Source organism: Erythrobacter sp. S227 (genome assembly GCF_057364925.1).
In genome coordinates this window covers 3,083,015-3,139,833 of the sequence record NZ_CP200280.1, presented here as the reverse complement: position 1 = coordinate 3,139,833, position 56,819 = coordinate 3,083,015, and the positions used below count along the sequence as shown (strand labels likewise).

Genomic DNA, 56,819 nt, shown 5'->3' with positions numbered 1-56,819 from the left:
CAAAGCGTTGCGTTTCCGCAGCGTCTTTAACCAATCGCGAATGCGCGCAGCAAACACCTCATCGTCCAGCGCCTTCCACCCCTCGTCGATCAGGATCATGGTGGGTTCACCATCAAGCCGCTCATCAATGCGGTGGAAGAGGTACATCATCGTCGGCGTGCGCAGACGCGGGTTCTCGAGCAGCTGCGTCATGTCAAAGCCGAGGACACGGTTGTCGAGATCAAGTGCATCGACTTCATTGTCGAACAGCCAGGCGTGTTCGCCGCCATCTCCGCTGGTGGAACCGATCCATGCGCTCAACCGGTCAGCAAGATCGCCCGGCTGCGGACGGCGTGCGCCCGCAAGCAATTCCTTGAAATGCCGCAAACGGCGAAGAGAAGGATCGTTGGCATAGGTCGCATCGACCGCCGCGCTGATCGTGGCAAATTCCTCTGGCCCGTCTGCCTCAAGCAGCACGCCAAGCCAATCGCGAAGGAACGCTTTGTTCGCAGGGGTATCGGGCAGGGCGAGCGGGTTAAAGCCGGTTGGCTCGCCCGGATTGATCCGGTCATACCGCCCCCCAATGCCGCGGATAAAAAGCTCTGCGCCCCGGTCCTTATCGAACAGGATCGTGCGCGGTTTGAACTTTTGCGCTTGAGCCGCCAGGAAGTTCATCACCACAGTCTTACCCGAGCCCGACGGCCCGATTACCGAGAAATTGCCGAGATCGCCATTGTGAAAGTTGAAGAAGAACGGTGTGGCGCTCGTAGTCTCGAGCAGCGTTACCGCATCGCCCCAATGGTTGCCGCTGGCCTGTCCCAAGGCAAAGCCGTGGAAGCTGCCAAAGCTCGCCATATTGGCCGACGAAATCAGCGCGCGGCGAACGACGTAATCCTCATTGCCGGGGAATTGCGCCCAGAAAGAGGGCTCCAGATTGGTGTCTTCGCGAACGGCAATCGCGCCCGTATCTGCCAATGCCGCCGCAGCAGAGGCACAAGCATCATCGAGCCGGTCGAGCGAGCGCTCGCGCACAAGCACCGTCAGATGGTGATCGCCAAAGCCCACCGCCCCATTGCCCAGAGCATCGCGCGCCGCCATCATATCGGCCCGTTCAGCCGCTGCCTCTTCGTCAACCGAACGTGACCGGCGCAGCGCAAGATCAATGCGTTCACGCGCTGTGGTGCGTTCATTGGGCGCGTAACTCTCGGTCACGATCATCTCGAACGGCAGGCGCAAGAGAGGATCGAGCAGTCCAGGAGAGGTCGCCTCGGGATACTCCTTAAGGCCAAGGATCGCAGCAAAATCGGGTTGGCCCGATCCTTTTAACTCCATCGCATCGAGGCCAAAGCTCGCCCTGCGATAGGGGATCATATGGCCGATGTCGGTATCATCCGAAGGCCGCCGGACAGGGCGCATCTCGCCGTTGTAGAGCGCGGAAAGCAGCTCCAGCATCTCCGAATTCGTGCCGCCAGCGGGTGAATTGTATTCGCCAAGCACACTCGCCCCATAGGCCGAGAGCGCGGCTGTCAAGCCAGTCACCGCCGCTTTGAGGCTGCGAATGTCTTTGGGATCGGCCTCGAGCTCTTCGGCCGTGGTGCGCGAGAAGAATTTGGAAATCCGTTCCGGCAGGCCCGTTTTCCCGCGCGCAGGGCGACGGATAAGGGTCACAAACTGGTCATTGATAAACAGCGAGCCACCCGCAAGCCGCTCTTTCCAGCGCGCATCGATATGGCGGGAAAGGGCATCTGGAAACTCGGCATCAAGCTCGACCTCGACCCGCCGACGGATCACGTGGTGATAGAGCACAAAGCGCGCATCGAGGGTCGAGCGCAGCACAACTTCGCGTGTTGCGGCATGCGAATTGAGCGCGTCGGAATCCTCTGTTTCGAACAGGAGTCCGGGCACCTGGATCACGCTCATTACGGACCCATCGCGCAAAAGGACGGTGCTTTCGTCGACCAACCGCTCATACGGCAGGCGATCGCCAACAAGCGCTTCCTTAGCGCTCCAGCTTGCAGGTCCGATCCATTTCACCATACGTACAGGCCCTCCTTAAAAGGCCTCAATTCAGTCAATTCTTCAAGGCGCGTAGCTGTTGCAGCTCCACCGCCGGAAATTGGGTACGCGCGGGCATTTCGATACTTTGGTGATCCAAAGGTCGAAAATGCGCGGCTCGCGAAGCGACGCAAAATAGCCGATCACATGCATGGTAATCGGCACCAGTAAGAACAGCAGGATCATCCAGACGCTGCTCATCAAATCGGCCAGAATAAGAAACGCGATTGTCGTCACCATCATATTGATGATGAAGAAATTCATCGTCACGCCGGCAAACATCTGCGGACGGGTTAGCGTGCGGTGCACAGGATGACGGATGAGATTGCTCAACAGCCTAGACCCCCGCACCGCCAGCGATGGTCGCCACCAAACGCGGCGCCCCAAAGATGATGAACACGCCGATGATTACAGTTGCACCATACCGCCAGTTCATGCGGCCCGTCAGCATCATAAAGCCAACGCCTGCCACGGCCATAACCGCAACCGCTGTTGCGATTGGCCCGAGCAGAATACTCTGCATCCAGAGAAGCGCCGATGTGATGGGATCGCCGCCCTGACCGGTGGCTTGCTGGGCGAAGGCCGCGCTTGGCGTCAGGAAGAGCGCCAGAAAAGCCATCAAACGAACAGGCAATTGGAAAAGCGAAGTCATTCTGTTTCTCATATCCCTTTAGTCACATTGACGGCGCGAACCGTCATTTCCCGTGCCTGTCACCTTTGCAATTGTGCCGCCAATGGCACTGCTACAGCCTGAACAGGCACCCTTGAATGATTGGCGAGACGCCCCAGAATGGCGGCAACGTATTGCTTTGTCTCGCGAATGTTTGGAATGCCGTCCGCACGCTCTACCCGGCCCGGACCGGCGTTGTAGGCAGCAAGTGCCTTCTCCAGATCTCCGTCAAACCGGTCCAGTTGCTCGCGCAAATAACGCGCGCCGCCTTCCAGGTTTTGCATGGGGTCATCGGGATCCACTCCAAGATAACGCGCCGTCCCTGGCATCAATTGAGCAAGGCCGCGCGCGCCGGCAGGCGACACCGCCCCCTCGCGCCAACGGCTTTCCTGCCAGACGACCGCCTCAAGAAGCGCGGGACTTAAGTCAAAACGCTGTGCAAGCTCGGCAATCTTGGCGGCATATTGCGGCGGAATTCCCGCGGCATGCGCCTGTGTATCGGCAACGATGTGGTCCGGTACGACCACGCCGCTTTCCTGTGGAACGACCGAATTGTCAGGCCGAACCGCCACTTTAGGCGGCCCGCCAGCCACCCAGCGCGCACCATCAGGGGTGATCTCCAAAACGTCAGCATAAGCCGGGCTTGCAAGCGAAGTGCCCGCAAACAGAGCCAACCCAATGGCGGTCAAATTCAATCTCGCACCCACGAGAATCATTACGAGCCCTCCAGATCTGTCCCATGTCTAGCTTAAATGACAAGCAGGTGACAGTCTGCGCTTAATCGCGGCATCGCAGCACTGCCCGAAGGCAGCGGGTCACCCCCCTTTTACAGTCACCTGATCCATCGGAGCCATGGGCATCGCAAGCCCTGTCGGCCATTTGGGACGATAGGGGTTTTCAAGACTGGCAATCTCTTGCGCGGTCAACTCGATGTCGAGGGCCGCGACGGCATCGTCGATGTGATGCGGCTTGCTCGCCCCGATGATGGGTGCAGCGACGCCTTTGGTGAAGTGCCATGCAAGGCCAAGGCTGGCCATCTTTGCGCCCCTTGCCTCAGCCATTTGCGCAAGCGCATTGATGATCGCAGCATCGGCCTCATCGTCTTCGCTGTAGAGCGCCTTGCCAACCCCGTCGGTTTCGCTGCGCACCGTGGTTTCACCAAGCGGGCGAGCGAGGCGTCCGCGTGCAAGCGGGCTCCACGGAATGACACCGACGCCCTGATCTGCGCACAGCGGGAGCATCTCGCGCTCTTCCTCGCGATAGAGGAGATTGAGTTGGTTCTGCATGGCGATAAACCGCGTCCAACCATGGCTGCGGGCGGTTTCCTGCGCCTTGGCAAACTGCCAGGCGTACATGGACGAGGCACCGATATAGCGCGCCTTGCCCGCCTTCACGATATCGTGCAGCGCCTCCATCGTTTCCTCGATCGGAGTGGTGTCATCCCAGCGGTGGATCTGGAACAGATCGACATAATCCATGCCAAGGCGTGTCAGGCTGTCGTCAATCGCCTGAAGCAATGCCTTGCGTGAAAGGAGGCCGGTATTGGGCGCGCGCCGCCAGGGGATATAGGCTTTGGTCGCCACCACGATCTCGTCGCGGCTTCCCATCTCTTTGAGCAGCTTGCCGGTGATCTCTTCCGAAGTGCCGCCCGCATAGCCATTGGCGGTGTCGAAGAAGTTGATCCCTGCCTCCAATGCTTGCCGAAAGAAGGGGCGGCTCTCAGCCTCATCGAGCAACCAATCGCCGTGCCATCCGGCCGATTTGTCGCCATAGGTCATGCAGCCCAAACACAGGCGCGAGATGCGCAATCCTGAATTTCCAAGATTGGTGAATTTCATCAAATCGCTCCTACAAAACGCGGTTTATTCGCGCAGATTTTGACACACTTGACACACTGTTCAGGGGTAAAAAACTCGCGACCCCATATTTGACTTTAAAAAATTGATATCATTCGATTTATTGGAGAGCCTCTGCAAAATCGATCCTTCTGTTTTTGGTCCAAAATGTAGGAACGTTTTTAGCAGTTCACCCCGCATGTAGGAAAGCAGGCGTTTCCACCTCCCACAGCGCACCTATTGAAGCGTCAGTCCGCCATCCACGGTGAGCGTTTGGCCGGTCATATAAGCCGCCAAGGGAGAGGCGAGGAACATTGCTGCACCCGCCATATCTTCCGGTGTGCCCAGCCTTCGCAACGGTATCCTTTGCAGCGCCCCTTCGAGGCGTTCGGGATGCTCGGTCGTGACCGCTGTAATCTTTGTCGGCACCAATCCCGGCGCAATGCCGTTCACGCGGATACCGTCCCTTGCCCACGCCGCGCCAAGCGTCTTCACAAGGCTCACCGCGCCCGCTTTGGAAGCGGAATAGGCAGGGTTGCCGATATTTGCCTTGAAGCCCGCCACCGAGGACACAACCGTCATCGTGCCGCCCAACTCGGCAAGCTTGTCGTGAAAAGCGCGCGCCACATCCATTACCGAATTGAGGTTCACGTCGATCACCGCGTCCCAGCCCTCACGCTCGAACTCGCCGCGTGAATAACGCACCGTGCCCTGGCTTTGGATGAGCACATCCACCCTGCCGAGCGTCTCCACCAGCGCGCCGACGGCATCGCGGTCACTAACGTTCAATTGGGCATAGGATAGCCCGCGAAAATCACTGTCTTCAGCCTCCAGATAATCGCCACTATCTGGCCGAGTACCCGTCACGAGAACGTCGGCTCCGGCGCGGCGGAACTCATGCGCCATGCCATTACCGATGCCGCTTGACCCGCCAATGATGACGACGCGCTTTCCGGTGAAGTCCAATGGATTGGTCATGTATTCTCTCCCGCAATCACAGTCCCTTCGCCGACGATCCGGCCCTCCCAGAGATAGAATTTCCCCGCCTCGCTGATGGTATCCGCTCCTTGCTTGGAAAGGAATGCGAAGCCTACCCTTCGCCTGGTTCCAGGCTCAAAGGGAGCGCCGCTCAGCCGAATTCGGGCGTCCCATCCACCCATACTTGTGTCTGTCGATGTAAGCAGCGAACAGCCGTAATCGCAAAGCACAGCCTGCGTCTTCCCCCCCTCATTAGTTGGGTATAGCCAAACATCAACGAGGAGCTCCGAAGTCACGGATCAAATCTCGCGGCTGACCACTTCTTTCATGATCTCGCTCGTGCCGCCATAGATGCGCTGGACGCGGGCGTCGCGCCACAGGCGGGCGATGGGATATTCGTTCATATAGCCAGCACCGCCGTGCAGTTGCAGGCAGGCGTCGACCATCTCCCATTGCATTTCAGTGTGCCAAAGCTTCGCCGCGGACGCCTCGCCCGTGGTGAGCTCGCCTTTGAGGTGCCGCGCAATCGCCCAGTCGAGGTGTGCCCAGCCCACTTGCAGCTTGGCGGCGAGATCGGCGAGGGTGAATTTAGTGTTTTGGAATTGGAAGACGGTGGAGCCAAAAGCCTTGCGTTCTTTGGTAAACTTCACCGCTTCGTCAAACGCACGCTGAGCGCCGCCCATGGCCGAAACGGCGATGGAGAGACGCTCTTGCGGGAGCTCTTCCATCAGGTGGATGAAGCCCCGGTTTTCGCCGCCCAGAATGTTGGTCTTGGGCACGCGCACGTCCTCGAAGAACAGCTCGGAGGTGTCAGCGGCATGCTGTCCGATCTTGTCGAGATTGCGCCCGCGCGCAAAGCCTGGAGTGTCGGCATCGACGAGGATCAGCGATGTGCCTTTCGCGCCCGCTGTCGGATCAGTTTTGGCCACAACAATAATCACATCAGCGTTTTGCCCATTGGTGATGTAGGTTTTGGAGCCATTGATCACGAGGTGATTGCCATCCTCGACCGCCGTGGTGCGAATGCCCTGAAGATCGGAGCCTGCGCCCGGCTCGGTCATCGCAATCGCAGTGATGATATCGCCCGAGATCATGCCGGGCAGATATTTGGCTTTCTGCTCGTCGCTTCCCAGCCGTTCAAAATAATTGACGGTGATGTCGTTCTGAAGCGTAAAGCCGGCCGAGGAACCGATGTAGGCGAGTTCTTCATCAAGCACGCAGTTAAAGCCGAAATCGAGACCAAGTCCGCCGTTTTCCTCGGCCACGGTCATGCACAGCATGCCCGCCTCGCCCAAGGCTTTCCACGCCTCGCGCGGGACGATGCCCTCTTCCTCGTGTTTGTCGAGGTTGGGAACCATGTGCTCTGCAAAGACCTTGCGAACGGTGTCGCGGAACGCTTCGTGGTCGTCGTTATAGGCGGAGCGGTGCGCTGTTTCGATCATGGGGTTATGTCTCTCTCGGTTTGTTTCAAGTTGCGAGGAGCAACTGACCCAAGAGAGGCGTCCAAGTAAAGCGCGATTTTGACAGGGTGGCGAGAATTCGGGCTAGATAGCGCGATTGAATCCTTTGCGATCAAGGCGCCGAGACGACAAGCGTTGCCTTTAGGTGATTGCATGATAGCTTCGGGAATCATGGAAGACATCAAAGCAGTCGTCGAGTTCATCGGGGGTCCAGCGGCCCTTGGCATTTTGGCAGCCGTCTATTTCGGCAGCGTCATCGCGGAGCGTATCTGGGCGATCCGGGGAAATCCGGACTACAACAACAAAGATGCTCTGTGTTCGATCGGGCTCAACCTTTTGTCGAGCGTGATCAATCTTATCATCGGGTTTCTGATCCCGCTTGCGATCTATGTTCTGGTGTATGAAAATTTCCGGCTGTTTGACGGATTGCCGATTGTGCTTGCGATCGTCATCGCGTTCGTTGTGCACGATCTTTCATATTATTGGGAGCACAGGCTTGCGCACCGCGTAGGCCTTTTGTGGGCGTTTCATGCGATCCACCATTCCTCCAATGAATTCAATCACTCAACTGCGGCGAGGGGCTTTTTCCTCGATGGACTGCCAAGGCCCGTTTTTGACAGTGTGGCCGCCCTTTGCGGGGTGCCGCCGATTGTTTTCATCGCAGTGAGCGTCGTCAAAAACGCTTTCGGCATCTGGAACCACGCAAGCTATGTCGGGCGGCTGGGCTGGCTCGATCGCTGGTTTGCCACCCCGATGATCCACAAGGTCCACCACGCGAACCAGCCGCAATATATCGACAAGAATTACGCGCAGGTTCTGATTATCTGGGACCGGTTGTTCGGCAGCTACGCCGCGGTCGAGGAGGACCCCAACCCTGGTCTGGTCAAGCCGACATATGACTACAACCCGCTCACCGCGCAGTTCGTGGGTCTTATCCAGCTGAAAGAGCGGATGGATACAGCGGACAGATTGCGCGACAAGCTTGCCTATCTCTGGCGGCCACCGGAGTGGTCGCACGACGGGGTGTGCCGCTCGGACTGTCCGAAATATGCAGACGCCGCGCCCGTCTAAGCGCTTCTGGCCTTAGCCTACGAACGCACGTTCGATCACGAACGAACCCGGCTTGTTGTTCGCGCCCTCTTCAAAGCCGCGCTCTTCAAGGTCGGCGGCGTGATCTTTGATCATCGCCATTGAACCACACAGCATGACGCGGTCGGTTTCCGGATCGAAGCGTTGCGGGCCTTTGCTTTGCTCAAACAGGCGACCATCTTCGATCAATGTCTGGATACGGCCCTGTGTGCGGAAATCTTCGCGGGTTACGGTGGGGACATAGATCATACGCTCGCGCTGATCATCTTCGAGCAGCGGATCGCCTTCAAGTTTGCTTTCGAGAAGCTCGCGGTAGGCAAGATCGACCACGCGGCGCACCGAGTGCACGACGATGACTTCCTCGTACATCTCATAGACGTCCGGATCGCGAACGAGGCTCATAAATGGCGCAAGGCCGGTGCCGGTTGAGAGCATAAACAGACGTTTGCCGGGCAAAAGCGCGTCAGTCACAAGCGTGCCGGTCGGTTTCTTGCCAAGATAGACGGGATCGCCGACCTTGATGTGCTGAAGCCGCGAGGTGAGCGGGCCGTCCTGTACGATGATCGAGAGAAATTCCAATTCTTCATCATAGGATGGCGAGGCAACCGAATAGGCGCGAAGGAGCGGCTTACCATCTTCCTTGGGAAGACCGATCATCACAAACTCGCCCGAGCGGAAGCGGAACGATGCCGGCCGCGTCATGCGCAGCGTGAACAGCTCCTCGTTCCACTGATGAACGTGAGTGATCGTCTCAACCGAAACAGCGCCGCTTTCGGTAAAAGCGTCTCGGGAAGGGATCGGAGAAGTGACTGCTGTATCGGTCAAAATCGGCCTCGAAATCTGGTCTGACGCGGGAGAGTCGCGCCCTTATGCGCAGCGCAAATGGCCTTTTTGTGGGCCCGCTTCAAGTTAGATTAGCGATTGGGGGCAAAAGTGCGACTTCGCCATTCGCCCCCCAATCACATCATTTAGTTCCAGCCAGCGCGGTCAAAAATCTGCACCGCTTCTGTCTGGCCAGAGCCGATTTTGGCCGCATTCAAAGTGTCAGCGCGGAAAGTGCCCATCTCTTCCAAAGCGGAATTGCCCTTCATGCCGGTAACAGCCGGATATTCATTATTGCCGTCTGCAAAATACCGCTGCGCGCTCTCGCTGGTAAGGTATTCGAGGAAGGCAATCGCGTTTTCGCGGTTAGGTGCGTTGACCGTGACGCCAGCGCCGCTGACATTGACGTGCGCGCCGCGGTCACCCTCGCCTTGGTTGGGGAAAATAACGCCGAGCTTATCGAATACCGCCCGCTCTTCGCCTTCGCCGCCTGCAAACCGGCCAAGGTAGTATGAGTTCACAACACCAATGCGGCACTCGCCAGCGGCAACGCTTTCAATCTGCGCTGTGTCATTGCCCTCTGGCGGGCGCGCGAAGTTTGCGACAACGCCCTTCGCCCAAGCTTCCGCAGCCTCAGCGCCGTCATTGGCGATGATGCTGGAGAGGAGCGAGATGTTGTAGATATTGGAGGACGAGCGGATGCAAATGTCGCCTTTCCATTGCGGGTCAGCGAGGTCCGCATAGGTGTCGAGGCCTTCTGGAACGCCTGCGTCTTTGTTGTAGATGGTTACGCGCGCACGGGTGGACAGGCCAAACCACAGGCCATCGGGATGGCGCAGGTATTCGGGCAGGCGCTCGTTCAAAACATCGGATTGAACGGGAGAGAATATCCCTGCCTCTTCCGCGCGCCAAAGGCGACCTGCATCCACGGTGATCAAAAGGTCAGCGGGTGAAAACTCGCCCTCGCTCTGGATCCTTTCGATCAGGGCATCCGCGTCCGCCTCGATCCGGTTGACAGTGATGCCGGTTTGCTCGGTGAAATCCTCGTAAAGTGCAAGGTCTGTGTCATAATGGCGCGAGGAATAGATATTCACCTCGCCGCTCTGACCAGCCGTATCGCCCACTTCGCTGTCAGAACAGGCGGTGACAGCCAGCGTTGCCGCGAGCCCGAGAATCACTTTTTTCATGTTGGATAGCCTTCCATCGTATTTGCGAATGACTTGCAATAGTAACTTTCCCAATGCAAGCTTTATCTGCGTAAAAATGCCCTGACGCTGCCTTTCTTGGGGATCACACGGTAACGTGCACCTTCTTCGACAGCAGCGGTTGATTGCACCGTAATCTCTTCACCTTGCGGCGTTTGCAGGAGCAAGCGGCTGGCAACGCCCAAGGGGTGAACATCGACCACTTCCAACCCCGCCTCATCCGCTTCGCAGCCAAGCGTTTCGGCATGGACAAGCAGGTCAAACTCGCCCCCATCGGGCAGATCGCCTGCGATGCAAGAGAGCGGCCATGCGCCCATTGATGTGTTCAAAACATCGCCTTCGCGCGTGCCGGAGACAATCTGAGCCCCGCCGAATATTGCACCGACAGAGGCGCTTGCGGGGCGATCATGCAAATCTTCCGGCGTGCCGAACTGAATGATCCGCCCGCCTTCCATTACCGCGATGTGATCTGCAATATCGAGTGCTTCTTCCGGATCATGCGTCACCAAAATCGTGGTGGTCCCCGCCTCGCGCAAAAGCCTCCTGCAATCGCGGCGAAGACGGCGACGAAGGACAATATCGACGCTGGCAAAGGGTTCATCCATCAACAGCACTTGCGGTTCTGGCGCCATGGCGCGGGCAAGGCTGGCGCGTTGTTGCTGACCGCCGGAAAGCTCGTGGGGAAAGCGCTCGCCCAATCCGGCAAGACCCACGCGTTCAAGCCATCGTTCGATCACTGCAGCTCTCCCGCCCCCTGGCAGTCCAAAAGCTATATTCTTAGCAATGGTCATATGCGGGAAGAGCGCGCCGTCCTGAAACACAAGGCCCACGGGCCGCGCTTCGGGCGGCGGGTTCACGCCCGGGGCCGCCATCTCGTCCTCACCCACAAAGATACTGCCCGCTTGCACAGGGAGAAGGCCCGCTGCCAAATTCAACAAGGTTGACTTGCCCGAGCCTGACGAGCCAAGCAGACAGGTGATTTTTCCAGCCGGTGCTGTAAAGGCGATGTCCGAGAGCGCCTCCACCCTTCCGGTTCTGCCGGTGTAAGCATGGGCAATATGTCGAAATTCAAGGCTCACAAAATTGTCCGATGCAAAAACAGTCTGCGGAAGTTGTTGGCATGAGCCTTAGGCAATCTGCTGGTCGCCCCGCAAGTGGGCTGATTATGAAAGCACCGCGAATTGACGGCTGGAGCATAGCCGCTTTGCTGCTCGCTGGCTTTGCCGCATTGCCGATTGTGGCAATCCTTGTCTCTGCCCCAAATGGCGGGTTTGAGGCGATCGCCCACCTCGCCCGCACTGTCCTTGGCAGTTACATCGTGAACACGCTTTTGTTGATGGTGATGGCAGGGGGTATCGCATTGGTGCTGGGCACAAGCTGTGCGTGGCTGGTCAGCGCTGCTCGCTTTCCGGGACGTTCAATCCTTGCATGGGCGCTCGTTCTCCCGCTCGCCGTGCCCGCCTATATCGCGGCCTATCTCTATGCAGATTTGCTCGATTTTTCAGGCCCCGTGCAAAGCGCATTGCGCGGCGTTACCGGGCTTGGCGTGGGCGAATATTGGTTCCCCAGAGTACGCTCGCTTCCCGGAGGAGCCTTTGTCCTTGGCATTGTCCTCTACCCTTACGTTTACCTGCTCGCACGCGCTGCGTTCGCTGCACAAAGCGTCTCGCAATTTCGCGCCGCGCGCAGCCTTGGCGCAAGGCCGTCGCGCGCGTTCTGGCAAGTGGCCCTGCCCGCCGCACGCCCCGCAATCGCAGGCGGTTTGGCGCTGGTCCTGATGGAAGTGCTCGCCGATTTTGGCGTCGCGCAATATTTCGCCATCCCCACATTTTCGACCGGCATTTTTAGAAGCTGGCTTTCGATGGGAGACAAGCAGGCGGCGCTAAAACTTGCGGCTATGATGCTGCTGTTCGTGATCGCTCTGATCGTTTTGGAAGCCCGTACCCGCCGAGGCCGTTCGGCGAGCAAAGATGCGCGCGCCGATGGTGAACCGCTTGTGCAATTGTCGCCCACTGGCAAAGCGCTCGCGATGATCACCTGCACCATACCGGTGCTCTTGGGCTTCGTCATTCCAGCCGCGCACCTCCTCTCCATGTCGGTGAGCGATGCGGCCATCAATGCAGCGGGAGACCTCTGGTCTTTTGCCCGTGGCAGTCTCTGGCTTGGCCTTGGCGCAGCGTTCGTTTGCGTGATCGCCGCTCTTTTGCTCGCCTTCGCAAAGGCAAGGTCCGAAAGCACTTTGGTAAAAGCAGCCATCCGCGTGTCGACCCTTGGCTATGCTCTGCCCGGCGCGCTTTTGGCGGTCGGCCTGCTTGCGCCATTAGGGGTCTTAGATGTGACGATCAGCCGCTTCGCCCGCGATGTGTTCGGCTATTCGGGCGGACTTATCCTGACGGGTACGGGCGCGGTTTTGGTCTATGCGCTTTCGGTGCGGTTTCTGACCGTTGCATATAACAGCGTCGATGGAGGGATGAGCAAGATCCCGCCCTCGCTTGCGGCTGCCGCGCGGTCATTGGGCGCTGGCCCTGCGAAGGTTTTGACCCGTATCTATGCACCGCTTTTAAGCCCCAGCCTTGCCGCAGCAGCCGCGCTGGTCTTTATCGACACGGTGCGGGAACTTCCTGCAACGCTGATCCTGCGGCCCTTTAATCTTGAGACATTGGCAACCCGCACTTACCGCTTGGCGAGCGATGAAAGGCTCGTCGAAGCCTCGATCCCTGCGCTTATATTGCTGGCCGCTGGGCTGTTGCCGGTCCTGCTTCTCACACGCACGGGCCAAAGGCGGGACAGACGCTAAACCGCTCCATGTAAGGACAAATTGTCAGTTTGGGTGTCACGCATACTTGTCGAAAGCGTCTTAAGCGTCCACAATGCGCTCACATGGCAAAGTTCCCATTCTCCGCAATCGTCGGGCAAGACGAGATGAAGCAGGCGCTGCTGATTGCAGCTGTCGATCCAAGCATTGGCGGGGTCATGGTGTTCGGCGACCGGGGCACCGGCAAAAGCACCGCCGCGCGCGCCCTCGCCAGCCTTTTGCCGCCGATTACCGCGCATGAAAATTGCCCCTATGGCGGCTCGAAAGAAGACGCGCTCGCATATCCTGATGTGTGCGGCGGAGGGCCATTGCGAAAGCGCTCCGTGCCGTTCGTCGACCTGCCCCTTGGCGCGACAGAAGATCGCGTAATCGGCTCACTCGACTTGGAAAAGGCTCTTCGATCGGGTGAAAAGGGTTTTGAACCCGGCCTCCTTGCCAAAGCTCACCGAGGTTTTCTTTACATTGACGAGATAAACCTCCTCGAAGACCACCTCGTCGATCTGCTCCTTGATGTCGCAGCATCGGGCGAGAATGTGGTTGAAAGAGAGGGCCTGTCGGTCCGTCACCCTGCCAAATTCGTGCTCATCGGCAGCGGCAATCCGGAAGAAGGCGAACTGCGCCCGCAATTGCTCGACCGTTTCGGCTTATCGGTCGAAGTGCGCACGCCCGAAGATATCGAAACCCGCGTTTCCATCATGCGCCTTGTGGCTGCAAATGAACGCGACCCGGACGCCTTTACCGCGCAATGGGCGGGTGAAGACGAAAAAATCCTCAAACAGATCGCGCGCGGCAAGACCAAGCTCGCCAAGCTTGAGGCGGGCGAAGATATCCTCACCGACGCCGCCCATTTGTGCATGGCGGTGGGCGCGGATGGCCTTCGCGGAGAGCTCACCTTGATGCGCGCAGCGCGTGCTTTTGCAGCGCTTGAAGGCGCGCGCAAAGTGAAACGCGAGCATTTGATTGCGGTTGCGCCGTCTGCATTGCGCCACCGCCTGCGCCGCGATGTTCTGGATGAAACAGGCTCCACCGTGCGCATCACCCGCGCTTTGCAGGAGCTGTTCGGGTGAGCGAAGAGCTCGCCCCTGAAAATCCTTCAAGCGATCCCCTTCACGACGCCATTCTCGCCGCACAACTGTTCATCCAGAACCCTCTGGGCTTTGGCGGAATGGTGCTGCGCGGTAGTTCCCCTGCCCGCGATGCTCTGGTGGCTGCGATTGCCGCGAACATCCCGACAAGACGCCTGCCGACCCACGTCGATGATGAGCGCCTGCTTGGCGGCATAGACATAGCGGCAAGTCTTGCTGCGGGAAGGCCGGTGGAAACGGCTGGACTCCTTACCGAAGCGCGAGGCGGTGCTTTGATCGTGCCAATGGCTGAACGCATGGGAGAGGCTTTGGCGGGACGGCTCGCACAGGCGCGTGATGATAAGCGAGTCGCGCTGATCCTGCTCGATGACGCGCGCGAGGTGGACGAAGGTCCACCCCTTGCTCTGATGGAACGGGCGGCGTTCCAGTGCGATCTGACCCATTCAAGGGCGCGTTTCGCTGAGCTTGACGATGCCCGCGCATACGACACAGAGCCCTTAAACGATGACGCGCTCAGCGCGATTGCTTCGACAGGCGCGGCGCTGGGTGTGCATTCGGTGCGCGCACTGATCCATACAAGCGAAGCGGCGCGCGCGCATGCTGCGCTTTGTGGCAGGGACATCCCCGAGCGGGCGGATCTGGAAGCAGCCGCTCGCCTTGTGCTGGCCCCTCGCGCAACGCAGCTTCCTCCACCGCCAGAGGAACCCGAGGCAGACGATGCGCCGCCGCCTGAACCGGGCGAAACTCCGCCAGACAATGACCAGCAATCCGCCGATCAAAAGCTTGAAGACAAGGTTGTCGAGGCCGCCACCGCTGCGATCCCCGCCGACCTTTTGGAGCAACTCGCCAAAGGCCTAGCCCCGCGCCAAGCCGGCGGGAGTGGTTCCGGTCAAAAACGAAAAAACGGTCTTCGCGGGAAACCTTTGGGCGCGCGTCCCGGAATGCCGAGGGGCGGCGCAAGGCTGGCGATGATCGACACGCTTAGGGCAGCGGTCCCTTGGCAAGGTGTGCGCAGACGCGAGGCGGGTGCCGACCAAGACGCGCCGCTGATCATGCGTAAGGACGACCTTCGCGTTCGTCGCTTTGAAGAAAAAGCCGCACGTGTCACCATCTTTGCCGTCGATGCCTCCGGTTCTGCCGCCGCCGCGCGATTGGCCGAGGCAAAGGGCGCGGTCGAAATGATGCTGGCGCAGGCTTACGTCACCCGCAGCGAGGTCGCGCTTATCGCGTTTCGCGGCGAGACAGCAGAGCCGCTTTTGCCGCCCACCCGCTCTCTCACACGGGCGCGCCGCGCTCTTGCAGAGATTCCCGGCGGTGGCGGAACACCGCTTGCCATGGGTCTTCACGCCGCGCGCGAATTGGCCGCATCGGTGCGCTCAAAAGGGCGTACGCCAAGTGTGATTGTTCTAACCGACGGGCGAGCCAATATCGACGTATCGGGGCAACCGGGCCGCAAGCAGGCAGGCGAGGACGCCGAAAACGCTGCGAAAGCCATTGCGCGCGAGGGAATTGACGCTCTGGTGGTCGACATTTCCGCCCGCGCCAGCCGCGAAGGCGGCCAATTGGCCGATGCAATGAATGCGCGCTACCTCGCCCTGCCCCGCGCCGATGCGAAGACTTTGCACGCGGCCATTTCCGCCACAGAACCGGCATGAGCGCGCAAAGATCAGGGGCGCTCCAATGGGAACGCGAGGGTCGCATCTGGCCTCACCGGGGGTCCAGCCAGTTTGTTCAGCAAGGACATGCGACCTGGCATATTCAGCGCTTTGGCAAATCAGGTGCCCCCCGCATTCTCTTGCTCCACGGCACCGGAGGCTCAGTCCATTCGTGGCGCGGGCTTGCGCCAATTCTGGCCAAGGATTTTGAGCTATTCGCGCCAGATCTGCCACGTCACGCTTTCACAAGAGGCCATGCGCCCGGCGAGACTTCGCTGGTCGGCATGGCGCGCGCGATCCGCGATCTGCTGGCTCACACCAGGTTTGAGCCAGACATGATCGTTGGCCATTCCGCAGGCGCAGCCCTGGCTTTGCAAGGCGCGCTTGACCACGGCTTCAAAGGGCCCATCGTGGGACTCAATTCCGCGCTTCGCCCCTTCCCCGGTCCGGCCGCAGAGATATTCCCTGCCGTCGCCAAGCTTCTATTCGTGAACCCCTTTGTGCCGCGCATCTTTTCCAAAGTGGCAAGCTTTGGAGGAGAGGCAGAACGGTTCATCTACCGCTCCACCCATTCGCGTCTCGATAAAGAGGGGCTTGCCTGTTACGCGGCGCTCATCAAGAATGCGGCTCACACCAAAGGCGCGTTGTCGATGATGGCGAACTGGGACTTGCCCACCTTGCGCACCCGCATGGGTGAGCTTTCCAATCCCATCCTGATGGTTCATTCCGATAATGACGCGGCGATCCCGCTTGATTGGGCGAAAGAGGCGCATAGCTGGCTTCCCACATCGCGGTTGGAGGTGCTTGGCGGGCTTGGTCACCTCGCGCATGAAGAAGCGCCGGAACTTGCAAGCAGATGGATCGTAGATTTCGCGAAGGAAACGCTGGGCACGCCCGCCTGACAATGGAAGCCCAGTTATGGAAGCCAACTGATGGAAACCACGTGATGGAAGACTATTCCAAAAACATCACCGACAATTTCGGCTGGCTGGAAATTGCCTTCTTTTACTCCATCGCGATTGGCGTGTGCTTTTGGCAATGGTGGAAGATGCGCCGCGAAGTGCGCGAGATGCGGGCCGAGCGTGAAGCTCGAGAAGCGCGCGAGGCAGAGGAAAAGGCTGCCATGGAGACAGCTGAAAAGGACACAAGGTCTAGCGACTAAGCTGGTTTTCTGGGCATCCTGAAGGGCAGCATGAATTGTACGACCGGTGAGGCAAAACGCCTCATATCGAGGCTTTCCTGAACCGTTTCGACCTCTTCCCCGAATAGTTTCGATGACAATTCAGAGCGCGCATAAAAGGGCGTGTCTTCCCACGTCCTTCGCACCTCAGCGACGCCAATTTCGGAGCGCGTTCGCCGGTCCACCCGCCATTTGCTTTTGGGCAAACGCGCGATTGGCGGCAGCTCGACATGCGAGGCCTCTGCGTGGCGATCGAAACGGATCGCGCTTGCGAAAAGCGAGCCATCGCCGCGCTCGCCTTCGTAACAGACCACCGCGCCCTCTTTCAGGTGCGCGCGCGACCAGTGCCACATATTGAACCCGCTCTCGAGCGGTTCGCTGCCCCGGTTGTGGTCGAAATATCCGGTGCCTGACCATAACAGGCCCGGCTCCTCCATCTCCACCTCGATGCGCGCGCGCGGCGCCATGCAATGCCAGATGTGATTTTCTGCAGGGTCCAGTGCAAAGCTGGTCGCATTCAATGCCTCGGGGTGCACGCGCACCTTGCCCGCGACACGGCGGTGGATAGGATTGAACAGGCGCGTATCGCGCTCCTCAATGTCGATTTCGAGGTGATCGCCGTTCCATCGCATCGCGCTGTGCCCGATTTCCAGATTGCTGGCATCGCGCCTCACGTCGCCTTGGGGCCGTTCATGCATGACCCAGCGGTGCTGAGGTCCGTAAAGCGCGACATTCATCGAAGAATGGTCGAGCGGCGCGCCTCTGCCAGATGCCTTGTAATAGGGCGAAAAAACGCTGCCCATAAAGGCAATTATTGTGAGGGCGTGGGCTCCGTCGTCGCTGATCGCGTCGATATACCACCAGGTGTATCCGCCGGGTGGTACGTCTTCGTCGAAGCGAGGTCCTGTTCGACCTTTTTCGCCGCAAGCAGCCCGGATAAGGCGGCCATCGGGACGCCCGCTGAAGGATGCGTCGCGCCCCCAGCGCAGTAAAGATGCTTGATCCGCGTGCGAGGCCCCTGCCTCAGGAAAGAGGCCGCCGAGCCGTGCGACGCTCTGCCATATAGAGCTCCCCCGCTTGCCGGAAACAGGCTCTCCCAAACGGCCGGCGTCGCGACCTGATGAGGCATCTCCTCCTCTAACCTCAGTCCGCAACGCAGAAGCGTCTCTCTCATCTGGCTCGTGCATTGCTCGGTCTCCTTGGGATCGTAGGAATGGGTGTCGCCATTGGCAGGCGCATTGACGATGATTTGCAGGCGTTCCCGCTTGGCCGGTGCGGCGCTGGCAGCAGCGTCCGAACTGCGGTCGATGGCGCAGATGTAAGCGGTGGGATTAGCTGGGGGACGACCGCTGGCGATCTCGTCAAACTCGCGTTTGTAGTCGCCTGAGAAAAAGACGTTGTGATGGGTCAAATCGAACCCACTCGTTTCGGCATGGGCGTACCAGACCAGCGCGGAAAGCGAGCGTTTGGACGGTGGCAATGGCTTAACCGCGCGGGTTGCCGGTCCGCCGAATTTACCGACAGCAATCGCATTGGGATCGGCATTGCATATCACCGCATCGGCCACGATCACTTCGCCATTGGCAAGGCGAACACCGCGTGCTCTATCACCTTGGGTGAGGATCTCCGCTACGCTTTCACCCATCCGGAAGCGAGCGCCCTGCCCCTCGGCGAGCTTTCGCAATCCTGCGGCAAGCGCATGGATACCGCCATCGATCTGCCACACGCCCATTGCCTCGACATGGGCGATCAGCATTAGTGTGGCAGGCGCCTCGAAAGGAGACGATCCGCAATAGGTGGAATAACGGCCAAACAGCTGCTGAAGACGCGGGTCCTGAAAGAAATCGCCCAGCGCCTTCCACATTGATTTGTGCGGACGCATCGCGGCAAAATCACTAAAGCGTGTGAGACCAATCCGCCAAAGCAGCGGCAACGGGCTCGACACATTGTCCCCGCGCATCATCGGTTCATTGAGAATGTCGTACATGCGCCGCGTTTCATCGGTGAAGCGCGCATATTCCTTTGCGGCATCCGCCCCTGCGAAATCCCCGATGGCATCAATGCTCCGCTCGCGATCGGCGAAAAGATCAAGCGTTCCATTCGCATCCCAGGCATGACGGGCGAGCACTTCGGCCTTTTTGACGTTCACATAGTCTTCGAGTCGCGCGCCGCATTCGGCAAAGATTTCATCGAAGACATCGCGCATTGTGAAAACGGTGGGGCCTGCATCAATCGGCTGGCCGTCCACTTCGACACGGCGAGCCTTTCCGCCGACGGTATCGGCCTTTTCCACGAGGGTGACATTGTGACCACGCGCTGCAAGCCGGGCTGCGCTCGAAAGCCCGCCCATTCCTGCACCGATGATGACAATACCCTTATCCAAGACCGTCAACACCCCTCCAGCCGGCAGCTATCGCCGGTCCAATGTGACATTATAGTTGACCTGACTGTAGCATGTGTCCACTTCTTTGGACAAATGAAGTGTCATTTTTATGGGATTCACATCTGAAGCATGAGCGGGGGATCACCCAAAGCGCCGCTAAAGGTGCGCTGGATTGCACGCCGCAATGCGGTGTTCGCATCACCGCGGTTCCAATATTGGTGCGCCAAACTGCCTTTGGTGAACCGCATTGCCAGGACGCGCGCAGGCGAGGCATTCGACATCCTTGCAGGCTTCACCTACAGCCAAATCCTTAGAAGTTATGTGGAATCCGGGCTCTTCGACTTGCTCATTCATGGCCCTATTGGCCACCAACACGTCGCCTCCCAGCTGGACCTCAGCCGTGATGCGGCACTGACACTCCTTCGCGCAGGACGAGCCCTAAGACTGTCTGAAGAGGCGATCGAAGATGGCTGGATGCTGGGCGAGGCGGGCGCGGTTCTGGCCGCTGATAAAGGCGCACAAGCGATGGTGCGCCACCACAGATTGCTATACCGCGACCTTGCTGACCCGCTGGAATTGCTGCGGAAAGACCGGAAGGAGCCAACCGAGCTTTCGCGCTTCTGGTCCTACGCAGGCGCTTTACATGGCGCAGCCGAACGCGGCACCGAGACCACCGAATATTCCGAACTGATGGCTACATCGCAGCACTTTGTCGCTGACCAGGTGCTTGCCTCCTATCGCTTTCCCAAAGACGCGCGGCTCTTGGATGTTGGTGGCGGGCACGGAGCGTTTCTCACCCATATGGGGGACGCTTTCGAGGACCTGCACCTTGGCCTGTTTGACCTTCCCGAAGTGGCTGAGGCGGGCGCAGCGATACTATCCAAACGCTTTGGCGAAGCGCGCGTCACACCCCACCCGGGTAACTTTTTTAATGACGCGATTCCCGAAGGATATGACGTTATATCCCTCGTTCGCATCCTGCATGATCACGATGATGAGCCAGCCCTAAAGCTGCTAACCAACATCCGCGCCAGCCTTGCACCGGGAGCACAATTGCTGATCGCAGAGCCAATGGCGCGCGCACCGGGCGCAGAGGGCATGGGCGAGGCATTCTTCGGCATGTATCTATGGGCCATGGGCTCTGGTCGCGCACGCAGCGCAGATGAGATCGCCGCGATGGCGCGCAAAGCGGGCTTTGTCCGCACAAAAGCCATTTCCACAGCCCAGCCGATCAACGCCAGCATCCTCGTCGCCTACGCATAATTTCAGGATTACACTATTAACTGTCCGCTTTAGTTGACACATTATAGTGTAAGGCGTAGCACAGGATCAGAGGAAGCCCCTCCTGGGACACTCGCCGAGTCGCATTTTCGATGCGGCAAAGCGTTTGGAGAGGCTGACCATCGGGTCTGATTTTCGGGCCTGAACGTCGGGGAAGCGAGTCCACATATGCATAGCTTGGCTGTAATACTTGAGAGGCCTGAGGCCGTTGCGCTTCAGTCGCTTGAGCTAAGCCCTGCAAATGCAAGTGATGTCCTCGTCGAGATCGCATGGAGCGGAATCAGCTCCGGCACCGAAAAACTCCTGTTTACCGGGCAGATGCCCAATTTTCCGGGCATGGGTTATCCGCTTGTCCCGGGCTACGAGTCCGTTGGCCGGATCGTGGACGCGGGCAATGCAGCCAAAGAACGCATTGGTGAGTGGGTGTTTGTGCCCGGCTCCAATTGCTATTCCGGTGCGCGCGGCCTGTTCGGCGGAACGGCAAGCAAAGTGATGCTGCCATCCGCAAGGGCGCTTGCGATACCTGAAAGCCTGGGCGTGGACGGTGTCTTGTGCGCGCTTGCCGCGACGGCTCTTCATGCGATTAACGCAGGCGAGCTTCCCGATTTGATTATCGGTCACGGCGTGCTTGGGCGTTTGCTCGCGAGGCTTACCCTCGCGCTTGGCGGAAAAGCCCCGACCGTTTGGGAAGTCAGCAACAACCGCCGCTCTGGCGCAGTAGGCTATAACGTCATCTCGCCAGAAAATGACACGCGCACCGATTACGCATCCATCTATGATGCAAGCGGCGATGCGGGGCTGCTTGACGAACTGATTGGCCGTCTCTCCAAAGGCGGGGAAATCACACTGGCGGGCTTTTACAAAAGCCGGCTCGGGTTCGATTTTGCCCCTGCTTTCATGAGAGAGGCGCGTTTGCGCGTGGCGGCGGAATGGCAGCCGCAAGACATTGCGCAGACCATCGCCCTTATTCAGGCAGGAGCTCTCAATCTGGGCGGCCTGATCACTGACACAAGTCCGGCATCGCGCGCGACTGAGGCTTATCCCAAAGCGTTCAGCGATCCTGACTGCCTCAAAATGGTTCTAGACTGGAGTGAAGCTGCATGACGATGTTGGAAGCCCAAGATCAGGCTCTACGCGATGAAGCTTCGCAAGAGCCAGACCCGGTACACACCGGCGAAGTGACTTCGGAAACGCAGGTCATCGCGATTTATGGCAAGGGCGGCTCAGGCAAGTCCTTCGCGCTCTCGAACCTGTCCTACATGATGGCGCAGCAGGGCAAGCGCGTGCTTTTGATCGGCTGCGATCCGAAATCCGACACGACTTCGCTCCTGTTCGGCGGCAAATCGTGCCCCACAATCATCGAGACCTCTTCAAAGAAGAAGCTTGCCGGCGAAGATGTCACCATCGAAGATGTGTGCTTCCAGCGTGACGGCGTCTTCGCGATGGAGCTTGGCGGGCCTGAAGTGGGCCGAGGCTGTGGTGGCCGCGGCATCATCCACGGCTTTGAGCTGCTTGAGAAATTGGGCTTCCACGAGTGGGGCTTTGACTACGTTCTCTTGGACTTTCTTGGGGACGTGGTGTGTGGCGGGTTCGGCCTGCCGATTGCGCGCGACATGTGCCAGAAAGTGATCGTGGTCGGCTCAAACGACCTGCAATCGCTCTATGTGGCCAACAATGTGTGCCATGCGGTCGAATACTTCCGCAAGATGGGCGGCAATGTCGGTGTGGCCGGCATGATCATCAACAAAGACGACGGAACAGGCGAGGCGCAAGCCTTTGCAAAAGCGGTCGATATTCCGGTTTTGACCGCGATCCCCGCAAACGAAGATATTCGCCGGAAAAGCGCAAATTATCAGATTGTTGGTGTGCCAGGCGGCGAATGGGCAAGCCTCTTTGAAGAGCTTGCTATCAATGTCGCAGAAGCCCCGCCGCGCCAGCCTGCGCCTCTGGATCAAGACGGCCTTCTCAATCTGTTTTCTGCCGACGAAACAGGCGGAAACGTCGAATTGGTCCCGGCGACCCAAGCCGACATGCGCGGCGGCACTTTTGAAGAAAAACCATCACTTGAAGTGATCTACGACGAGATTTGATTTGACAGATATCTCTTCCTCGAACGCGCAACGCAACCGTGACACGTTGGATGTGGGCAGTGGCACTGCCTCACAGCCAAGCGGCGCGTGTTCGAGCAAGGATACCATGCGCGAGGCGGCGCGCGCGGCCGGGAAAAGTGACATTCTCGACCAATACGCCGCTGACTATCCCGTGGACCCTGAAAAAGGGCCACATGATCAACCGCAATCCATGTGCCCGGCATTCGGGTCATTGCGCGTTGGTCTTCGTATGAAGCGCACCGCAACCGTGCTTTCAGGCTCGGCATGCTGCGTATACGGCCTCACCTTCACATCGCATTTCTACGGCGCGCGGCGCACGGTCGGCTATGTGCCGTTTTCGTCCGAGACGCTCGTCACCGGCAAGCTGTTTGAAGACATCAAGGAAGCGGTCGAGGATCTGGCCGATCCAGAGAACTACGATGCGATTGTCGTCACCAATCTGTGCGTTCCCACAGCCAGCGGTGTGCCGCTAAGGTTGTTGCCGGACCAGATCAACGGTGTGCGCATTATTGGCATTGATGTGCCCGGTTTTGGCATTCCGACACACGCAGAGGCAAAAGATGTGCTGGCTGGCGCCATGCTTGCCTATGCGCGCAAAGAGGCGATGACAGGGCCGGTTGCAACGCCTGAGAAGCGCTCCGATCGTCCAACGGTCGCTCTGCTTGGCGAGATGTTCCCCGCCGATCCGGTGGTGATCGACCAGATGCTTGAGCCGCTTGGCCTGGCAGCAGGACCAGTTGTTCCAACACGCGAGTGGCGCGAACTTTACGCAGCCCTTGATTGCTCTGTCGCTGCCGCAATCCATCCGTTCTACACCGCGAGCATTCGCGAATTTGAAAGCGCCGGTCGCCCGGTGATCGGCTCTGCCCCCGTGGGCGCAGACGGAACCGCTGCATGGCTCGACAGCCTTGGCGACGTAATGGGCCTTCCCGCAGACAAGGTTGCAGGCGTCAAAAACGCCATGATCGGCGCTTGCAAAGGCGCACTGGCTGGTTCTCCGATCAAGGGCCGCGTGACCGTTTCGGGCTATGAAGGCTCTGAGCTTCTGGTTGCGCGCCTGCTGATCGAAAGCGGAGCAGATGTGCCTTACGTCGGCAGCGCTTGCCCGAAGACCAAATGGTCTGACCCTGACCGCGAATGGCTTGAGGCCAAAGGTGTTCGGGTGAACTTCCGCGCAAGCCTCGAAGACGATATCGCAGCGGTTGAAGAATACCGCCCCGATCTCGCAATCGGCACAACGCCAGTGGTTCAGCACGCGAAGGCGAAAGCCATTCCGTCGCTGTACTTTACCAATCTGATTTCGGCCCGTCCGCTGATGGGTCCGGCAGGTGCAGGCAGCTTGGCACAGGTCATCAACGCCGCCATGGCCAATAAAGAGCGCTTCGATACGATGCGCGATTTCTTCGAAGGCGTTGGCCAGGATCACGCAACAGGCGTATGGGAAGACACTCCGGTCGACCGCCCGAAATTCCGCAAGAAATATGCAGCTTTGAACGAAGCAGCGCGTAAAGCGGCTGAGGCGGTGGGCACATGACCCTTGTCCTCGATCATGATCGCGCCGGCGGATATTGGGGCGCCACTTACGTCTTTACAGCCGTCAAGGGCCTGCAGGTCATTATCGATGGCCCTGTGGGTTGCGAAAACCTGCCGGTGACATCCGTGCTCCATTACACCGATGCCCTGCCCCCGCATGAACTGCCGATTGTGGTAACAGGTCTAGGCGAAGAAGAGCTCGGCAAAACCGGCACCGAAGCCGCGATGAAGCGGGCTTGGCAAACGCTTGATCCTGAGCTTCCTGCTGTGGTGGTAACGGGTTCGATTTCTGAGATGATCGGCGGCGGCGTGACGCCAGAGGGCACCAATATCAAGCGCTTCCTGCCGCGCACGATCGACGAAGATCAATGGCAGTCAGCGGACCGCGCGCTCACATGGCTCTGGACCGAATTTGGTCCCAAGAAGATGCCGCAGCCCCGGCCACGCAAAGAGGGCGAGAAGCCCGTCGTCAACATCATTGGCCCGTCATATGGCATGTTCAACATGCCATCCGATCTCGCCGAAATCCGGCGTCTGGTCGAAGGGATCGGCGCAGAAGTCGGCGTTGTATTCCCGCTGGGCTGCCACCTTGCCGATATTCGCAAACTGGGCACAGCAGACGCCAATGTTTGCATGTACCGCGAATTTGGCCGCAATCTGTGCGAGACACTCGAGCGGCCTTACTTTCAGGCGCCAGTCGGCCTTTCCAGCACCACGAAATTCCTGCGCGCTCTGGCCGCAGAACTGGGCCTTGACCCAGAGCCATTTATCGAGCGCGAAAAGCACACCACGATCAAACCCTTGTGGGACTTGTGGCGCTCGGTCACGCAAGACTTCTTTGCGACCGCCAATTTCGGCATTGTCGCCAATGACACCTACGCGCGCGGCATTCGCCACTTTCTCGAAGACGATATGGGCCTGCCTTGCGCCTTCGCCTATTCGCGCGAAGCGGGCGTAAAGCCCAAGAACGACGAAGTGCGCGAGGACATTCACAAGTCTCCGCCCCTCGTAATGTTCGGCAGCTATAACGAGCGCATGTACATGGCCGAGGTCGGCGCGCGCGGGAAATTCATCCCGGCAAGCTTCCCGGGCGCGGCCATCCGCCGCCATATCGGCACGCCTTTCATGGGATATTCGGGCGCAACCTATCTGGTGCAGGAAGTGTGCAACGCGCTCTTCGATGCGCTGTTCCACATCCTGCCCCTGGGCACTGACATGGACAAAGGCCAGGCGACCCTCGCACGCGGTGCAAATGTGCCTGTGAAAGCCGGGTCAAACGGCGCGCCAACACACGAAGTGACATGGGACACCGAGGCCAAGGCCCGGCTCGATGAGCTGGTCGAAGAGCAGCCCGTCCTTATCCGCATTTCCGTCGCCAAGCGCCTTCGCGATGCCGCCGAGGCAGCCGCGCGCGCAAAAGGCGCAGACACAGTTACCAAAGATTGCCTCCAAGAGGCATTGCTCGAGAGAGAAGCTGTATGACCTGCCTCTCGCTCACCAACGAAACTTTTGAGGGATCACAAGTTTTGCCTGATCGTATCGGGCATCCGCAATCCACGTGGGGGATCACGCGCGGATACCGTCGAGGACAATTCCGTCCTCGCTCCAATGTTAATGAATGGAGATACTACAATGGCAGATGGTGATCGCCCCAACGTGGGGACGTATCTGACCGACGAAGAGGCAAAGGAAATCCATGGCGCGTTCATGGGAACTTTTGGTCTTTATGTCGGGATCGCGGTTGTCGCTCACATCCTTTTGTGGGTCAACAAACCGTGGCTTCCCCTCTGATAATCCACACTGCCTGACTTAGTCTTTTTCGTCTCGTTTCGAGGCGCGATCGGCTGAGACCCAAGCAACTGGAATAAGGAAACAATCATGTACAAGATTTGGCATCATTTCGATGTTCGCCGGACCCTCGTAGCGCTGCATGTCGGCCTCGCGGTTCTCGCGTTCACGATCCACTTCATCCTGCTCAGCACTGAAACATACGGCTGGCTCACCTAATCGTGAGTTTGCTGGCTGTTTCTTACAGCTGAACAGGCAAATCCTTGTGAGGGGGCAGGTTCGCCTGCCTGCCTCCCACAAATAACCGATACGCAAACGACAACGCCTGCCACAAAGGCAGGAAGGATGGACCTATGGCGCTCCTTAGTTTCGAGCGGAAATACCGCACACGCGGTGGCACATTGATCGGCGGCGACCTTTTCGACTTTTGGGTCGGGCCGTTTTATGTCGGTTTCTTCGGAGTTCTAGTGGCAATCAGCGCCGCCCTTGGCACAATGCTGATCTTTGCCGCTGCTGCCGCAGGACCGACCCTCAACCCCTGGCTAATCGATATTCAGCCACCAGCGATTGAAGCAGGGTTAGCATTCGCTCCCCTGAATGAAGGGGGTTACCACCAGATCATCACGCTATGCGCGGTGGTTGCATTTGGTTCCTGGGTATTAAGACAAGCAGAAATCTCGCGAAAGCTGGGCATGGGTTATCATGTTCCAATCGCTTTTAGTGTTGCTGTCTTTGCCTTTGTAACACTCAACATTATCCGTCCGTTCTGGATGGGCGCATGGGGACACGCATTCCCATATGGCATCTGGACCCACTTGGACTGGGTTTCCTACACCGGATATAACTATGTGAACTTCCACTATAATCCGGTTCATATGCTGGCGATTACGTTCTTCTTCACCAACTGTCTGGCGCTCGCGCTTCACGGCGGTCTGGTCTTGTCAGCGGTCAACGTTGGCAAAAACAATGAAGTGCGCTCACCGGAATATGAAGACACCTATTTCCGCGATTTCATCGGCTATTCTGTCGGTACGCTTGGCATCCACCGTGTTGGATTGTTCCTGGCCCTGAATGCAGGGTTCTGGAGCGCGATCTGCATCGTGATTTCCGGCACACTGATGACAGGAAGCTGGGTTGAATGGTGGGATTGGTGGCGTGTGATCCCAATCTGGCAAGGAGAACCGATCTGATGGCTACCTATCAAAACATCTTCACCCAGATCCAGGTCAAGGCCGCTCCCGAAATGGGCGTTCCGCTGACCGACGGCAGCGAGGAACGTATCCCTATCACTGGCTATTCCTATTGGATGGGCAAGATAGGCCAGTCGCAGTTCGGTCCGGTTTATCTCGGCTGGCTCGGCATGATCTCGCTCACCTTCGGTTTTGCAGCCTTTATGATCATCGGACTGAACTTTTGGGCTCAGGCCGGATGGGACCCGCAAACCTTCATGCGCGAGCTTTTCTGGCTCTCGCTTGATCCGCCAAGCGCGGAATATGGTTTCAGCCCGTTCGTACCCTTGAATGAGGGAGGCTGGTTCATCATGACCGGCGCTTTCCTCACGATCGCGGTTCTGTGCTGGTGGGCTCGTACCTATATGCGAGCCAAGGCGTTGGGCATGGGTATGCATATCCCCTGGGCCTTTGCGTCGGCCATCTGGCTGTTCCTGGTGCTGGGCTTTATTCGCCCGCTGCTCCTTTGGGATTGGTCAGAGGCTGTGCCTTACGGGATCTTCAGTCACCTTGACTGGACCAACAACTTCTCGCTCATTCACGGCAATTTGTTCTACAATCCGTTCCACGCGCTCTCGATTGTGTTCCTTTACGGTTCAGCAGTCCTGTTCGCGATGCACGGGGCGACGATCCTTGCTGTGGGCCGTTACGGCGGTGAGCGCGAGATCGAGCAGATCACCGACCGCGGCACCGCATCCGAGCGTGCCGGCCTCTTCTGGCGCTGGACCATGGGCTTTAACGCTACCATGGAATCAATCCACCGCTGGGCCTGGTGGTTCGCGGTTCTGACCACACTCACAGGCGGGATCGGTATCCTTCTGTCAGGCACAGTGGTCGACAATTGGTACCTTTGGGCACAAGAGCACTATTACGCCCCGAAATAGGGTTGTGCTTTAAACTCGGGTTTCAGGCGAAACCCGGCCATAGGTCGAAAAACGCCCGGCTTCGCAACAATGCGCAGCCGGGCTTTTTCGTTGGCGCTTTCCCGCAAAGTCGTCTTCCATGTGACCTGGAAATGCACAAAAAAGAGCGAAATTCGCCAAACTGAAACATGATCGCCACATGGTTGTCATCGCTCAGTATTAGCGCGCCCTCACACCTCTCACTGGATCGAAGGGCAAAACCATGACCAAAATTCCATACCGCTCACTTCTTCTTGCATCGGCACTGACAATTCCAGGGCACGCCATGGCCCAGGAAGACACCGATCAATCGAACCAGTCCGGAAACGCGATTATCGTCACTGCGCAAAAGGTCGAACAGCGCGCCCAGGACGTGCCGATCACAATCTCTGCGCTCAACGGCGACGACATCGAAGGGCTGGGCGTTACCGACCTTGATGAGCTTTCCAACTACATTCCCGGTCTGTTGATCCAGGAACAAAGCGCCAATAATCCTGGTGTCGTTATTCGCGGGATCACTTCGGACAGCGGATCATCGCAGCAAGGCCCGCGGGTCACGCTCTATTACAACGGTGTCGATATCTCGCGCTCGCGTGGTTCGTATCAGGCGATTTACGATTTAGAGCGGGTCGAGGTTATCAAAGGCCCGCAAGCGACCTTGTTCGGCACAGCGTCCGCGGTCGGCGCGATCAGCCTCGTCTCCGCCCGCCCTCGCGAAGGGTTCTCGGGCGAACTCTCCGGCGGCTATGGCAATTTCGACCAGACCCTTCTCGCAGGCCACCTCAATGCCGGCTCCGACGTTCTCGCAGGCCGCATCGCATTCGAATATCGCACCCGCGATGGTTATGTTGAAAACCTCAGCACCAATCAGGAAGAAGAGCTGTACGCTCAGGATCAATTAGGCGTGCGCGCATCGCTTCGTTACACCCCGTCGGCGGATTTCACGCTCGATTTGATCGGTACATACGATCAACAACGCAATGGCGGCACTCCCTTCATCTCAGGCACTTTCCCGGCGTTTGCGGGCGCACCAGGGGGAGCTGACAATGCCTTTGAAGATGCGAATCTGGGCGGCTTTCCCGAAGGTGCAGAAGCACTTGGCGACGATCAGCTCGGGCTTAACCGCGAGGTCTACGACCTCAATGTTACCGCAGAATACCGGTTCGCCGATGAATGGACCTTCACCACGGTCAATGGCTACCGCGAATTTGACAGCGCGGAAGTCTTTGATGCCGACGGAACGGCCGCACCCTTCCTCGAATTCGCAGAGATCGCTGATGGCTGGCAGATCAGCCACGAAGGGCGTTTCACATACTCGGGCGGCAATCTGCGGGCGAGCGCGGGGTGGAACCTGTTCATCGAAGAGGGTGCACAAAACGTACCTTTTGCGAGCGAAGAGGGATTGTTCCTCCAGTGCCTGACCGGCCTTTTCGGCGCGCCTCTTATTCCGGGCATTCCGTGTGTTGCTCCTGATGGCAGTGTTCCGGCAACAGCCGTCACCGGCCTTGCAACAGGCGGCGCGGTTGCTGCTATCCCTTACGCAGCGCGTTTTGAAAATCAGGGCCGCAACGAAGCCTATTCGGTGTTTGCCGATGTGACCTGGCTTGCGACCGATAGGCTGGAATTGACAGCCGGTATCCGCCTCCTCGACGAACATCGCGAGTCCGGTTTTATCTCTGTATCGCCCAATTCGACCTTGAGCGGCGCGCCGCTTATCCCGGGCTTCCTTGACACCAACGGACGGACCTTCCGCGCCGATGACAGCTTCTCGGCAGTCCTCCCGCGCTTCAACGCGCTTTACCGTGTGAACGATGACGTCAATGTCTTCGCCACCATCTCGAAAGGCCGCCGTTCGCCGGTGGTGAACCTTGGTGGCACACTTGATAGTGTCGGCGCGGTCGTTCCTGACCTTGATATCGTCTCCGAAGAAACAGTGTGGAATTACGAAGGCGGGATCAAGCTTGCCAGCGGTCCTGTTTCTGCATCGCTCGGCGTCTACTATCAGGTCTACGAGAACTTCCAGGTTTCGGTTGAGGACCCCGATGGTCCGGTCGGCACCTTCATCACGCAAAGCGCAGGCTCTGCGAGCAACCTTGGTGTCGAAGGCGAAGTGGCGATTGATCCCACCGACTGGTTGCGTATTTTCGGCAACTTTGGATATATCGATGGCGGCATTGATGAAGACGGTGCCTTCTCGCCCGCCTTTTCCGGTGCGCGCTTCCGCTTACAGCCCGAGTTTCAGGCCTCCGGCGGCTTCACGGTCGACTATGAGTTCGGCAACGGAATGCGCTTCTTTGCAACGCCAAGCATAACCCATCGCAGCCGGATTTTCTTTGAAGTGCCCAATAGCGATCTGATCAGCCAGGACGGCGTCACACTGGTCAATGCCCGTGCGGGCCTTAGCTTTGCCGATGAGCGCTATGAAATCGCAGGTTTCATCCGCAACGCTTTCAACGAAGACTATCTTCTCGATGCGGGCAATACAGGCGGAGCGTTCGGCATTCCGACCTTTATCCCGGCGGAACCTCGCTTTTACGGAATTCAGGTGACGGCGCGTTTCGGCGATTGAGTATTTGAAAGGACTTTCGAACGGCCCGCTGGACCAGAAGGATCGGCGGGCCGTTTTCTTGGGTAAGGGCTTTGCGGACTACGAAAGACGCGTTTTCAAATCCATCAGATGAAGCGGGAATGAGAGAGCGAGCAGCACTGCTACCCACTCCCATTCAGCGCCAACAAGCGCAGCCCTTAGCGCGAGCACGATGAAAACGGCTGGGCCGACAAGGCCAATAACCCTTGCAAAAGACCACCGCCGCGTCTTGAGCCAGATCGCCTCGACCAAGAGGACTGCCAGCACCAGATCGGCCGCGTGACCGCTTGTGAAAAAGCTCTCAATCATCCAGCTGACACGCGTGCCTGCTTAACCAAAGGGCCCGTTCAGATCCACTATCGCCCAATTGAGCGCAGCGGCAAAGCTGACCCACAGCAAATAGGGCATAAAGAGCAGAGCGGAGCGCGCAGAATGCCGCCCGCAATAGATGATCAGCGATACAATCGAAGCGAGCAAAAGCGCCACTTCGAAGAGCGCCCAATCAGGGCGTTCCATCCGGAAGAAAAGGACTGACCATGCGATATTGAGAAATGCGTTCATAGCAAACAACCCGACAATCACATCAGACGCTCTATGAGTGGGTGCTGCGCGCCATGCCGCAACAATCGCCGCCGTGTTCAGGGCATAGATGATCGTCCAGCCTACGGGGAAAATCACATCAGGCGGGTTCCAGCCGGGCTTCTCGAGCGCCTGGTACCAAGGGCCAAGATCGGTGATCGTTGCGCCTAAGGCTGCGACCACTGTTGCTGCGATGGCCGCCACGATAGCGGGCAAAATCCATGTCTTCTTGACGCCTAACGAAAGGCCCGAATGATGCTGGTGATGGCCGGTGCCACCTGTGCTTGTACTTGTGCTCATGACGATCCCACTCCTCGTTTGCGTTTCTATTGCTGCTCGTTTTTCAGGCGATCTTCTCTTGCGAGCGCGCCTCGGAATTCTCGGGCCTCAGCCCCAAGAGGTGCGCGGTATCTTTCAGGAAGATTTTGATGTGAGCGAGCGGCTTTTTGCGAACCAGCTTCTTGTGCATGTAAGCCTGCCACGTGAGCTGCTGGACATCCTTGTCGTCGCACATATCGACGAAGCGCTCGCGCCGCTTGTCGGATGAATACCAGAAGTATTGCATCATCCCCAGAATCCAGAACACGCGCCCATGGTCTTTCATGAACCGTTTGCGCGCGTTCTTGAGCGCTTTGGCTTCGCCTGTTTTCAAGGCTTCGCTGGCGGCCTGCGCGCTGTAACGCCCGCCGACCATGGCGTAGTAAATCCCCTCGCCCGATGCCGGCGCGACGATGCCCGCTGCATCGCCTGCAACGATGACATCGGCACCATTGTCCCAGCGTTTGAGCGGCTTAAGCGGAATGGGCGCGCCTTCGCGGCGAATTGTTTCGCACCGCGTGAGGTCCAGCGAAGAGCGCATTTCTGCAACCGCGCCGCGCAGGGAAAAGCCCTTATTCGCGCTTCCCACACCAACACTTGCCGTGTCGCCATGGGGAAATACCCAGGCGTAGAAATCAGGCGAGAGTTTGCCCTGGTAAAACACATCACAGCGGTCCGGATCGAACACGTCGCCAGCCTCGGTCGGTGATGCGATAATCTCGTGATATGCGAACACGCATTTGACACGCTCGGCATTGGGAAGCGCATGTTTTGCAACAGATGATCGAGCGCCATCGGCTCCGATAATCATACGTGCACGCACTGTTTCAACCGGCCCACCACGCTCCCGGCGGAACGCCACAAGAGGGTGCGCCTTGTCATCGCGTTCGATCTTTTCAAAGGTTCCGGTGAGGCGCTCGGCTCCGCATTCGACGGCCCGCTCGCGCAGCCATTCGTCGAAATCCTCACGGTCGACCATGCCAACATAGCCCGTTTCGCCCACCGGCATATCCACCGCGCGGCCAGATGGCGCGATCATCCGCGCACAGCGCGCACGGGCAACAAGCAGGCTTTGCGGGATATCGAAATCTTCCAGGAGGCGCGGTGGCACCGCACCGCCGCATGGCTTGATCCGCCCACCACGCTCCATCAACAAGACAGAATGGCCTGCGAGGGCGAGATCGGTCGCGGCGGTTGCCCCTGCGGGCCCTCCGCCTACGACGACAGCGTCATAAATTGTGTCAGTCATGCGAATGCTCCCTCTGAATGTTCGGCGGGTTGCCGGTGTTCTTGATTTTGAACTGCTCGGACTGGCCGGTCGGGGGAAAGCCCCTTTTGCGTCGCGCGCACAGCCAGCCATGCCGCAACAAGGAAAAGCGTACCTTCGGCTGCAAAAATCAGCTGGAATGCGGGGCCGTCTGCGCCATAGGCCGCTCTTGCAAAATCAACACCTAGCGCGCCGACCAGACCGCCAAGGCCAAAGGCGATGGCTTGTGCAGCGCCCCAAACGCCCATGCGGACGCCCTCTCGGGTGCGTTCGCCCGACCCTGCAAGCCCCATCATCGCGCCTATCGCGGCAACCGCGAACAGGCCGTTGCAAAAGCCAAGTGCAAAGACATTGGCGTGGATCGGCCATCCGGTTCCAGCCATGGCGCCAATAGCCAGACCGCCCAAGGCAATCGCTGAACCGAGGCATCCAAAGACAATCCAATGGCGCAGTTCCACCGGCATGCGTCCTGCAAAGGCGCTGCCACCGATCCCTGCGACGATCATACCGGCCAGAACCCCGCCTGATTGCATGCCGCCAAGGGCAGTGGATTCGCCCGGCGTCATACCGAATACGAGGCCCGCAAAAGGCTCAAGGATCAAATCCTGCATGTTGAACGCCATCATCGAGGCGAAGATAAAGAGGGTGAAGCGGCGAGCGGCTTTCTCTGCGAAAATCTCTGCAATCGCCTCTTTGAAATTGGGAGGTGATGCGTCTTTGGCGGTTTCGCTGAAATCAAACGCCTCGCGCGGCTCCAGACGGAAGGTCGCGCAGGCTGCTACGATCAGGCACACTGTCAAAAGCCCGCTTGCCACCCACCACAGGCGTTGAGGTGTAAAGGGATCGATCAGTTGACTGACGGTGATGGCTGACACGACGATACCTGCGATCATCATGATCCAGGTGGTGGCTGCTGCGGCTGCGCGGCGCTCTGGCGCGACGCCCGAGGCCAGAAGCGCGAGCGCCGAGGTCCCGCTTGCCCCCACACCGATGCCGATCAAAGTGTAGGCAAGAACGCCAAGAACCAGCCCGAGTGCAGGGCTTGCAGCGCTCATCAATGTGACTTGAACCGCCAACAAAGCGCCAAGGCCCAAAACCACCAATCCGCCCATGATCCAGACGGCTCTGCCGCCACCTTTGTCTGAGCCATGCCCCCATACAGGTCGGCACAGTTGAACCGCATAATGCCAGCCAACCAGCCCTGCTGGCAGGGCGGCTGCAAGCGCGTATTCAACCACCATCAACCGGTTGAGGACCGTTGTGGTGAGCATCACCATTGCACCGATCGAAGCCTGAACCAAACCGATGCGGAAAATCGCAAACCACGACAGCCCGTTTGCAGCCGTATTTGGAGGAGAGACCGGTGCGTGCATCAGATGTACCCACCCAGCCCGAGCGCTGCTGCAAGCATGCCGAGCACATAAAGCGTGACACCAACACCGTTGTACCACGGCGCGTATTTCTTCGGATTGCCAAGAAGTCGAGGCATCGCAGCGAATTGAGCGATCAGAACAAGACCCACGACGGCCGCGGAAATCCATTCTCCCCACATGCCAAGAAGGGCAATCACCGCAACCTGTGCCAACGCCATTACCGCGCAGGCGAGGCGCACCGCATTGGCAACGCCCAAGGTCACGGGAAGCGATTTGAGGCCAGTTGCCCGGTCTCCTTCGACCGCTTTAAAATCGTTCAAGGTCATGATGCCATGTGCGCCAATGCTGTAGAGCACGAGCACGATGAGAACTTCTACGCGCGGCATCGCGCCAAGCATCACTGTCGCGCCGGTAAACCAGCTCAGCCCTTCATAGGTGAGGCCCACGACCGCTGGCCCGGTCCAGCCGCTTGTTTTGAAGCGGAACGGCGGCGCGCTGTAGCCCCATGCCAGGACCAGTCCGGCCAAAGCTGCCGCGAATACAAGCGGCCCCAAAAGCCAGCCGACGCCCGCTGAAAGAACTGTCGCGAAAAGCGCGATCCAAAGCCCCATCCGGCCAGGAATGCGCCCCGAAGGAATAGGCCTGTCAGGTTCGTTGATCGCATCGACATGACGGTCAAACCAATCATTGACTACCTGGCTGGTGCCGCAAACCAGCGGCCCTGCCAAAAGCACGCCGCCTGCCACGAAAAGCCAGCGCCCATCGAGCCCTGCGCCTGATGAAACAGCGCCGCACATAAACGCCCACATTGGCGGGAACCATGTGATGGGTTTCAGAAGCTCGACAACGTCCCGGACACGAACGGAGTGCGTTTTGTTTGTGACTGAAGTGTTTTCTGGTCGCTCTGCTTCGGTCCGCCCCGGGGACAGCTTGGATGCGTGAGTTGAGATTACAGACCTCTCCATAAGGAAAGAAGCTATGCTTGACAGAGCTATGCGTCAAATAAATTTGACAGTTAGTTTGTCAGAATCCCTATTTGAGGCGCATTTATGCGCAATAAGGGCCAAAAATCCGTCTTTGCGTGCCGCCTTCAAGGCCCATCACCGCAATCATCGCGGCGAAATGACCCCGCAATCAGGGCAAGACATTGTGTTTTGATTGGAGTCGCATGGCCCCAGCTGGCGGGAGGCCCCTAGCGAAAGTCGTTGCCGCTTCTGGGCCGTTTCTGGGCCGTTTCTGGGCCGTTTTTGGCGCAGTCGGGCCGTATTACTCGGAATCTTCGCCGGTCAAATTGCCCAGTCCATGGCGATGAAGCTTGGAGTAAAGGCTCTGACGCGAAAGGCCGAGAATTTCAGCAGCTGATGCGCGGTTGTCGGACGTGTATTGGAGCGCTGCCTCAATACACAAACGCTCGATCAGATCGGTGCTTTCGCGAACGATCTCTTTCAAAGACATGCGGCCGACCAGGTCGGTCAGTTGCTCGACAGAACGCGGCAGATCCTGTGGTCCGGGCGGAAGATCGCGCAGCCGTCGGCCGATCGGGCGAATGACGAAGGCGTAATGCCCTTCTTCTGCATGGGTACGCACAGCCGAAAGCTCGATCTGCTCGCCCTCAAGATCGTTGTGAGTACGCAGGACCGTGCTTACATTGCGGGCACTGCCGTGCTGATCGATTTGCCCTTCGATCAGTTCAAGATCAATGCCGGGACGTCCGATCCAAGTCGATAAATTGCGACCGGTGATCGGATCAAGGCCGGCGGATTGAACCATTTCGACAAACGCCGTGTTTGCGCTCACCACATCGAGGTTGGCGTCGGTGACAACAAAGCCATCGGGCATCTCGTTAACAAGCTCTGCCACCGGAGAGGCAATATCCGCGTCTGCCCCATCGAGGCTTGCGAAGCGAATAAGCAATTGCTGCGCCCGGTCCTGGATGAAACCGCTGGCATAGGCCGCGACTTCGCGGTTGCCTTTCGACAAAGTGATTTCCGCTGGCGATGCCGCTTCTGAGGCCAAGGCTGCTCCGACCAAAGACTGGAGCGCATCGCGCGAGGATTTCTCCACAAAGCCAGAAAGCTTCTTGCCGGACAGGCTACCTGCACGCGCACCGAGAAGCGAGTAAGCCATTGAATTCGCATCGCGGATTTTGAGGTTTGCCGCTTCGACAAGCAGCATAGGCTCGCCTGAATTTTCAAACAGCATGCGATAGCGCGCGTCCAACTGACGCATTCTCAGATAGTCGCGTTCAAGCGACTGCTGCACCTGCAACAACCTTTGCTGCATCCGGCCCGCTTCGCGAAGGTCGCGCCCGAACGCAATCCGGTGCTCGCCGCCGTTCACGGTCAGAACCGCGTAACGGATCGGCACGTCGCCGTCTCTTGTGGGGTGGTTTACCTGACGCCAGTGCTGCACTTCACCGCGGCGTGACGCCGCCAGCATTTCCATAACCTTGGGGCGGCTCTCGACCGTTACCGTGTCGAGCCAATTGGTGCCTTCCCACCCCTCGAAGCCGGGAAATTCCTTGGGATCAAATGCAGTATCAACGATCAATCCGGTGTCATCGAGCACCAGCGTGATGTCCCCTGCCACCATGGCAAGTTTCATCGCCGCATCAGCGTCAAGAGAATTGAATAATTCTGCAGCTTTACCGAATGGGTTTTTACCCTCGATAGAATGCTTGCGGGTTAGCATGCGGGAGTCCGCCTATCTTAAGATTTGCGCACGCACCTCGGAGGACTGGACCAATCGCTCTCCCACCTCAAGGGCGGCCCGAGCGTCGGCGCCGGTCCCATCGGCTCCCACTTCGGCGACTAATGCTGGGTTTTGGTTGATCATACGACCACCGACGAGAATTTTAATGTGTTCATTGCGTGAAACGCTACGCATTGCCCTAACAATATTTCTTACGGCCGCGCTAGGGCAATCCCGAGAGAGCGTCAATCCTACGAGATCGAAGCTTTCGCGCGACAATATGTTCAAAACTTCCTTGCGAAGAGGCTTTGTCATCAAGATGGTGTCCCATCCGGCATTGGCGAAGACATCTTCGAGTACTTGCGGCCCCATGAAATGTTGATCACCGGGCATCGGCAGAAACATCGCGCGCTTCGCATCGGACTTCAGAGCCGACACACGCAAAGAATTGCGCGCAGAAATTTCGTACAAGACCTCCTGCAAGCGCCACAGCCCCATGGTGACATCTACAAAGTCGCATTGATCTTGCTCCCACAACTCGCCCAAACGGCGGGCCGCTGGTGCAAGCAGATCAATGTATATCGCATCCACGGCGACACCTTGCGCCAACAGATCGTCAACCTCCGCGAGGAGACCATCGGCCTCAACAGTTAGAGGGAGCTGGGCGAAGTACTGCACTTCGTCCGCACTTATTGGCCTGCCGGGCAGTGTTTTACGGCGAGCTTCAGGAGCTGCTTTATCTTCCTCAGGAGCAGCGGCGGCCTCCCGGCGGATAACTCCGCCCAGAGTGGTCTTCAAACCAAACCGGCTCTCGCCTCTACTTCGCGGAAACTTGGGAATAGCTATGGTTCGCCTCCGAGGTCTCGGCTGATAGTCTCCGAGCTTGGCGCGCACCCGCGTCGAGGCTGATGAGGTCAAAACGGTTTCGACTCTTCATCCACCAGCAATGTGGATCTTACCCCAGAAACACCGCGATAGCAATGACGCCGACGATTGCCCCTACTTGGGACGATTTAGTTGTCCATTTATTTTTACGTCCAATCTAATTGACACTTGTGCTGTCATAGGGGTAAGTTCCAGTTCTAATACGAAGGGCAACAACCGAGGATGACTCGCACTACGCACACATCCCAGGCCATTTCCCCTCCGCCCAATGCCAATCTTGCTAGGGCGCAGGAAAGCAATGACCACAGGAACACTGGGTCGCTTTACTCACCAGAGGAGCGGCAGCGGCGGGACGAATCGGTGTGGACTGTGGTCCAGGGTGTCCTTGCTCCGTTACAGTTCCTCGTGTTCATCATCAGTCTGGGGCTTGTGCTTCGCACTCTTTCATCGGGAGAGGGCGCATTTGCCGCTGACGTCTCGATCATCGTCAAGACGCTCATCTTATACACGATCATGATTACCGGCTCGATCTGGGAAAAGGTCGTGTTCGGCAAATGGTTGTTTGCTGAGAGCTTCTTTTGGGAAGATGTCTTCTCCATGCTCGTGCTGGCCTTGCACACGGCCTATCTGGTCATGCTGTTCGGCGCGATTGGCACGGTTGAGCAGCGGCTCGGCGTCGCATTGGCCGGATATGCGGCTTATGTGATCAATGCAGGCCAATTCCTCTGGAAACTGCGCCAGGCGCGCTTGCAAGGTTCGCCCCCGCAAGAAGAACAGCAGCAGGCGGTGCCTGCATGAGCGTCGCCACCACCCTTCCGGGCTGCGATGCCCCTCAAGCGCAATCCGCCGCGAAGCCTGTGCTGCGCGAACGCGGTCAACGCGAGGTTTTCTGCGGCCTGACCGGCATCGTGTGGCTTCACCGCAAGATGCAGGATGCCTTCTTCCTCGTGGTGGGCTCGCGCACCTGTGCGCACCTTTTGCAATCAGCCGCAGGCGTTATGATCTTTGCAGAGCCCCGCTTTGCAACCGCCATCATGGAGGAGCGCGATCTGGCCGGTATGGTCGATGCGCAGGATGAGCTTGACCGTGTGGTAACCCGCCTCCTTGAGCGGCGCCCCGACATCAAAACGCTGTTCCTTGTTGGCTCGTGTCCATCGGAAGTCATCAAGCTCGACCTTGCCAAAGCAGCGCAGCGTCTTGGCGCGCAGCATATGCCTAATGTTCGCATCCTGAATTACTCGGGCAGCGGGATCGAGACGACCTTTACCCAGGGCGAAGACGCCTGCCTTGCCTGTCTCGTGCCGGAAATGCCTGCCGAGACGCAATCTGCTTCAAAGCAATTGCTGATGGTGGGCGCATTGCCGGACATCGTCGAAGACCAGTTCCTGCGACTGTTTAAAGAGCTCGGCCTCGAGCATGTCGGCGTTTTGCCTCCTCGCAATGCCCGCGATTTGCCGCCTGTAGGGTCAAGCACCCGATACATTCTGGCACAGCCTTTCTTGTCTGACACCGCTATGGCGCTTGAAGGCCGCGGCGCGGTCCGCATTGATGCGCTTTTCCCGTTCGGAGCCGAAGGCACGAGCGATTGGCTGCGCGCGATTGGCCGCGAATTTGGCGTTGAAGAGGCGTTGGTCGAAAAGGTCATTGCGCCGGGCCGTGAACGCGCCAAACGCGCGATTGAACACTCCAAAGCAGCCCTTGAAGGTAAGCGCATAAGCTTCCTGCCGGACTCGCAATTGGAAGTGCCACTTGCACGCTTCCTTCATACAGAGCTTGACATGGATCCGATTGAGGTTGGCACGCCATATCTCCATCGCTCTCATTGTGCGGGCGATCTGGCGCTTCTGCCGGAAACTACGCGCATCAGCGAAGGCCAGCACGTCGACAATCAACTCGACCGCGTCCGCGAAGACAAGCCTGACCTCACCGTTTGCGGTCTTGGTCTTGCCAATCCGCTCGAGGCGGAAGGCTTCACCACCAAATGGGCGATTGAGCTCGTTTTCTCGCCGATTTACGGGTTCGACCAAGCGGGTGACCTTGCCGAACTTTTCGCCCGGCCGATGCGCCGACGCGACAGGCTGGAGGTCTAAGCGATGCAGCTTTCGGTCTGGACATATGAAGGCCCGCCCCATGTGGGGGCTATGCGTGTCGCGACCGCGATGAAGGGGCTGCATTACGTGCTGCACGCACCGCAGGGTGACACCTATGCGGACCTGCTCTTCACCATGATCGAGCGGCGCAATCACCGTCCACCGGTGACATATACAACATTCGAAGCGCGCGACCTTGGCAAGGATACAGCGCAGCTTTTCCAGGACGCGGCAATGGATGCGATTGAGCGTTTCAATCCTGAGGCGATTATTGTGGGCGCGTCCTGCACCGCTGAACTGATCCAGGATGATCCCGGCGGCCTTATTGAAGCGATGGACCTGCCCTGCCCTGCGATCCCGCTGGAGCTTCCAAGCTATCAGCGCAAAGAGAACTGGGGCGCGGCAGAGACGTTTTACCAAATCGTGCGCCATCTTGCCGACCCATCGGTGACGCCGGGCCCACGCGAAGGGCCCAACGGTAAAAGGCGCGCGCGCGCAAACATTCTCGGGCCCACCGCATTGGGCTTCCGACACCGCGATGACCTTATCGAGGTTCGCAAGATCCTTGAACAACTGGACGTTGAAGTGAACCTGGTGGCGCCCTTGAACGCGCGGCCATCCGACATTGCCCGGATCGGCAATGCCGACTTCAACATCGTCCTTTATCCAGAAATAGCAGATGAGGCGGCTCGCTGGCTTGAACGCACGTTCAATCAGCCACGTATCCGCTCAATCCCATTCGGTGTGGGTGCCACTCGTGCATTCATTTCCGAAGTCGCCGAGCTGGTGGGTGCAGATCCCACGCCTGCCCTCGGCGACACCTCTTCCCGGCTCCCCTGGTGGAGCCGCAGTGTGGACTCGACTTACCTCACCGGTAAGCGCGTCTTCATCTTCGGCGATGCGACCCATGCGGTGGCCGCTGCGCGTATTGCGCGTGATGAGCTTGGCTTCGAAGTGTGCGGCCTTGGCTGTTACAACCGCGAATTTGCCCGCGACATTCGCGAGGCTGCCAAAGACCACGGGGTCGAGCCGCTGATCACCGATGACCATCTTGAGGTCGAAGACGCAATCGCAAAAGCCGCGCCTGAAATGGTGCTGGGCACTCAGATGGAGCGGCATATTGCCAAACGTTTGGGTATCCCGTGCGCAGTGATTTCATCACCTGTCCACGTGCAGGATTTCCCTGCGCGCCACTCACCCCAAATGGGTTTTGAAGGCGCAAATGTCATCTTTGACACTTGGGTCCACCCGCTGGTGATGGGCTTGGAAGAGCACCTTCTCACCATGTTCCGCGAGGACTTTGAGTTCTCAGACGAGGCAGGGCCTTCGCACCACGCAGCGCATGCGCCCAGCACGTCTCACAAGGCTCCAGTCGTCGAAGAAGAGCTGATCCCAGAGCCCGAAGTCACCGAGCTCGACAGCCCGGCTTGGACACAAGAGGCGAGCAAAGAGCTTAAGAAGATCCCGTTCTTCGTGCGCGGCAAAGCCAAGCGCAACACAGAGGCCTTTGCCGCTGAATTTGGCAGGGGCGAGATCGATCTCGACACGCTCTACGATGCGAAAGCGCATTATGCACGGTAAGGCGACACCTTCTGCCAACCGCGCGAAAGCGCCGGTCAATGTGGTGATCGTCACTCTCGACAATCACCTCAAAGGGGCAGTGGAACGCGCGAATGAAGTGCTTGCGCGCGACAATATCTGCCTGACCTTGCACGCGGCCTCTGAATGGGGTGCGGAAGCTGGTCAGCTCGAAAAATGCGAAGAGGCAATCGCTGAAGCGCATATCGTCATCACCACGATGATCTTCCTCGACGATCATATGCGCGCGATCCTGCCGGCACTGGAAGCGCGCCGCGAACAGTGCGACGCCATGGTTTGCATGATGTCGGCAGGCGAGGTTGTGAAGCTGACGCGCATGGGCGGCTACCGTATGGACGCGCCTGCCAAGGGCCCGCTGGCGCTCCTTAAAAAACTGCGCGGCTCGCCCAAAAAAGGCGCAAGCTCTGGTGCGGGTCAAATGAAGATGCTGCGGCGTCTTCCCAAGATACTCAAATTCATTCCCGGCACCGCGCAAGACGTGCGCGCCTATTTCCTGACGCTCCAATATTGGCTCTCGGGCTCGGATGAGAACGTGATCGCGATGGTGCGCGCATTGATCGACCGCTATGCGGCTGGCGAGCGCGAAGATCGCCGCGGTGAAACGGCGGCAGAGGCCCCTGTCGAATATCCCGAGACGGGTGTCTATCACCCCGGTGCCGAGCAGCGGATTTCGGAGACTTTGCGCATCCTTCCCAAGGCCCGCGCAAAAGATGGCGGCGGTAAGAACGGCACCGTTGGCCTTATCCTGCTGCGCTCCTATCTCCTTGGCCGCGATGCAGGCCATTATGATGGCGCGATTGCCGCTTTTGAAGCGGCTGGTCTTAAGGTTGTTCCTGTCTTTGCAAGCGGGCTCGATGCGCGCCCTGCGATTGACAAATTCTTTATGGAGCGCGGACGCCCAACCGTCGACGCGATTGTGAACCTCACCGGTTTCTCACTGGTTGGCGGACCTGCCTACAACGATTCAGAAGCCGCGCGCGAAGTGCTGGGCAACATGGATGTGCCTTACATCGCGGCCCATGCGATTGAATTCCAATCGCTCGAAGACTGGCAAAAACGCGATCAAGGCCTTCTGCCACTTGAATCAACAATGATGGTCGCACTGCCCGAACTTGACGGGTCTACGGCGCCATCGGTGTTTGGCGGACGGTTCGGTGATAGCGGCGATGTTTGCAATGGCTGTGATCGCCACTGCGAACGCGCGCATTCCGACCAGATCAGTCCGATGCAAGGTTGCCCCGAGCGCGCCGAAGCTTTGGCTGCTCGGGTCAAGAAAATCATTGCCCTTCGCCGTGAAGAACGCGCCACGCGCAAGCTTGCGGTTGTGCTGTTCAACTTCCCGCCCAATGCCGGCGCGACCGGTTCAGCGGCGTTTCTCTCCGTGTTCCAATCCCTCTATGCGACGCTTCAGCGCTTGTCCGCCGAGGGCTACAGCGTCGAGGTCCCGGAAAGCCTCGAAGCGCTGCAAGACGCGATCCTCAAGGGCAACTCCGATCGCTTCGGCTCTGATGCCAATGTAGCGGTGCGCATTCCAGCGGACGAGCATGTCCGGCGCGAGGCTTATCTCTCCGAAATCGAAACGGCTTGGGGCCCTGCCCCTGGCAAAGCGCAGTCCGACGGCTCGAACATCCACGTTTACGGAGCCCACTTAGGCAATGTGTTTATCGGAGTACAGCCAGCGTTTGGTTACGAAGGCGATCCGATGCGCCTCCTTTTCGAAGGCGGCTTTGCCCCGACCCACGCATTCAGCGCGTTCTACCGCTGGATTCGCGAGGACTTTGGCGCGCACTCGGTCCTGCATTTTGGCACGCACGGTGCACTGGAATTTATGCCGGGCAAGCAAGCGGGCATGACCGGACACTGCTGGCCAGAGCGCCTGATTGGCGACCTGCCCAACTTCTATCTTTATGCGGCCAACAACCCTTCCGAGGGGATGCTGGCGAAGCGCCGATCTGCTGCAACACTTATCAGCTATATGACACCGCCTCTCGCGCAGGCTGGGCTCTACAAAGATCTCGCCGAACTTAAAGCAAGCGTTGAGCGCTGGCGGATGGGCTCGGACGAAGCGGAACGCGCAGACCTTGCAGAATTGATTGCGGACCAATGCGACGCGCTCGACATTGAAATGGGCGATATCGGCGAGCTTTCGGGCCGCCTGTACGAACTTGAACAAACGCTTATTCCGCATGGCCTCCACGTCCTCGGCTCCAACCCGCAAGGGCAGCAACGCGAAGATATGCTCGACGCCATGATGGAAGCTTCCGACGACGGCGACCGCGCGGCTCTGAACGCCAAGATCGACGAATGCGATGAACTCGGTTCGCTGATCCACGCGCTGGATGGCGGCTACGTCCAGCCAGCCCCCGGCGGCGACATTGTCGCAAACCCAGATGTGCTGCCAACGGGACGTAACATTCACGGCTTTGACCCGTTCCGGATCCCCAGCGCCTATGCCTGCATGCAAGGGCAGGATCAGGCGGAAAAACTGATCGCGCGCCACGTCGCGAACGGAGAACCCTTTCCTCAAAGCATCGCCATGGTGCTCTGGGGCACAGACAATATGAAAACCGAAGGGGTGCAAATTGCGCAAGCGATGACCCTCCTCGGAGCGCGGCCGCGTCGCAATTCCTATGGGCGTCTTGCAGGCGCTGAGTTGATCCCACTCGAGGAATTAGGCCGGCCGCGCATCGATGTTGTGATGACCCTATCGGGCATCTTCCGCGACCTTCTGCCGCTGCAAACACGAATGCTGGCTGAGGCGGCGTTGCTCGCAGCAAGGGCAGATGAACCGCTGGAGCAGAATTTTGTGCGCAAGCACAGCCTTGCTCAACAAGAGGCGCACGGCTGCGACATCGAAACTGCCGCATTGCGCGTCTTCTCCAATGCCGAAGGAGCCTACGGGGCCAACGTCAATCAGATGATCGAAGGCGGCGTTTGGGCAGACCCGGACGAACTCGCCAATGCATTTGAGATCAATAAAGGTTTTGCCTACGGCGTCGGCGGCGCGCCGGTGCAACAACGCGAACTGCTGCAAAGCCACCTCGCCTCGGTCGATTTTACCTATCAAAACCTTGAAAGCGTAGAACTGGGCATCAACGACGTTGACCAATATGTCGATGGGCTTGGCGGGGTGAGCCGCTCGGTTTCCAAAGCCAAGGGCAAGGACGCGCCCGTCTACATTCTCGATGCGACCAGAGGCAAAGCCAAGGTGCGCACGCTTTCGGAGCAAATCGACTTGGAAGCGCGCACCCGCACGCTCAATCCCAAGTGGTTCGAGGGCATGCTTGAGCACGGGTTTGAGGGTGTCCGCGCGATCGAAGGCCATGTGAATTCGACCTTTGGCTGGTCCGCCACGACAGGCCAGGTGCAGCCCTGGGTCTATCAGAAAATTTCCGAGACATTTGTGCTCGACGAAGAAATGCGCCGGCGTTTGGCCAAGCTCAATCCAAAGGCGAGCGCGCGCGTTGCAGGCCGCCTTCTGGAGGCATGCGACCGGAATTTGTGGGAGCCCGACGAAGCGACACTGGAAGCGCTTCGCGAGGCCAATGACGAACTCGAAGACCGCCTTGAGGGCGTCTTTGTGGCGGAAAACTAAGGGATGGGACGCGGATTATGAACCTTCACACACCCAATAAAGGCTTTAGCCGCGCCGATGGAGAAGGCTCGGTTCAGGTACAATTGGATCCTGCCGACAAGATCAAGGGCGCGAAAGTGTTCGCGGTCTACGGCAAAGGCGGGATTGGCAAATCGACCACTTCGTCGAACCTGTCCGCCGCGTTTTCAAAGCTCGGCCACCGGGTCCTGCAAATCGGCTGTGATCCAAAGCACGACAGCACCTTTACGCTGACCAAAAAGCTGATGCCGACAGTGATTGACGTGCTGGAAACGGTAGAGTTCCACTCCGAAGAACTGCGGCCTGAAGACTATATGTTCGAAGGCTATAACGGCGTCATGTGCGTTGAGGCTGGCGGGCCGCCCGCAGGCACAGGTTGCGGCGGTTATGTCGTGGGCCAGACGGTCAAGCTCCTGAAACAGCACCACCTTCTCGAAGACACCGATGTGGTGATCTTTGACGTTCTGGGCGATGTTGTGTGCGGCGGATTTGCCGCGCCGTTGCAGCATGCCGAACGCGCCGTGGTTGTAGCCGCAAACGATTTTGACAGCATCTTCGCTATGAACCGGATCGTCCAGGCAATTGGTGCAAAAGCCAAGAACTATGATGTGCGCCTTGCTGGAGTGATCGCCAATCGCAGCCGCGAAACCGATGAAATTGACCGGTTTTGCGAGCAAATCGGTATGCCGCGTCTTGCACACTTCCGCGATGTCGATGAAATTCGCCGCTCGCGCCTGAAGAAATGCACTCTGTTCGAAATGCCTGATAGCCCAGAGGTTATTCAAGCGCAGGACGAATACATGCGGCTTGCCGCCATGCTTTGGGCAGGTGTCGAGCCTTCCTTGGCAGCGCCGATGAAAGACCGCGACATCTTTGACTTCCTGGGGTTTGAGTGATGGCTACACACGCACCCTCTCCCGGCCGCCTCAATGCGCCTTACACCGCACGCCGAGAGGCGCTGGCGACGTATTTTGACAGTACGGCCAAGCAGGCATGGATCGACCTCACCTCTGACGCAAAAGTCAGCGGTATCAGAGCAACTGTGCGCGCTGGCCGCGAACAGATGCGCAGCACTTTGGTGAGTTGGCTTCCCACAGACTTGCGCCGCACGCGCCTTCTCGATGCAGGATGCGGAACAGGCGCTTTGGCGCTCGAGGCAGCCTGCAAAGGCGCAGACGTTACCGCGGTTGATGTCGCAGGTGGCCTTGTTGAAGTAGCCCGCGAACGCGCAACCGGATTTATCGGTCATGGCAAGGTGCGCTGGCGGGCGGGCGATATGCTTGATCCCACACATGGCGAATTTGCCCATGTGGTCGCGATGGACTCGCTTATTCACTATTCGCCCGACGATCTCGTCGATGCGCTGGAAGAACTTTCCACGCGGACTTCGGGCTCGATCCTGTTCACTTTCGCCCCGCGCACTGCGCTGTTGGGCGCGATGCATTCAGTGGGCAAAGTCTTCCCGAAATCAGACCGCTCGCCTGCAATTGTGCCAGTGGCCGAAGAAGATGTACGCGAACGCCTTGCTCGCCTTGAAGGGTGGAGCATTGGTCGTACCAAACGCATTTCGAGCGGCTTCTACAAAAGCCAAGCCCTTGAACTTGTAAAAACTGGGGAGTTGGTACGCAGCAGATGAGCCAGCCTCCTCGCCCTTCCTATCAATTTGCCCGCATGATCGCGGATTTGATGCCGTTTGCCGATGCCGCGAGCAAGGAGCTGCCATTGTCGCGGCTCTTGCGCTTGTCGCTGTTTCAGGTGAGCGTCGGGATGGCGATGGTATTGCTGAGCGGCACTTTGAACCGCGTCATGGTGGTCGAGCTTGGCACGCCCACTTGGCTCATCGCGATATTGATTGCAGTGCCGCTGCTTGTTGCACCCTTCCGGGCGCTCATCGGGCATAAGTCTGACCGCCATGTCTCGGCGCTTGGCTGGAGGCGCGTGCCCTACATCTGGTTTGGCACGATGATGCAGTTTGGCGGCCTTGCGATTATGCCGTTTGCGCTACTTCTGCTTGAGCTTGAGGGGCGGTTTGAAATCGGCCTTGTTGCCGCTGCGGTTGCTTTCCTTCTTACCGGCTTGGGCTTCCACGTGACACAGACCGCCGGGTTAGCGCTGGCGACCGATCTTGCGCCTGAAGAAAAGCGGCCCCGCGCTGTGGCCCTGCTCTATGTGATGTTGCTTGTTGGCATGATGCTCTCAGCTTTCGTCATTGGCGGGCTGCTCATCGATTTCAGTCCGACGCGCCTTGTCCAGGTAATCCAGGGCGCTGCTGTTTTCACAATGGTGCTCAACCTTGTAGCCTTGTGGAAGCAAGAGGCCCGCGCGCCCGAACGCACCAAGCCTGACCCTGACGCACCCAGCTTCAGCGAGCTTTGGAACGCTTTCGTTCGCGATGGCCGCAATGCGCGGCTCTTGATCGCTATCGGGATTGGCGCCGCTGGCTTTGCCATGCAGGACGCTCTGCTAGAGCCTTTCGGCGGCGAAATCCTTGGCCTTTCTGTGGGCGCGACGACCGGGCTTACCGGCGCTTGGGCCTTGGGCGCGCTGATCGGCTTTGTCTATTCAGGCCGCAAGATGTCGCGCGGTGCAGACCCGCTTCGCCTTGCAGGGCTAGGCCTTGTGATCGGCGTAAATGCTTTCCTTCTCGTCCTGTTTGCCGGACCGTTTGAATCCGCCGCTATGCTTTATGCTGGCGCGCTGCTGATCGGTCTCGGGCTTGGTCTCTTTTCCGTTGGCACTCTTATCGAAGCCATGGCGCTCGCCAAATCCGAAACCGCTGGCCTTGCGCTTGGTGCCTGGGGCGCGGTTCAGGCGACATGTGCAGGCGGCGGGATTGCCATCGGCGGCGTGCTTCGCGATCTGATCGCCTGGTTCGCTGCAAGCGATGCAACAGCCACAATCGCCACCCGCGCAAGCGGATACATCGGCGTCTACATTCTTGAAATCCTGCTGCTTATCGCAGGCCTCGCCGCGATTGGTCCGCTTGTCGGACACTCTCGCATATCATCCATCAAATCACGGAATAGCGCCGACCAGCCATTTGGCCTGCGCGAATTTCCAACATGATCGCTTGCTCGGGATAGAGCGGTCCAAAAGCCGAAGGGGCAACTGCAGTGTCCCCTTTTATGACCAAAGGAAAGTACCATGGGTAACGTATACATTGCCGGGCTTTTTGACGTAGCCGAGCTAACGTTCATTTTGTTCTTTATCTTCTTTGTTGGACTGGTGATTTACCTCAATCGTGAGAGCCGCCGTGAAGGCTATCCGCTTGAGCATGAGCAAACCGGACTTATCGACCGGGGCACGCCATTGTCCGACGCTGGCAAGAAAACCTTCAACCTGCCTGATGGCCGGGGCACCTACACACCAGAAGACGTAGCGCGCGACGAGCTTTCAAAGGTGGGCAACATCCCCGCCAAGCAGGCTTGGGGCAGCGCAGGCGCGCCTTGGGTGCCAGATGGCGATGCAATGATCGATGGTATCGGGACCGCCTCTTATGCGGAGCGCAAGGATTATCCCGATCTTACCATGGACGGCCATCCGCGCATTGTGCCGATTGCTAACACCGTCCACGAAATCGAGATCGCTGCACAGGACCGCAACCCTGTCGGGCTCTCGGTTTATGCAGCCGACAAGAAAAAAGCGGGCGTGGTTAGTGATGTCTGGGTTGACCAGTCCGAGCACCTTATCCGCTATCTCGAAATCACCACCAACTCAGGCAAGAAAGTGCTTGCTCCGATGGCCTTTGCCGCTGTGCAAGGCAAAAGCTGGTTTGGTGGCCTTATTCCGATTGTGGATGACCAACCTGAATTGATCGACATTGACGCAATCCGTGCCGACCAATTTGACACCGTCCCAGCGATTGCGACACCGGGCCAGATCACCCGTCTCGAAGAGGACAAGATCCAGGCCTATTATGGCGGTGGCTACATTCATGCCCTGCCGGAGCGTTCTGAGCCATGGATCTAAAGACCACGCCCGCCCCCGAACAAACAGGTTCGCAAAAAGCTGTGCCAACACGAGTGCTGTCCAAAGCAGCGCAAGCGCTGGAAGAAGCAGGCCCTGCTGCCCATGGTGATCCAATGGGCACGCCCCAGCCGCAGGAAAAAGTCCTGTGGAAGGGGCGGCCGGACCTGCCGACTTTGGCACGCACCGCTTTTCATACACGAACAGTCGGCATCTATTTTGCCCTGCTCGTTGCGATCTCGTTGGTGCTTGGCAATGTGAGCACCGCGCTTGTTTGTGCAGGGTTGGGCGTTTTGGGTGTGGGCATATTGTATGGCCTTGCCTGGCTTAGTGCGCGCACAACGCTCTACATCCTCACCGATACGCGTCTCATCATGCGTATAGGTATGGGGATCGAGACACGGATCAATATTCCCTTGAAGCATGTCCAATCGGCAAACTTGCGTTCACGGGGCAAGACAATGGGCGATATTGCGATGACGATCGGGGGCGACCGGTTGCTCGGGTATGCGCTTCTTTGGCCACACGCGCGGCCATGGCGCTTCTCAAAGCCGGAGCCGATGCTGCGCGCTGTTCCTGACGCTCAAGATGTCGCCAATATTCTGGCAGAAGCGGCATCGAAACATGTCTCCCTCGAGAAAAATTTGACACAGATCAATGCAGCTTCCGCGGCATCCTTGGACAAAGGACCAAGCGACGGCGAAATGAGGGGGGTTACGGCATGATTGTTCGCGAATACGAAGAAGACGAAATCACCGTCAAACGCTTCCCTCTGATGTTGATGGGCGGTCTGGTTATCATCAGTCTTGCACTCACATCCTCGGTGAGCCTCGGCGTATTCGAACGCCAGGCAATTCCAAGCGAAGCGCGCGCGGCAAGCGGAACGCAGGCGACTGCTACCCGCTCGCTCATGTTCTTCGATGAGGCCGACGGCACAGTAAGGGTGGAAGACGCAGGCACCCGCGAGATAGTCGGGAGCTTCGGCCCCGGCACTGGCGGTTTTGTCCGTTCGACCCTTCGCAGCCTCGTTTATCAAAGGCGCGTCCACGGGTACGGGCGCGAGGTGCCGTTCGAGCTGATCGAGTGGAACAATGGCATGCTCACGCTTCTTGACCCTACCACGCAAGAGACCGTCGAGCTTCACTCTTTTGGTGAGGGCAACCGCACGACTTTTGCGAATTTCTTGAAAACTGGAGCACAATAATGGCGACACTGGCAGCTAAGGGATCGGCTGACCTCAACAGGTTTACACCGCCCGATACCCGCGTGTTCGACGCGCCGTGCACAATCACAGTTGAGCAAAGCTCGCTGCATTTTCATGCACATGTCGAATTGCCTGAAACGATCACGATGGAACCGGGCGATAAGGTGCGTGTCCACGGTGCGCCAATTTCGATCCCGTTCGGCAGCCGCGAGGTGTTCAATCGCACCGCCACTGTGACGCGCGCCGGGCCGGTCATGCGCGTGCTGACCAAGTTTGCCGCCTATTTCGACTTGGCCGAGCTTTACGAAGTGAGTTTTAATGCTGGGAGGATCAAATGAACGCACATGCACAGATCAAGGCCGATCCGGGCCATATGATGACCAGCGAAGAGGCGATGGCTCTGGCAACGCAGGACACAGTCTTGACGCCGCGCTTCTACACCACCGATTTTGACGCGCTTGACGCAATTGACGTCAGCCTCGTGCGCGAGGAATGGGACCAGCTGATCGCCGATATGGTGGGCGACCCCAACAAGACCCACTTTCGCCACAAGAACGATTTTGCCGGCATTATCGAAGGGATGGAGCCTGAGCTTCGCGCCGAATTTACCGACTTTCTTGTAAGCTCGATGACCTCAGAGTTTTCCGGCTGTGTGCTCTATGCAGAGATCGCCAGGCGCACCAAGAACCCTGACGTGAAGCAGCTCTTCAAACTGCTTGCCCGTGATGAAAGCCGCCATGCCGGCTTCATCAACGAAAGCCTTAAAGACGCAGGCATTGGAGTGGATCTGGGTTTCCTTACCAAGACCAAGAAATACACCTATTTCCGTCCGAAATTCATTTGGTATGCGGTCTATCTCTCCGAGAAGATTGGCTACGCGCGTTACATCGCGATTTACCGCCATCTGGAAAAGCACCCGGAAAACAAGTTCCACCCGATCTTCGATTGGTTCGAGGAATGGTGCAATGACGAGTTTCGCCACGGCGAAGCGTTTGCGATGCTGATGCATGCAGACCCGGACCTTCTCAAAGGCCATAACAAGCTGTGGATCCGGTTCTTCCTTCTGTCGGTCTATGCCACAATGTATGTACGCGATCACTCGCGCCCTGTATTCCACAAGGCACTTGGCGTTGATCCGACCGAATATGACTACAAGGTGTTCGACATCTGCAACCAGATTTCCCGCCAGGTTTATCCGGTCGAACTCGACATCGACAATCCCAAGTTTCGCGCTCGAATGGAGGCACTGCGCCAAGCGGCTCTGCGCATCGAAGACGGCAAAGCCCAAGGCGGCGTTGGCGGCTTTTTCAAGCGCGTCAGCGGCATGGCAGGCGCAGGCTACAACTTTGCGCGGATGTATTTCATGACGCCAAAGACCAATGAACTGCCCGCAACCATCCGGCTTCATCCTGCATGGTAAGCTGGAGCGGCCATATTGTCCCGTTTATCGTGACACTGGCCATCTGGTTTTTGGCAACCGGGCTTGTCGCCTGGGTGGATAGCTGTGCGCGCGGCACGTTCCGTCGCAGCATAGCCATTGGAGGGGTGGCAGGCATCGCGGGGCTTGTCGCGATCCTTCTCGCCTCTTCATCCGTGAGCGTGGCGAGCGTCTACATCGCCTTTATCGGCGCAGTGATGGTGTGGGGCTGGCATGAAATCGGCTTTCTCACTGGCGCTGCTGCGGGCCCTCGTCGCGAGGCGCAAGGAGCCGGCGTCAAAGGAATCGAACGTTTCACGCAAGCCAGTGCCACTGTCATGCATCACGAGATCGCTTTGGCGCTCACAGCGCTTATGCTTATCTCGCTTTCGTGGAATGCGCCCAATCAGATCGGGGCCATGGTCTTTGTGCTGATGTTCGGTTTGCGACTGTCTTCGAAGATCAACCTCTTCGTCGGTGTGCCTAACACCACAACCGAGATGATGCCGGACCATCTGGGCTATCTCAAAAGCTATTTCGGGCCCAACCGGATGACCGTTTTGTTGGCCGCCTCAATCCTCGGGATCACCGCTCTTGCCGCCTGGTTTGCTAGCCTTGCCATGGCAGCCCCGGCGGGCAGTCCTGAAATGGTGGGCGCAAGCTTGCTCACCGCTTTGTGCCTCCTGGGCACGCTCGAACATCTTTTTCTGGCCCTTCCCTTTCGCGACGGTATGTTGTGGGGATGGGCTTTTAAGCGCGCGACTACGCACCCGAGGGGGGACGGCGCATGATCATCAATCAATTTAAAAGCATGAAGAGACCAGATATGACGGGGGGAACACCCATGGACTTTGACACATTTTTCGCCGAGCAGCTGGACAGCGTTCGCGAAGAAGGGCGCTACCGCGTCTTCACCGATATCAAGCGGCACTGCGGCAAATTTCCGCATGCGACACGCTTTATCGAAGACGAGACGCAGGCCGTTACCGTTTGGTGTTCCAACGACTACCTTGGCATGGGCCAACACCCAAAGGTGATCGAAGCCATGCATGCGACGCTCGATGAATGCGGAGCAGGCGCAGGCGGCACCCGCAATATCTCGGGCACCAACCACTATCACGTGGAATTAGAAGCCGAGCTTGCCGACCTCCATGGCAAGGAAAGCGCGCTTCTTTTTACCTCTGGCTATGTCTCGAATTGGGCGGGCCTTGGAACACTGGCAAGCAAGATTCCGGGCTGCGTTGTCTTCTCTGACGCATTGAACCATGCCTCGATGATCGAGGGCATCCGGCACAGCCGTGCGCCATACAAGGTGTGGAAGCACAATGATGTTGAAGACCTCGACCGTCTGCTTTCCGAATACCCCGCCGACACGCCAAAACTGGTCGCGTTTGAAAGCGTCTATTCCATGGACGGCGACATCGCCCCCATCGCAGACATCCTGGACGTTTGCGAAAAGCACGGCGCGATGAGCTATATCGACGAAGTGCACGGCGTTGGCCTTTACGGCCCGCGCGGCGGCGGCGTGGCTGAACGCGACGGTCTGATGGATCGCATCACCGTTATCGAAGGCACGCTAGGCAAAGCATTTGGTGTGATGGGCGGATATATTGCGGCGAGCCGTGATCTGGTCGATTTCGTGCGCAGCTTTGCAAGCGGCTTTATCTTCTCGACCGCTCTTCCCCCGGCTGTTGCTGCGGGCGCTGCGGCGAGTATCCGCCACCTTAAGGAAAGCAGCGAAGAGCGCGATCTTCAAAAACAGCGGGTGGCCGAAGTGCGCCGTCAGCTCGATATGATGAACATCCCGCACCTTCCCAACCCGAGCCATATCATACCGGTGATGGTCGGTGACGCGAAGAAGTGCAAAATGATCAGCGACTGGCTGATGGATAATCACGGCATCTATGTGCAGCCTATCAATTATCCAACCGTTCCTGTTGGAACAGAGCGGTTGCGCCTAACGCCTTCGCCTGTCCACGACACAGGCGACATCACGCGGCTGATCAATGCGCTCAGCGAAATCTGGTCGCAGTGCGAACTCGCACGCGGACGGATCGCCGCTTAAGCGGCAAGTCCCGCAGACAAACAAAACCGCCAAACAAAAAGGGCGGTGTGGGTTGCCACACCGCCCTTTGTTTTTTCGCGTAGCCTTAAGCCTTGCGAATAGTTTTTAGTCGTCGGTCGCTTCGAGGTAGGCGATGACGTCTGCGCGGTCCTGCGGGTTTTTGAGGCCCGGGAAGGCCATCCGTGTGCCCGGCATGAATTCACGCGGTGCTTCGAGGTATTCGAACATCACTTCCGGCGTCCAGGTAACGCCGCTACCTGCGTTCGCGTCAGAGTAGTTGAAGCCTTCGATGGTGCCAGCCTGGCGACCAATTACGCCATAGAGCGATGGCCCAACGCCGTTCTTGCCTTCTTCGACAAGGTGGCAAGTGCGGCACTGTGCGAACACAGTTTCACCAGCAGCCGCATCACCGGTCAGGTCAGCAAAAGCAACGTCAGCGGGGGGTTCAGGCGCTTCTACTTCAGCGACTTCTTCAACCGCTTCTTCTGCGGGCGCTTCAGCTTCAGGCTGTTTACCGCCGCATGCAGCCAGTGCCAGTACAGCGGGCACGAGGGCTGCGCTCATTACAATTTTACGCATTCAGTTTCTTCCCTTTTCAAGTCCGATGAGCCTACAAATGCAATGGCAAGCCCATCTGATCTATATCCCACGGCAGAAGTGTAGATGACATACCACCGTTATTCAACGAGCCTTTGTATAAAACCAACGCCGAACCTGAACGATCCAACGAGTATTCTTCAAGCTGGTTCCCCGAAATTTGATGGAAATATAAAAAACATCGCGGCTTGCGATGAGCGGTTCCAAGCGGGGAGAAGATAAGTGCTTTGGATTGCCTTTGCAAAGAGCGGCGATTATCGCTTTTGGCATGAAAAATTTGCCCTGGCACACCAAGCTCGTCCTCGCTCTTACCGCATTCCTGCCGCTTTATTTCATGATAGCCGCGCTCGGATCCAAGATCGGCTTGTGGGGCTGGCAAGTGGGACTTGGCGCCATGACATTTACAGCTGGCCCCTTTGTCGTCGGGATTGCCGCGGTGGTGGCTTTGATCTCTCTTATCGTCGGATTGGTCAATTGGTCCGGGCGCAAGGCCGAAAAAACGGACGGGGTTAAACGCCCTCGCAACAAGCTGGTGGTCGGCTCTGCGATCCTGGGACTGCTCGTACCTGCGGCCTTTGTGCTCTTCGGGCAGTCGGTTTCATCATCCGCTAGCGACAATCCGATCCACGATGTTGCGACCGACACCTCGAACCCGCCTGTGTTTTCGGCTGAGGTCATGGCGGCGCGCGCCGAAGGGGAATCGAACCCAGTGCACGATTATCAGGTGCCCTTGGGTGAGATTGAAATGTTCGCTGGCAGCCCGCCCGAGCTCGCGATCCAAAGCCACGCACAAATCATCAACGACACTTATGCAGAGCTGTCGCCTCTTCCTTTGGGCGGGGCTAGCAAAGCCGACGGGGTGGCCGCTGTCGCGGCGGCCATGGGATCGATGGGCTTTGTCGATATCCGTCAGGATGCAGCCGAGGGACGCGTTGAAGGCGTGGCTGAAACCTTCTGGTATGGCTTTAAAGACGATGTTGTCGCTCGCGTTGGCGAGAATGAAATCGACTTTCGCTCTGTCAGCCGCGTCGGCCGCAGCGACCTTGGTGCAAATGCTGCGCGTATTGCCGAGCTTCGCGAGAAAGTCGCGGCCCAGATCGGGCAGCGCTAAGCTCTATCGAAACGTTGCTCTTGCGAGCAGGCTTCGCTGGAGAACGGTGAGCACACAGAGTCCTGTGTATGCGTAGGCGATTATGCCAAACCATGTCGGAAATACGCACATGGCGATAAACACTGCGATGGTTTCTGTACCTTCTGCAAGACCGGTGGAGTAGAAGAAGCTCTTCTTCCCGTGGTTCTGCGTCTCCTCGCCTCGCTCTGCTGCGATGACAGCAAAGGCCAAAAAGCTCACCCCGGTAAGCACGAAGCTTGCAACCAGAACAAGCGCGGGCAACGAGTTTTCGCTTGATAGAACCCCAAAGCCCACAGGCACAGAAACATAGAACGCAAAGTCGGCAACGATATCGAAGTAACCACCCAAGGGCGTTGGTGTGGTGGCTCTTGCGACGGCTCCGTCAAGGCCGTCGATTATCCGGTTTGCGATGATGAGCCCAAGGCCGAGCCAGATATTGCCAAAGGCGATAGCTACTGCCCCGCCCAGCCCCATCGCAAGGCCTGCAAAGGTGAGCGCATTGGCGGTAACCCCGACCCGTGCAAGGGTCACGCCCACGGCATTCAAAGGCGGGTCGATCAGGGGGCGCAGTTTTGCGTCGAGCATTAGAAGCTCACTAGCCCAATCCATGCCCCCGTCATAGCGGTCGCGATATTGCCCGCGATCCAGCTTTTCATGCCTAATCCTGCGGCCTCTGCTCGGCGGTCCGGACACAGCGTGCCGATAGTGGAGACCAGCAGGCCAACGCTTGCAAGGTTGGCTACCCCGCAAAGCGCATAGGTGACGATCAGCAGGCTGCGCTGCGAAAACGTGTCTTCGGGAAGCGCCGCGAGTTCGAGATAGGCGACATATTCATTGAGGATCGCCTTTGTGCCCATAAGGCCGCCTGCTGCTTGGGCCTCGCTCCAAGGAATGCCGATAAGCCACATAAAGGGCGCAAAAATCCAGCCGAAGATGCGTTTCAACGTAAGGGGTTCATCGCCCACCAGCGGAAGCAGAGCGAGTATCTGATCTGAGAGCGACACCAGCGCAAAGACCACGATGATCACCGCGATGACCGCCAGAAACAATTGCATGCCGTCCATTGTGCCTTTGACGATCGCATCGATGCTACTTTCGTATTTCAGTCCCTCTTCGCCCTCGCTCGTTTCGGTGGCCTCGTCCTCTGCGCTCCCCGGCACCATCAGCTTGGCGATCAGCAGCGCGGCGGGAAGCGATACGAGCGAGGCCGAGATCATATGACCCACCGCATCAGGCACAGTTTCGCGCAAAGTGGTGGCATAAAGGATGAGGATTGCGCCCGAGATCGTCGCCATGGCGAGCACCATGACCTGAAACAATTCGGCGCGGCTTATCCTGGCAAAATATGCGCGCACAACCAGCGGGCTTTCGACCACGCCAA

Annotated in this window: 54 protein-coding genes (2 of these 54 running past the window's edge); 31 read left to right on the top strand and 23 right to left on the bottom strand. The window is 58.3% G+C overall.

Annotated features, from left to right (window positions below):
* The 7 genes from AC0V6Q_RS14900 to AC0V6Q_RS14870 form a co-directional block, all read right to left on the bottom strand.
* Positions 1–2,016, bottom strand: the 5' portion of a protein-coding gene (locus AC0V6Q_RS14900; RefSeq protein ID WP_486169160.1) for a VirB4 family type IV secretion/conjugal transfer ATPase. It extends 426 nt beyond the left edge of the window; only the first 2,016 of its 2,442 coding nucleotides appear in the window; it begins with the start codon at positions 2,014–2,016; the stop codon falls past the left edge of the window.
* A gap of 42 nt (positions 2,017–2,058) precedes the next feature.
* Positions 2,059–2,367 carry a VirB3 family type IV secretion system protein gene (locus AC0V6Q_RS14895; protein WP_486169159.1) on the bottom strand — a complete coding sequence of 103 codons (309 nt, stop codon included), beginning with the start codon at positions 2,365–2,367 and terminating at the stop codon, positions 2,059–2,061.
* A gap of 4 nt (positions 2,368–2,371) precedes the next feature.
* Complete coding sequence (locus tag AC0V6Q_RS14890; RefSeq protein ID WP_486169158.1) at positions 2,372–2,686, bottom strand: TrbC/VirB2 family type IV secretion system protein; 315 nt, start codon at positions 2,684–2,686, stop codon at positions 2,372–2,374.
* A gap of 59 nt (positions 2,687–2,745) precedes the next feature.
* Positions 2,746–3,420: a lytic transglycosylase domain-containing protein gene (locus tag AC0V6Q_RS14885; protein ID WP_486169157.1), complete on the bottom strand. Its 675-nt coding sequence runs from the start codon at positions 3,418–3,420 to the stop codon at positions 2,746–2,748.
* Positions 3,421–3,519: 99 nt separating this feature from the next.
* Entirely contained in the window at positions 3,520–4,542 is a 1,023-nt protein-coding gene (locus tag AC0V6Q_RS14880; RefSeq protein ID WP_486169156.1) for an aldo/keto reductase, read from the bottom strand.
* Positions 4,543–4,776: 234 nt separating this feature from the next.
* Positions 4,777–5,517, bottom strand: a complete 741-nt coding sequence (locus tag AC0V6Q_RS14875) for an SDR family NAD(P)-dependent oxidoreductase (protein ID WP_486169155.1) — start codon at positions 5,515–5,517, stop codon at positions 4,777–4,779.
* Between the two features lie 299 nt (positions 5,518–5,816).
* Positions 5,817–6,959: an acyl-CoA dehydrogenase family protein gene (locus tag AC0V6Q_RS14870; RefSeq protein WP_486169154.1), complete on the bottom strand. Its 1,143-nt coding sequence runs from the start codon at positions 6,957–6,959 to the stop codon at positions 5,817–5,819.
* A 189-nt stretch (positions 6,960–7,148) separates the two neighbouring features.
* Between AC0V6Q_RS14870 and AC0V6Q_RS14865 the strand changes: the two genes are divergently transcribed.
* Positions 7,149–8,048: a sterol desaturase family protein gene (locus AC0V6Q_RS14865; protein ID WP_486169153.1), complete on the top strand. Its 900-nt coding sequence runs from the start codon at positions 7,149–7,151 to the stop codon at positions 8,046–8,048.
* A 12-nt stretch (positions 8,049–8,060) separates the two neighbouring features.
* On the opposite strand, the gene AC0V6Q_RS14860 is transcribed toward AC0V6Q_RS14865, so the two are convergent.
* The 3 genes from AC0V6Q_RS14860 to AC0V6Q_RS14850 form a co-directional block, all read right to left on the bottom strand.
* Positions 8,061–8,891, bottom strand: a complete 831-nt coding sequence (locus AC0V6Q_RS14860; RefSeq protein ID WP_486169152.1) for a ferredoxin--NADP reductase — start codon at positions 8,889–8,891, stop codon at positions 8,061–8,063.
* Between the two features lie 143 nt (positions 8,892–9,034).
* Complete coding sequence (locus AC0V6Q_RS14855; RefSeq protein WP_486169151.1) at positions 9,035–10,075, bottom strand: Fe(3+) ABC transporter substrate-binding protein; 1,041 nt, start codon at positions 10,073–10,075, stop codon at positions 9,035–9,037.
* 62 nt (positions 10,076–10,137) lie between these two features.
* Positions 10,138–11,172 carry an ABC transporter ATP-binding protein gene (locus tag AC0V6Q_RS14850; protein ID WP_486169150.1) on the bottom strand — a complete coding sequence of 345 codons (1,035 nt, stop codon included), beginning with the start codon at positions 11,170–11,172 and terminating at the stop codon, positions 10,138–10,140.
* 86 nt (positions 11,173–11,258) lie between these two features.
* On the opposite strand from AC0V6Q_RS14850, the gene AC0V6Q_RS14845 reads away from it, so the two are divergent.
* The 5 genes from AC0V6Q_RS14845 (at position 11,259) to AC0V6Q_RS14825 (ending at position 16,810) form a co-directional block, all read left to right on the top strand.
* Positions 11,259–12,890: an ABC transporter permease gene (locus AC0V6Q_RS14845; protein ID WP_486169149.1), complete on the top strand. Its 1,632-nt coding sequence runs from the start codon at positions 11,259–11,261 to the stop codon at positions 12,888–12,890.
* Positions 12,891–12,973: 83 nt separating this feature from the next.
* Positions 12,974–13,975, top strand: a complete 1,002-nt coding sequence (gene bchI, locus AC0V6Q_RS14840) for a magnesium chelatase ATPase subunit I (protein WP_486169148.1) — start codon at positions 12,974–12,976, stop codon at positions 13,973–13,975.
* The gene (locus tag AC0V6Q_RS14835) at positions 13,972–15,648 is read left to right on the top strand and encodes a magnesium chelatase subunit D (RefSeq protein ID WP_486169147.1); all 1,677 of its coding nucleotides are present in this window, start codon (positions 13,972–13,974) and stop codon (positions 15,646–15,648) included. The genes bchI and AC0V6Q_RS14835 overlap by 4 nt, the downstream gene beginning before the upstream one ends.
* Positions 15,645–16,550 (top strand): alpha/beta fold hydrolase BchO, encoded by a 906-nt coding sequence (bchO, locus tag AC0V6Q_RS14830; protein ID WP_486169146.1) that lies wholly within the window; start codon positions 15,645–15,647, stop codon positions 16,548–16,550. Before AC0V6Q_RS14835 ends, bchO begins: the two co-directional genes overlap by 4 nt.
* A gap of 44 nt (positions 16,551–16,594) precedes the next feature.
* Positions 16,595–16,810 (top strand): hypothetical protein, encoded by a 216-nt coding sequence (locus tag AC0V6Q_RS14825; protein WP_486169145.1) that lies wholly within the window; start codon positions 16,595–16,597, stop codon positions 16,808–16,810.
* Here AC0V6Q_RS14825 and AC0V6Q_RS14820 read toward each other — a convergent pair.
* Positions 16,807–17,631 carry a hydroxyneurosporene dehydrogenase gene (locus tag AC0V6Q_RS14820; RefSeq protein ID WP_486169144.1) on the bottom strand — a complete coding sequence of 275 codons (825 nt, stop codon included), beginning with the start codon at positions 17,629–17,631 and terminating at the stop codon, positions 16,807–16,809. The genes AC0V6Q_RS14825 and AC0V6Q_RS14820 overlap by 4 nt on opposite strands.
* Before the next feature lie 8 nt (positions 17,632–17,639).
* Positions 17,640–19,211 (bottom strand): 1-hydroxycarotenoid 3,4-desaturase CrtD, encoded by a 1,572-nt coding sequence (crtD, locus tag AC0V6Q_RS14815; RefSeq protein ID WP_486169143.1) that lies wholly within the window; start codon positions 19,209–19,211, stop codon positions 17,640–17,642.
* A 129-nt stretch (positions 19,212–19,340) separates the two neighbouring features.
* Between crtD and AC0V6Q_RS14810 the strand changes: the two genes are divergently transcribed.
* The 10 genes from AC0V6Q_RS14810 to AC0V6Q_RS14765 all read left to right on the top strand — a co-directional run bounded on the left by AC0V6Q_RS14810 (position 19,341) and on the right by AC0V6Q_RS14765 (position 30,624).
* Entirely contained in the window at positions 19,341–20,474 is a 1,134-nt protein-coding gene (locus AC0V6Q_RS14810; protein WP_486169142.1) for a methyltransferase, read from the top strand.
* 186 nt (positions 20,475–20,660) lie between these two features.
* Positions 20,661–21,596: a chlorophyll synthesis pathway protein BchC gene (bchC, locus tag AC0V6Q_RS14805; RefSeq protein ID WP_486169141.1), complete on the top strand. Its 936-nt coding sequence runs from the start codon at positions 20,661–20,663 to the stop codon at positions 21,594–21,596.
* Positions 21,593–22,582 carry a chlorophyllide a reductase iron protein subunit X gene (locus AC0V6Q_RS14800; RefSeq protein ID WP_486169140.1) on the top strand — a complete coding sequence of 330 codons (990 nt, stop codon included), beginning with the start codon at positions 21,593–21,595 and terminating at the stop codon, positions 22,580–22,582. Before bchC ends, AC0V6Q_RS14800 begins: the two co-directional genes overlap by 4 nt.
* Positions 22,583–22,688: 106 nt before the next feature.
* On the top strand, positions 22,689–24,137 hold the full coding sequence (bchY, locus tag AC0V6Q_RS14795) for a chlorophyllide a reductase subunit Y (protein WP_486169322.1): 1,449 nt from the start codon (positions 22,689–22,691) through the stop codon (positions 24,135–24,137).
* Complete coding sequence (bchZ, locus tag AC0V6Q_RS14790) at positions 24,134–25,618, top strand: chlorophyllide a reductase subunit Z (protein WP_486169139.1); 1,485 nt, start codon at positions 24,134–24,136, stop codon at positions 25,616–25,618. The genes bchY and bchZ overlap by 4 nt, the downstream gene beginning before the upstream one ends.
* 150 nt (positions 25,619–25,768) lie before the next feature.
* Positions 25,769–25,927: a light-harvesting antenna LH1, beta subunit gene (pufB, locus tag AC0V6Q_RS14785; protein WP_298301260.1), complete on the top strand. Its 159-nt coding sequence runs from the start codon at positions 25,769–25,771 to the stop codon at positions 25,925–25,927.
* A gap of 87 nt (positions 25,928–26,014) precedes the next feature.
* Positions 26,015–26,143 carry a light-harvesting antenna LH1, alpha subunit gene (gene pufA, locus AC0V6Q_RS14780; protein ID WP_081853297.1) on the top strand — a complete coding sequence of 43 codons (129 nt, stop codon included), beginning with the start codon at positions 26,015–26,017 and terminating at the stop codon, positions 26,141–26,143.
* 134 nt (positions 26,144–26,277) lie between these two features.
* Entirely contained in the window at positions 26,278–27,114 is an 837-nt protein-coding gene (gene pufL / locus AC0V6Q_RS14775; protein ID WP_486169138.1) for a photosynthetic reaction center subunit L, read from the top strand.
* A complete protein-coding gene (gene pufM, locus AC0V6Q_RS14770; RefSeq protein ID WP_486169137.1) occupies positions 27,114–28,037 on the top strand; it encodes a photosynthetic reaction center subunit M in 924 nt (307 codons plus the stop codon). The genes pufL and pufM overlap by 1 nt, the downstream gene beginning before the upstream one ends.
* Before the next feature lie 241 nt (positions 28,038–28,278).
* Positions 28,279–30,624: a TonB-dependent receptor gene (locus AC0V6Q_RS14765; RefSeq protein ID WP_486169136.1), complete on the top strand. Its 2,346-nt coding sequence runs from the start codon at positions 28,279–28,281 to the stop codon at positions 30,622–30,624.
* A gap of 78 nt (positions 30,625–30,702) precedes the next feature.
* Here the strand turns inward: AC0V6Q_RS14765 and AC0V6Q_RS14760 are convergent, their stop codons facing one another.
* The 7 genes from AC0V6Q_RS14760 to AC0V6Q_RS14730 form a co-directional block, all read right to left on the bottom strand.
* On the bottom strand, positions 30,703–30,951 hold the full coding sequence (locus AC0V6Q_RS14760; protein WP_486169135.1) for a hypothetical protein: 249 nt from the start codon (positions 30,949–30,951) through the stop codon (positions 30,703–30,705).
* 21 nt (positions 30,952–30,972) lie between these two features.
* Complete coding sequence (locus AC0V6Q_RS14755) at positions 30,973–31,521, bottom strand: TspO/MBR family protein (RefSeq protein ID WP_486169134.1); 549 nt, start codon at positions 31,519–31,521, stop codon at positions 30,973–30,975.
* 43 nt (positions 31,522–31,564) lie between these two features.
* Positions 31,565–32,788 (bottom strand): geranylgeranyl diphosphate reductase, encoded by a 1,224-nt coding sequence (locus AC0V6Q_RS14750; RefSeq protein WP_486169133.1) that lies wholly within the window; start codon positions 32,786–32,788, stop codon positions 31,565–31,567.
* Complete coding sequence (locus AC0V6Q_RS14745) at positions 32,785–34,179, bottom strand: BCD family MFS transporter (protein WP_486169132.1); 1,395 nt, start codon at positions 34,177–34,179, stop codon at positions 32,785–32,787. Before AC0V6Q_RS14745 ends, AC0V6Q_RS14750 begins: the two co-directional genes overlap by 4 nt.
* Positions 34,179–35,144: a chlorophyll synthase ChlG gene (chlG, locus tag AC0V6Q_RS14740; RefSeq protein WP_486169131.1), complete on the bottom strand. Its 966-nt coding sequence runs from the start codon at positions 35,142–35,144 to the stop codon at positions 34,179–34,181. The genes AC0V6Q_RS14745 and chlG overlap by 1 nt, the downstream gene beginning before the upstream one ends.
* A gap of 301 nt (positions 35,145–35,445) precedes the next feature.
* Complete coding sequence (gene ppsR / locus AC0V6Q_RS14735) at positions 35,446–36,870, bottom strand: transcriptional regulator PpsR (RefSeq protein WP_486169130.1); 1,425 nt, start codon at positions 36,868–36,870, stop codon at positions 35,446–35,448.
* A gap of 12 nt (positions 36,871–36,882) precedes the next feature.
* Positions 36,883–37,668, bottom strand: a complete 786-nt coding sequence (locus AC0V6Q_RS14730) for a cobalamin B12-binding domain-containing protein (RefSeq protein ID WP_486169129.1) — start codon at positions 37,666–37,668, stop codon at positions 36,883–36,885.
* A gap of 309 nt (positions 37,669–37,977) precedes the next feature.
* On the opposite strand from AC0V6Q_RS14730, the gene bchF reads away from it, so the two are divergent.
* The 14 genes from bchF (at position 37,978) to hemA (ending at position 53,709) form a co-directional block, all read left to right on the top strand.
* Complete coding sequence (gene bchF / locus AC0V6Q_RS14725; protein WP_486169128.1) at positions 37,978–38,553, top strand: 2-vinyl bacteriochlorophyllide hydratase; 576 nt, start codon at positions 37,978–37,980, stop codon at positions 38,551–38,553.
* Positions 38,550–39,845, top strand: a complete 1,296-nt coding sequence (locus AC0V6Q_RS14720; protein ID WP_486169127.1) for a ferredoxin:protochlorophyllide reductase (ATP-dependent) subunit N — start codon at positions 38,550–38,552, stop codon at positions 39,843–39,845. The genes bchF and AC0V6Q_RS14720 overlap by 4 nt, the downstream gene beginning before the upstream one ends.
* A gap of 3 nt (positions 39,846–39,848) precedes the next feature.
* Positions 39,849–41,426 carry a ferredoxin:protochlorophyllide reductase (ATP-dependent) subunit B gene (bchB, locus tag AC0V6Q_RS14715; protein WP_486169126.1) on the top strand — a complete coding sequence of 526 codons (1,578 nt, stop codon included), beginning with the start codon at positions 39,849–39,851 and terminating at the stop codon, positions 41,424–41,426.
* A complete protein-coding gene (locus AC0V6Q_RS14710; protein ID WP_486169321.1) occupies positions 41,416–45,039 on the top strand; it encodes a magnesium chelatase subunit H in 3,624 nt (1,207 codons plus the stop codon). Before bchB ends, AC0V6Q_RS14710 begins: the two co-directional genes overlap by 11 nt.
* 17 nt (positions 45,040–45,056) lie before the next feature.
* On the top strand, positions 45,057–45,953 hold the full coding sequence (gene bchL, locus AC0V6Q_RS14705; protein WP_486169125.1) for a ferredoxin:protochlorophyllide reductase (ATP-dependent) iron-sulfur ATP-binding protein: 897 nt from the start codon (positions 45,057–45,059) through the stop codon (positions 45,951–45,953).
* Positions 45,953–46,693, top strand: coding sequence for a magnesium protoporphyrin IX methyltransferase (gene bchM, locus AC0V6Q_RS14700; protein WP_486169124.1), 741 nt, complete (start codon positions 45,953–45,955; stop codon positions 46,691–46,693). Before bchL ends, bchM begins: the two co-directional genes overlap by 1 nt.
* On the top strand, positions 46,690–48,123 hold the full coding sequence (locus tag AC0V6Q_RS14695; protein ID WP_486169123.1) for a BCD family MFS transporter: 1,434 nt from the start codon (positions 46,690–46,692) through the stop codon (positions 48,121–48,123). The genes bchM and AC0V6Q_RS14695 overlap by 4 nt, the downstream gene beginning before the upstream one ends.
* A gap of 78 nt (positions 48,124–48,201) precedes the next feature.
* The gene (gene puhA, locus AC0V6Q_RS14690) at positions 48,202–49,026 is read left to right on the top strand and encodes a photosynthetic reaction center subunit H (protein WP_486169122.1); all 825 of its coding nucleotides are present in this window, start codon (positions 48,202–48,204) and stop codon (positions 49,024–49,026) included.
* Positions 49,017–49,748 carry a photosynthetic complex putative assembly protein PuhB gene (gene puhB, locus AC0V6Q_RS14685; protein ID WP_486169121.1) on the top strand — a complete coding sequence of 244 codons (732 nt, stop codon included), beginning with the start codon at positions 49,017–49,019 and terminating at the stop codon, positions 49,746–49,748. The genes puhA and puhB overlap by 10 nt, the downstream gene beginning before the upstream one ends.
* Positions 49,745–50,227 carry a photosynthetic complex assembly protein PuhC gene (gene puhC / locus AC0V6Q_RS14680; RefSeq protein WP_486169120.1) on the top strand — a complete coding sequence of 161 codons (483 nt, stop codon included), beginning with the start codon at positions 49,745–49,747 and terminating at the stop codon, positions 50,225–50,227. Before puhB ends, puhC begins: the two co-directional genes overlap by 4 nt.
* Complete coding sequence (locus AC0V6Q_RS14675) at positions 50,227–50,565, top strand: hypothetical protein (protein WP_034959613.1); 339 nt, start codon at positions 50,227–50,229, stop codon at positions 50,563–50,565. The genes puhC and AC0V6Q_RS14675 overlap by 1 nt, the downstream gene beginning before the upstream one ends.
* Entirely contained in the window at positions 50,562–51,647 is a 1,086-nt protein-coding gene (acsF, locus tag AC0V6Q_RS14670; protein WP_486169119.1) for a magnesium-protoporphyrin IX monomethyl ester (oxidative) cyclase, read from the top strand. The genes AC0V6Q_RS14675 and acsF overlap by 4 nt, the downstream gene beginning before the upstream one ends.
* On the top strand, positions 51,641–52,435 hold the full coding sequence (puhE, locus tag AC0V6Q_RS14665; RefSeq protein WP_486169118.1) for a putative photosynthetic complex assembly protein PuhE: 795 nt from the start codon (positions 51,641–51,643) through the stop codon (positions 52,433–52,435). The genes acsF and puhE overlap by 7 nt, the downstream gene beginning before the upstream one ends.
* 53 nt (positions 52,436–52,488) lie before the next feature.
* Positions 52,489–53,709, top strand: a complete 1,221-nt coding sequence (gene hemA / locus AC0V6Q_RS14660; RefSeq protein WP_486169117.1) for a 5-aminolevulinate synthase — start codon at positions 52,489–52,491, stop codon at positions 53,707–53,709.
* 105 nt (positions 53,710–53,814) lie between these two features.
* On the opposite strand, the gene AC0V6Q_RS14655 is transcribed toward hemA, so the two are convergent.
* Both AC0V6Q_RS14655 and AC0V6Q_RS14650 read right to left on the bottom strand, forming a co-directional pair.
* Positions 53,815–54,288, bottom strand: a complete 474-nt coding sequence (locus tag AC0V6Q_RS14655) for a c-type cytochrome (RefSeq protein WP_486169116.1) — start codon at positions 54,286–54,288, stop codon at positions 53,815–53,817.
* A gap of 31 nt (positions 54,289–54,319) precedes the next feature.
* Complete coding sequence (locus AC0V6Q_RS14650) at positions 54,320–54,685, bottom strand: hypothetical protein (protein ID WP_486169115.1); 366 nt, start codon at positions 54,683–54,685, stop codon at positions 54,320–54,322.
* A gap of 15 nt (positions 54,686–54,700) precedes the next feature.
* Between AC0V6Q_RS14650 and AC0V6Q_RS14645 the strand changes: the two genes are divergently transcribed.
* Positions 54,701–55,417, top strand: coding sequence for a DUF1499 domain-containing protein (locus tag AC0V6Q_RS14645; protein WP_486169114.1), 717 nt, complete (start codon positions 54,701–54,703; stop codon positions 55,415–55,417).
* Between the two features lie 3 nt (positions 55,418–55,420).
* Here AC0V6Q_RS14645 and AC0V6Q_RS14640 read toward each other — a convergent pair whose 3' ends face one another.
* Positions 55,421–56,023, bottom strand: a complete 603-nt coding sequence (locus AC0V6Q_RS14640) for a CDP-alcohol phosphatidyltransferase family protein (RefSeq protein ID WP_486169113.1) — start codon at positions 56,021–56,023, stop codon at positions 55,421–55,423.
* On the bottom strand, positions 56,023–56,819 hold the 3' portion of the coding sequence (locus AC0V6Q_RS14635) for a NupC/NupG family nucleoside CNT transporter (RefSeq protein WP_486169112.1). The gene runs 475 nt beyond the window's last position; 797 of the gene's 1,272 nt are visible here — the last part of the coding sequence; the start codon falls outside the window, past its right edge — the gene reads right to left on this strand; its stop codon occupies positions 56,023–56,025. Before AC0V6Q_RS14635 ends, AC0V6Q_RS14640 begins: the two co-directional genes overlap by 1 nt.

Bases quoted from the DNA above. Each gene is read 5' to 3' on its own strand.
- bchL (WP_486169125.1), top strand. From the start codon at position 45,057: ATGAACCTTCACACACCCAATAAAGGCTTTAGCCGCGCCGATGGAGAA.
- AC0V6Q_RS14640 (WP_486169113.1), bottom strand. From the start codon at position 56,023: ATGCTCGACGCAAAACTGCGCCCCCTGATCGACCCGCCTTTGAATGCC.
- AC0V6Q_RS14675 (WP_034959613.1), top strand. From the start codon at position 50,227: ATGGCGACACTGGCAGCTAAGGGATCGGCTGACCTCAACAGGTTTACA.
- ppsR (WP_486169130.1), bottom strand. From the start codon at position 36,870: ATGCTAACCCGCAAGCATTCTATCGAGGGTAAAAACCCATTCGGTAAA.
- hemA (WP_486169117.1), top strand. From the start codon at position 52,489: ATGGACTTTGACACATTTTTCGCCGAGCAGCTGGACAGCGTTCGCGAA.
- AC0V6Q_RS14655 (WP_486169116.1), bottom strand. From the start codon at position 54,288: ATGCGTAAAATTGTAATGAGCGCAGCCCTCGTGCCCGCTGTACTGGCA.
- AC0V6Q_RS14885 (WP_486169157.1), bottom strand. From the start codon at position 3,420: ATGATTCTCGTGGGTGCGAGATTGAATTTGACCGCCATTGGGTTGGCT.
- AC0V6Q_RS14865 (WP_486169153.1), top strand. From the start codon at position 7,149: ATGGAAGACATCAAAGCAGTCGTCGAGTTCATCGGGGGTCCAGCGGCC.
- bchI (WP_486169148.1), top strand. From the start codon at position 12,974: ATGGCAAAGTTCCCATTCTCCGCAATCGTCGGGCAAGACGAGATGAAG.
- AC0V6Q_RS14645 (WP_486169114.1), top strand. From the start codon at position 54,701: ATGACATTTACAGCTGGCCCCTTTGTCGTCGGGATTGCCGCGGTGGTG.
- AC0V6Q_RS14755 (WP_486169134.1), bottom strand. From the start codon at position 31,521: ATGAGCACAAGTACAAGCACAGGTGGCACCGGCCATCACCAGCATCAT.
- AC0V6Q_RS14760 (WP_486169135.1), bottom strand. From the start codon at position 30,951: ATGATTGAGAGCTTTTTCACAAGCGGTCACGCGGCCGATCTGGTGCTG.
- AC0V6Q_RS14720 (WP_486169127.1), top strand. From the start codon at position 38,550: ATGAGCGTCGCCACCACCCTTCCGGGCTGCGATGCCCCTCAAGCGCAA.
- acsF (WP_486169119.1), top strand. From the start codon at position 50,562: ATGAACGCACATGCACAGATCAAGGCCGATCCGGGCCATATGATGACC.
- bchO (WP_486169146.1), top strand. From the start codon at position 15,645: ATGAGCGCGCAAAGATCAGGGGCGCTCCAATGGGAACGCGAGGGTCGC.
- pufB (WP_298301260.1), top strand. From the start codon at position 25,769: ATGGCAGATGGTGATCGCCCCAACGTGGGGACGTATCTGACCGACGAA.
- puhA (WP_486169122.1), top strand. From the start codon at position 48,202: ATGGGTAACGTATACATTGCCGGGCTTTTTGACGTAGCCGAGCTAACG.
- pufA (WP_081853297.1), top strand. From the start codon at position 26,015: ATGTACAAGATTTGGCATCATTTCGATGTTCGCCGGACCCTCGTAGCG.
- bchF (WP_486169128.1), top strand. From the start codon at position 37,978: ATGACTCGCACTACGCACACATCCCAGGCCATTTCCCCTCCGCCCAAT.
- pufL (WP_486169138.1), top strand. From the start codon at position 26,278: ATGGCGCTCCTTAGTTTCGAGCGGAAATACCGCACACGCGGTGGCACA.
- bchB (WP_486169126.1), top strand. From the start codon at position 39,849: ATGCAGCTTTCGGTCTGGACATATGAAGGCCCGCCCCATGTGGGGGCT.
- puhC (WP_486169120.1), top strand. From the start codon at position 49,745: ATGATTGTTCGCGAATACGAAGAAGACGAAATCACCGTCAAACGCTTC.
- AC0V6Q_RS14890 (WP_486169158.1), bottom strand. From the start codon at position 2,686: ATGACTTCGCTTTTCCAATTGCCTGTTCGTTTGATGGCTTTTCTGGCG.
- AC0V6Q_RS14765 (WP_486169136.1), top strand. From the start codon at position 28,279: ATGACCAAAATTCCATACCGCTCACTTCTTCTTGCATCGGCACTGACA.
- bchZ (WP_486169139.1), top strand. From the start codon at position 24,134: ATGACCCTTGTCCTCGATCATGATCGCGCCGGCGGATATTGGGGCGCC.
- bchC (WP_486169141.1), top strand. From the start codon at position 20,661: ATGCATAGCTTGGCTGTAATACTTGAGAGGCCTGAGGCCGTTGCGCTT.
- chlG (WP_486169131.1), bottom strand. From the start codon at position 35,144: ATGGAGAGGTCTGTAATCTCAACTCACGCATCCAAGCTGTCCCCGGGG.
- AC0V6Q_RS14710 (WP_486169321.1), top strand. From the start codon at position 41,416: ATGCACGGTAAGGCGACACCTTCTGCCAACCGCGCGAAAGCGCCGGTC.
- AC0V6Q_RS14695 (WP_486169123.1), top strand. From the start codon at position 46,690: ATGAGCCAGCCTCCTCGCCCTTCCTATCAATTTGCCCGCATGATCGCG.
- puhE (WP_486169118.1), top strand. From the start codon at position 51,641: ATGGTAAGCTGGAGCGGCCATATTGTCCCGTTTATCGTGACACTGGCC.
- bchY (WP_486169322.1), top strand. From the start codon at position 22,689: ATGCGCGAGGCGGCGCGCGCGGCCGGGAAAAGTGACATTCTCGACCAA.
- AC0V6Q_RS14810 (WP_486169142.1), top strand. From the start codon at position 19,341: ATGAGCGGGGGATCACCCAAAGCGCCGCTAAAGGTGCGCTGGATTGCA.
- pufM (WP_486169137.1), top strand. From the start codon at position 27,114: ATGGCTACCTATCAAAACATCTTCACCCAGATCCAGGTCAAGGCCGCT.
- AC0V6Q_RS14820 (WP_486169144.1), bottom strand. From the start codon at position 17,631: ATGGGCAGCGTTTTTTCGCCCTATTACAAGGCATCTGGCAGAGGCGCG.
- AC0V6Q_RS14880 (WP_486169156.1), bottom strand. From the start codon at position 4,542: ATGAAATTCACCAATCTTGGAAATTCAGGATTGCGCATCTCGCGCCTG.
- AC0V6Q_RS14750 (WP_486169133.1), bottom strand. From the start codon at position 32,788: ATGACTGACACAATTTATGACGCTGTCGTCGTAGGCGGAGGGCCCGCA.
- AC0V6Q_RS14875 (WP_486169155.1), bottom strand. From the start codon at position 5,517: ATGACCAATCCATTGGACTTCACCGGAAAGCGCGTCGTCATCATTGGC.
- AC0V6Q_RS14870 (WP_486169154.1), bottom strand. From the start codon at position 6,959: ATGATCGAAACAGCGCACCGCTCCGCCTATAACGACGACCACGAAGCG.
- bchM (WP_486169124.1), top strand. From the start codon at position 45,953: ATGGCTACACACGCACCCTCTCCCGGCCGCCTCAATGCGCCTTACACC.
- puhB (WP_486169121.1), top strand. From the start codon at position 49,017: ATGGATCTAAAGACCACGCCCGCCCCCGAACAAACAGGTTCGCAAAAA.
- AC0V6Q_RS14845 (WP_486169149.1), top strand. From the start codon at position 11,259: ATGAAAGCACCGCGAATTGACGGCTGGAGCATAGCCGCTTTGCTGCTC.
- AC0V6Q_RS14825 (WP_486169145.1), top strand. From the start codon at position 16,595: ATGGAAGACTATTCCAAAAACATCACCGACAATTTCGGCTGGCTGGAA.
- AC0V6Q_RS14745 (WP_486169132.1), bottom strand. From the start codon at position 34,179: ATGCACGCACCGGTCTCTCCTCCAAATACGGCTGCAAACGGGCTGTCG.
- AC0V6Q_RS14800 (WP_486169140.1), top strand. From the start codon at position 21,593: ATGACGATGTTGGAAGCCCAAGATCAGGCTCTACGCGATGAAGCTTCG.
- AC0V6Q_RS14855 (WP_486169151.1), bottom strand. From the start codon at position 10,075: ATGAAAAAAGTGATTCTCGGGCTCGCGGCAACGCTGGCTGTCACCGCC.